The following is a 57671-nucleotide window of genomic DNA, read 5'->3' on the forward strand; positions in this document are numbered from 1 at the left end:
CCATCAGCAACATCAGCAACATCATCGAGAACGCTACCGCCTCTCGTTCGACCATTCAGGACGTAGACTTCGCCGCTGAAACCGCTGAGCTGACCAAGCAACAAACCCTGCAACAGGCTTCCACCGCGATCCTGTCCCAGGCCAACCAGATCCCGTCCGCTGTTCTGAAGCTGCTTCAGTAATATCGGCCGCTGGTTAACGATGAGCCCCGCTTTCGAGCGGGGCTTTTTCGTTTGTGATCGGGTCATCCCACAATGCTCAAGCACCGTCCATCCAGCGGGTATAGCGGCGCTCTACCTCACTGATGGAGTTGTCAGCCAGTGGGTCCGGCCTGAAGCCACACCGGCCAAGCACCTTCTTCGAGCCGGCATTCGCCTCATACACATACGCCACAAGCTGCCTCAGGCCCCAGCGTATGCGCGCCTGTTCTATCAGGTGTTCAAGGGCCCGGGTCGCCAGCCCTTGCCCGCATACGCTTCGGGCAATCCGATAGCCCACCTCCGCGCGCTTCGCAGAAAGGTCGATGTCTTTGAGGTTGGCGCGGCCCACGATCAGCCCGCTCGCCTCTTCTATTACAAACGGGTGCCAGGTACCGGCGGCCAGCCCTGAGAGGTACGCATCGATCTGCACGGCTACACCTTTCAGGCAATAGAACGCCGGTGGCCGCGCCTCGATGTGGGTTTCGAACCATTCACGGTTCTCCAGCTCGAAGGCCAGTAACGCTTCGGCATCGGTGGCCACCAATTGGCGAATAACGAATCCTTCCATGTACGACGCATCCATCCGCGAAGGGCCATGCCCGGAAGGCGGATAGTGGCGGCTGCGCTTGCGCCGATCAATGCTCCAGCAACGCTCAGCCTGTATGCTGCCTGCCATCGCAGGGAGATGTCTGATTGAACGTATTGAAACGGATTGCGCTGTCGACGCTGGTGATGGCGCTGGCAGCCTGTACCCACCAACCACAACCCTCCGCCCCGACACCCGAGCAGGTACGCAGTACCCTGGAGCGCTTGCTGCCGCCTTCGGTCGGCAATCGCCAAGGCTGGGCGACGGACATTCAAACGGCGTTCGACACCCAGGGGCTCGAACCTACGGCGCAGAACCTGTGCTCGGTGATTGCGGTGATCGAACAGGAATCCAACTTCCAGGTAGACCCGCAGGTACCGGGCCTGGGCCGTATCGCCCGGGAAGAAATCGACCGCCGTGCCGGGCGCCTGCATGTTCCGGGTTTTCTGGTGGATGCCGCGCTGGCTATCAAGTCGCCCACGGGTGATACCTATGCCAAGCGCATTGCGGGCGCGCGCACGGAGCGCGAGTTGAGCGAGGCCTTCGAAGATTTCATCGGCATGGTGCCGCTGGGGCAGCAATTGTTCGGGACGCTCAACCCCGTGCACACCGCCGGCCCAATGCAAGTGGCGGTCGCATTTGCCGAGCAGCACGCCCGGGACTACCCGTACCCACGCCAGGGCTCCATTCGCCAGGAAGTGTTCAGCCGCCGCGGCGGCGTGTATTTCGGCACGGCGCACTTGTTGGGCTACCCCGTCAACTACCCAGAGCCCTTGTACCGCTTCGCCGACTTTAACGCCGGCCACTATGCCAGCCGTAACGCGGCCTTCCAGGCTGCTCTTAACCGCTTGGTGAAAGCGCGGCTGACGCTCGACGGCGACTTGATCGACTACGGCTCCTCCACCCCTGGGCAGACGGAATTGGCCGTGCGCTCGCTGGGTTCACGCCTGAACATGAGCGACAGCGCCATTCGCCGGGCACTGGAATCGGGCTCCGAACAAGGCTTCGAAGACACAGGCGTTTATCGGCGGGTGTTCGACTTGGCCGACCAGGTGGCGGGCCGACCTGTGCCACGGGCAGTGCTCCCCGGGATCACGCTGGAAAGCCCGAAGATCACCCGGCATCTGACCACGGCCTGGTTTGCCAAGCGCGTGGACGAGCGCCGCGCGCGCTGCGTGGCGCGAGAATAAGACCGGCCGTTTATTTTCAACGAAACGGCGAAAGTATTCCCGCAAGCGCCGGGTTTTTCCAAACGGATTACGACGCTAGCCTGACTTCAGGTCAACACTCATCAGGACAGCTACAGATGAAAGCCATTGTTTTCAAGCAACCGGCCTTGCCGATCGAACATCCCGAGTCCCTTTTCGAAATGGACCTGCCCAAGCCTGTGCCCGGCGCCCGTGACCTGCTGGTAGAAGTAAAAGCCATCGCGGTCAACCCGGTCGATACCAAGGTGCGAGCACGCAGCGGCGGCGAACAACCGCAGGTATTGGGTTGGGACACGGTAGGCATCGTGCGCGAAGTCGGCGAAGGCGTTTCGCTATTCCAGCCCGGCGATGAAGTGTTCTACGCCGGTGCAATCGATCGCCCGGGCAGCTACAGCCAATTTCACTTGGTGGACGAACGCATCGTTGGCCACAAGCCGCGCACCCTGGACAACGCCAGCGCTGTGGCGTTGCCGCTGACGTCCATCACCGCCTGGGAGCTGCTGTTCGATCGCCTCGGCATCGAAGAAAACGGCGGCCAGGGCAAAAGCCTGCTGATCATCGGCGCGGCCGGCGGCGTGGGCTCGATCCTTGTGCAACTGGCGCGCAAGCTCACTGGCCTCACGGTCATTGGCACGGCCTCACGGCCGCAGACACAACAGTGGGTAACCGAACTGGGTGCCCATCATGTGATCGATCACTCGGCTGCGCTGGCGCCTCAACTGGACGCGATTGGCCAGGGCTCGGTGGACTATGTGATCAGCCTCACCCACACCGACACCTACGCCGTGCAGATCGTTGACGTGCTGCGCCCTCAAGGCAAGCTGGCGCTGATCGACGACCCGGCCCAACTGGACGTGATGCCCTTCAAGCGCAAATCCCTTTCGGTACATTGGGAGCTGATGTTCACCCGCTCGCTGTACCACACCGAGGACATGATCAAGCAGCATGAGTTGCTGGAGCGCATTTCCAATCTGGTGGACACAGGCGTTATCAGGACCACTCTGGGCGAGCATTTCGGCGCCATCAACGCCGATAACCTCAAGCGTGCCCATGCATTGATCGAAAGCGGCAAGGCCAAGGGCAAGATCGTGCTCGAAGGGTTCTGATTGGAACGGCTCCAGCGAACTCGCGCTGCGCCTGGGTTCGCCGGCTGTGCCGGAAGGCCGGGCCCCGGCTCCTACGTGCCCTGCGCAACATAGCGTTCGAACTGCCCCGCCAGAAACGCCCGCAACGCTTGCACCGCCGGCCTGAGTGACGCGCGGTGCGGGCATACCAGTTGCAAGGGCGCGGGTTGGCCGTAATCCGGCGGGAAGATCTCGACCAGTCGGCCGCTGCGCACGTCATCCCTCACATCGAGCCCGGACTTGTAGGCTATCCCGAAGCCGGCGACGGCCCAGCGCCGAACGATATCGGCATCGTCGCTGATGCGATCGCCACTGATCTGAACGGTCTTTACCCCAACCGGCGTGTGAAAGCTCCAGCGTTCGAATGTCTGCTCGCCCATCACATAGCGCAGGCAATTGTGCTCGCTCAACGCCTCTGGCGTTGCGGGTAGCCCATGCCGCGCAATGTAGGCTGGCGATGCGCACAGGGTTCGCCTGTTGAAAGGCGCCAATGCCAGCGACACCAGGCTGGAGTCGGCCAACTGGCCATAGCGAATGCTGGCGTCCAGGTGCTCCCCAAACAGGTCGGCCACCTGATCACTTACCTGCAAGTGCAGCAGTACGCCGGGGTGCAGCCGCTGGAATTCGTCCAGCCATGGCAACAGCAGGTTGCGCCCGATATCGGAGGGCATCGACAGGCGCAGTGTGCCGGAGATCTCGTCGCGCCCCAGCGTAAGGGCAAGCTCTCCATTTTCCAGGGTTTCCAACGCCGAACGGGCATGGGGCAGATAGCGCTGGCCATCGTCGGATAACCGCAGCCGACGGGTGGAGCGCACGAACAACCTCACTCCCAGGCAAGCCTCAAGTCGCTGGACAGCACCACTTGCCAAGGCCGGGGAGATATCCAGCAAGCGCGCCGCCGCCGAAAAGCTACCCGCCTCGGCGGTCGTCGCAAACACCTGCAGGTCATCGATGCGGATTATTTTCTTCACGTTCACGGCAAGCTGATCGGGCACGAGGCGTTGCAGCGTAAGGGGAAACGCGCGCCTTGCCCAGCTAGCGGATAAACGGCCATACGCACGACCATTGCCCCAAAGCCCCGCCGCCTGCTGCGTTGCGCCGCTTCGCTGGCGGTTCGGCCAATTCAAGCTACTTTGGATGCACCGCAACACCAATGCAGTGCCTTCCGGCGGTCGACGCGGCCCCCAATTCGGGCAAAGGACTGTATGACATGACTACCACAAGCTCCGACGGCGTGCGGGTGATCCGCTCCGCCACTGGCAACACCCAGATAGACATCGCCAACGAAAACGACCCCGGCCGAACCGTCGCGGTACAGGCGGACGGCAAGATATGGGTCGCAGGCTTCACCCATAACTTCGGTGAGTTCTATCAATACGCGGTTACCCGGCTGAACCCCAACGGCACCCTGGACACTACCTTTGGCGACGACGGCAAGCAGGTGATTGCCGAGCAGATCATGCTGGGTGACGAGTACAGCATGGCCGTGCAGAACAACGGCAAGCTCCTCGTCACGCATGTGACCGCAGACGGCATGGACCTGGGCCTTGAAGTGACCCGCTACAACAACGACGGCACCCTGGACACCTCGTTCGGCAGCAACGGCGCGGCCCAGGTAAGCGGCGAAGTGAGCTACACCGACACCGGCACCACCGTGCTCAGCGACGGCAAGATACTGATTTCCGGGCGCGACGGCGGCACCTACACCGTGGCGCGGCTCAATGCCGATGGCTCACCCGATACCACCTTCCATGGCACCGGCGTGCTCGAGTTTACCGGCCCCACCTCAACCACCGGTTCCTTTGACTTCCCCATGAACGTGCAGGCCGACGGCAAGATCCTGGTGCCAGGCATGGACAACGACAAGTTCGGGCTGTACCGCTACAACCCCGACGGGAGCCTGGACACCACCTTCGGCAGCAACGGCCACGTGAGCTATAGCGTGGGCTCGGGCATCGACTGGGCTTACACCGTTACCGTGCAGCCAGACGGCAAGCTGCTGCTGGCCGGCTCCAGCGACACCGGTGACTTCAACCGCGACTTCAGCGTTGTTCGCCTGAACGCCAACGGCAGCCTCGACACCACCTTCAGCAGTGACGGCAAGGCCGCGTTCGCGGTGGGCCTGGAGGACGACAGCGTGCGTTCCGTTGCGGTGCAAAGTGACGGCAAGATCCTGCTGGGCGGCGGCACCGATGGTGACTACGGGGTGGTAAGGCTGAACGCGGACGGCAGCCTGGACCGCGGCTTCGGTACCCTCCTCAATGGCTTCGAAACCGTGATCGGTACGAACGGCAACGACGTGATCATTGGCAGTGACGTTCGAGATAATATCTCTGCCAACGCAGGCAAGGACCTCATCGACGGCGGCGCTGGCGCCGACAGCATCAGTACCGGAAGCGGCGCCGACGTGATCCGCTACACCGATATCAGCGACAGCTACCGCTCCCACAGCGACTTGATCCTGGACTTCAACGCCAACCAGGACCGTATCGACCTGGCGGCCCTTGGTTTCACCGGGTTTGGCAATGGCCGCGGCGGCACCTTGGCGGTGGTGGAGAACGAAAACAGCGAGCGCACCTACCTCAAAAGCTATGACGCCGACGCCGATGGCAACCGCTTCGAACTTACCTTGAACGGGCTGTACGAAGGTTTGCTGACCACAAGCAATGTGCTGTTTTCCGCCCTTACCCTCAACGGCACGGCGAGCGCCAACACGCTGACTGGCACCGCAGCCACCGAGGTGCTGAATGGGCTGAAGGGTAATGACACGCTGAACGGCGGTTTCGGCGATGATGTGCTGGTAGGCGGAGCCGGCCGAGACAACCTTACCGGCGGCAGCGGTGACGACGTGTTCCGGTTTGCCAACGTGGACGACAGCTATCGTACCGACACCACCGTCTTCAGCGACCTGATTACAGACTTTGTATCCGGCACCGACAGGCTGGACGTTTCCACGCTGGGCTTCATTGGCCTGGGCGACGGCCACGACGGCACGCTCAAGGTGCAGTTAAGCGGCGATGGCAGCCGTACCTACCTTAAAAGCCTGGATGCCACCGCCAACGGCCACCGCTTTGAAGTGTCCCTGACCGGTAACCATGCCGACCTGGCGGCCGCAGATGTGATTTTCAGCGCGCCGACCACCGACACGTCGGTGGCATTGCTGGGCACGCCTGTAGCTGAGCATGTGAGCTGACCGAGCCTGGCGCGCGCGGTTACCAGCGCGCGCCGAACACTGCCTCCAACTCATCCAGCGCTTCCCGGCTTAGCGGTGCCGGGCGGGGCTGGGTCATCAACCACAGCCGGGCGGTTTCCTCCAGCTCCTCCAGCGCATAACTGGCCTTGCTCACCGAACTTTCCCAGACCACCGGGCCTAGCCGTTCGAGCATTACGCCGCGTACCGCATTGGCCAGTTCCGCCACGCGCTGAGCCACGGCGGGCGAGCCCGGCCGTTGATAATCGATAAGCGGAATATGCCCCACCTTCATCACTTGATAAGGCGTGAGCGGCGGCAGGATATCGTCCTGCTGCCATACGCCGGCCAAGGTCAAGGCCACCAAGTGGGTGGAATGGGTATGCACCACGCCTCCGACTCCAGGATTGCGGTCATAGACCTGCCGGTGCAACGCCAGGGTTTTGGAAGGCTTGTCACCCGATACCCACTCCCCCGCCTGATTTACCTTGGCAATGGCCGAGGGGTCCAGCCGGCCGAGGCAGGCGTCGGTGGGCGTGATCAGCCAGCCGTCGTCGAGCCGGGCGCTGATATTGCCGGCGGAACCCACTGTGTAGCCGCGGCCATACAGGCTATGCCCCACGGTGCAGATTTCTTCACGTAGCGAGGCTTCACGGCTCATTGCCAGTCCCCCGCGAGCCGAAGCAGGGCTTTGGTGAAGAAATCCACGCTGCCAAAGTTGCCAGATTTAAGGGTAAGCCCCAGCGGCTCGGCCAGGCCCAAGGCCACCGTTACCGGCACGCCAGGGTCGATCTGGCCACCGATGCGCAGCGCGGTAATGCCTAGCGCTTGAACCACGGCACCCGAGGTTTCGCCACCGGCGACCACAAAGCGGCGGGTGCCACGCTCGTAGAGTTTTTTGGCCAGAGTACCGAGGGCTTCCTCGACCAGGGCCCCCGCGCGCTCCACGCCCAACTCCGCTTGCACCGCTTTCACCGTAGCGGGCTCGCTGGTGGCATAGATCAATACCGGCCCGGCCCGATCAGAGAACGCCAAGGCCTCCTCCACCACGGCTTCGCCCTTGGCCAGGCGCAGCGGGTCAATCCTGTAGCCGGGGCGCCCCGCTTCCAGCCAGGCGCCCACTTGGCCATTGGTCGCGCGCGAAGCACTGCCGGCCAGCACGACTGCGGGCCCGTCGATAACGGGTAGTGACGAAGCGTTGCCTTCAACCAGCAACCCCCGCTTGCGGAAATTGCCCGGCAGCCCCTGGGCCACTCCGGATCCGCCAGTGATCAGTGGCAGGTCCGCGCAAGCGGCGCCCAGGGTTTGCAGGTCTTCATCCGAAACGGCATCCGCAATGGCGATTCCCACTCCTTGCTCACGCAAGGCGACCAATCGCGCGCGGGTCGCTTCAGGGCCGGCAGCTACCTGGTCGTAGCGCAGCAAGCCCACCTTGTTCTGGCTCTGGCTTTGCAGCACCCGCACCAGGTTGGCGTCGGTCATCGGCGTCAACGGATGGTGCTCCATGCCCGATTCGTTGAGCAGGCCGTCGTTCACGAACAGATGGCCACGGAACAAGGTTCTGCCCGCTTCCGGGAATGCTGGGCAAGCGATGGTGAGAGGTACGCCCAGCGCCGCCTGCAGCGCTTCGGTTACCGGGCCGATGTTGCCCTTGGGCGTCGAATCGAAGGTTGAACAGTACTTGAAAAAGAACTGCTCGCAGCCCTGTGCTTTCAGCCAGGCCAACGCGGCGAGGGATTCGCGCACCGCGTCGGCGGGGGCGATGGTTCGAGACTTCAAGGCCACCACGATGGCGTCCGCGGTGAGGTCGGCCGCGGTGGCCGCATCGGGAATGCCGATGGTTTGCACGGTGCGCATGCCATTGCGCACCAGAATGTTGGCAAGGTCGGTGGCGCCGGTGAAATCGTCGGCGATACACCCCAGCAGCGGGCGGGCAGGGTTCATTGGGTCTCCATAAGCGCTGTCAGGCCGGCGAATACCGCATTACCAGCACATTCACAAAAACTAACATCATTGATAGTCCAATCCGGCGCTGCGCGCCAATCTATGGGTGAATCCTAACCTGATATGTGAATCAGTGTGAAATTATTTGACTTGGGTGTTAATAGCTCTCTAAGGTAAGGCACGCCACCCGATCGCTAGCCGAGTGACCTGGGTCCGCAGAACAAAAGCAATGTGAGGACGACCATGAACTTTGAACTGCTGTTCGCCGACCAAGCGGACACCACGGTGCGTTACGCACTGACCGGTGCCAAGGGAGGCTTCTCCCGCACCCTTCTTGCCCAGACTCGGCTGATGCCCAAGCTGTTCCCGGCGATTCTCTGCGACCTGGATGTGGCCGGCCTGCGCGCACTGTGCCTGGAGCTGGGCTACCCGGCCGGGCAATTGATCGAATGCGCGAACGTCGAAGCCGTCGCGCAGGCACCTGACGATGTGATCGTCTTGGTCGCCGACGTTGCTTTGCTGGCGGCCGAGCGCTACGACATCCTGGTGGAAGCCACGGGCAATCCGGCCATCGGACATCGTGTGGCACGCATCGCCTTGCAGGCCGGCCGCCATGTGGCCATGGTGAGCAAGGAAGTGGACTCGGTGGCAGGGGTTGCCCTTTCCCGCCTGGCCGCGCGGCACAAGGTGGTGTACACCACGGCGGATGGCGACCAGCCGGCCAACCTGATCGGCTGGGTAAGCTGGGCGCGCACGCTGGGCCTGGATATCGTTGCCGCGGGCAAATCCAGTGAATACGACCTGGTATTCGACCCGCGGCAGGGCACCATCACGCAGCTGGACACCACCATCGCGGCACCGGCCATGGCCGGGTTGCTGCAACTGGGCGATGACATCCGCGCCACCCTCAAGGCGCGCCGCGAAGTCCTCGACGGGCTGAAGACCAGCGCAACTGCCGATTACTGCGAAATGTCGGTGGTCGCGACCAATACCGGCTTAGTGCCTGATGTGGAGCTGCTTCACTACCCCATCGCCCGTACTGCTGAGCTGGCTGATATCTATGCCCTTCGCGAAGACGGCGGTGTGTTGGGCCGCAGCGGCGTGATCGAAGTGTTCAACGTGCTACGCCTGCCAGACGAAGCCAGCTTCGCCGGCGGCGTGTTCGTGGTGGTGCGCACCCATGACGCGCCTACCTGGGAGCTGCTGGCGCAAAAAGGCCATGTGGTAAGCCGCAACCGCCGCTACGCCTGCCTTTACCTGCCGTACCACTTCATGGGCGTGGAAACGCCTATCAGCCTGCTTAATGCCGTACTGCACGGCCGCGCCTCTGGCAGCGACAAGCCGACCCAATGCGCGGTGCTGGCCGGACGTGCCACGGCGGACATTCCGGCAGGCACCCAGCTCGCCATGGGCGGCCATCACCACGACGTCACCGGCGTTCAGGCGGTGTTGCTCAAAGGTACCGAGGCACCGACGGATATCGCGCCGCTGTACCTGGCCGCCCATGCCACCACCCGGCGCGCCATCGCCGCGGGCGAACTGCTACGCCTCGATGACCTGGAGCAGTACGACGCAGACCTGGCCGCAGCCTGGGCGCAAGGGTTCCCCAGCCATTGATCATCCACGGGCGCCAGTCGAGGCGCCTACTTCCACGCGCAGAGTTCCATAATAATTATGACCAGTGAACTGCTTACCCTGTTGATGGCCTCCGGGGCCATCGTGGTTTTGATCCTGCTGATTACCCAGCTCAAGCTCAACCCTTTCCTGGCCCTCACGCTGTCGGCGTTGGGGCTGGGGATGGTGGCGGGCGTGGGCGCCAACGAAACTGTGGAAAGCTTCGCCAAAGGCTTCGGTAGCGCCTTGAGCAAAACCGGCCCCGTGATCGGACTGGGTACCCTGCTCGGGGGCATCTTGCTCGGTTCGGGCGGGGCTGACCGCATCGCCAATGCCTTTATCGGCCAGCGGCCGGTGCAGTACGCGCCCTGGGCGGTCTGCGCCGCCGCGCTGTTGATCGGCATGCCGCACCTGTTCGATGTCAGCTTCATCATGCTGGCGCCGTTGGTGTATACGGTGGCCAAGCGCACCCACACGCACCTGCTGTATATCGGCCTGCCGTTGGCGGCCGGGCTGTATGTGTCTCATGGGCTGCTGCCGCCGCACCCTGCCCCTACGTTGGCGGTCGCAGCGTTTCATGCCAATACCGGCCTCACCATCTTCTACGGCCTGCTGATTGCCGTGCCCACCGCAATCATTTGCGGCCCGCTGTTCACCAAGGCCATCAGCCGCTGGTTCGGCCCCGCTCCGGACCTCTCCGCCGGGCCGGTCGGCGCCACTGAGGACAGCCAGCCGCGGCCAGTCTCCCTGCCCTTGTCGATCATCTCGGTCTTGCTGCCACCGGGCCTGATGCTGATCGGCACGCTGGGCATGGCGTATACCGCGAAGGGCACCGGCGCCTACGCCTTCTTCGGTTCGCTGAACAACCCGATCCTGTCACTGCTGGCGGCGGTGATCTTCGCCTTCTTCGCCCTCGGCCTGCGCTCGGGTTTCAACGTAGGCCAAGTGGGCAAGATGGCCAACAAGGGCCTGGCGCCGTTGGGAGCCATCCTGCTGATCCTTGGCGCCGGCGGCGGTTTCAAGCAGATGCTCACTTCCATCGAGCTGGACCAGCTGATCACTCACCACGCTTCGGGGTGGCCGGTGAATCCGTTGATACTGGCCTGGGGCATCGCCGCGCTGCTACGGATCTGCGTGGGCTCGGCCACCGTGGCCACCGTCGCGGCAACCGGCATTGTCGCCCCGCTGGCCCTGGCACATCCGGAACTGTCCCCCGAATTGCTGGTGCTGGCGACCGCCTCGGGCGCGGTGATGTTGTCCCACGTCAACGATTCGGGGTTCTGGCTGTTCAAGGAGTATTTCCAGCTGAGCGTCGCCCAGACCTTCCGCACCTGGACCTTGATGCTTTCTCTGCAATCAGTGATCGGCCTGATGGGCGTACTACTGATCGAAGCGGTGATTCGTTGATATCATTGGCCGCGCCCCGCTTTCCGGGGTGGCCGATCTGGAGCCGCGGCACGTGCCGAATAAAGACGAAAGCGCAGTGAGCAACGGCGCCCCCATCATCCCCGACCAGCGCCGAGAGCTGATGTGGCGGCAATTGCGCCGCCATCAGGTATTGAGCGTGCACCAGCTCACCGAGATGTTTCAGTGCTCACACATGACCATCCGCCGGGACATCGCGATTCTGGAGCGTGACGGGCTGGCGTATTCGGTGCCGGGCGGCGTGCGCATCGCCAGCCAGGTGGGCAGCGAGCCCAGCCATCAGCTCAAGGCCGTGGCGGAACTGCCTGAAAAGCAAGGCATGGCGCAACGGGCGGCCGCGTTGCTGCACCCTGACATGACGGTGTACCTGGACGCCGGTACCACCACACTTTCTCTGGTGCCGTACATCCGCCAGCACCGTGGCATGACCGTTGTGACCAACGACTTCACCATCGTGCAGGCGCTGGCTGATGCAACCGAGGTGGAAGTGATCCATACCGGCGGCCAGCTGGACCATCCCAACCGCTCCAGCGTGGGGCCGCTCGCCGCCGCGACCCTTCGGCGCGTGGCCACCGATATTGCGTTCATCTCCACCAGTTCCTGGGACCTCAAGCGCGGCATCACCACCCCCTCGGCGTCCAAGGTGGAAGTCAAACAAGCCGCACTGGAGTCAGCCGCTCAAACCGTGTTGATCGCTACCAGCTCCAAATACGGAACGTTTGGCACCTTCAAGATCGCCCCCTTGGACAGCTTCGACCTGATCATCACCGACACCGCCCTGGCCGAAGCAGCCGCCTTGGGTATCCGCGGGCTAGGGTTGGAGCTGGAGCTCACCGAGCCGGTGGAGGCACAAGGTGATGTGCCTGGCTGACTCGCGGCAAATCACCGGCCGCATGCGACGGTGATCAGCCCTCGCAAAACCGGATTCGGTTACCGAACGGGTCATACACTTCCAGCACCTTCCCCCACCCCTGCTCGACGATACCCGGGCGGCTGAAGCCGTAGTGTTTATCGTGTAATTCATCGCGAAGCGCTTCGATTCCAGTCATCGGCACAAACAGCGTCGAGCCTGGGGTCGCGTCGCCATGGTGTTCGGAAAGGTGCAGTTGCAAGTCACCCCGGCGCAAGCCCAGGTACAAGGGCAGGCCTGATTCGAATCGATGCTCGAACTCGACCGCGAACCCCAGGAAACCCAGATAGAATTCCCGCGCCTTCGCTTCGTCGAACATGCGAAAAATAGGAATGGGATTTTTGAATGTGATCATGTGCTGGCTATCCTGGCGGGCTCGGGGCAAGCAGTATTGCACGGGTGATCAATCCGCAAAGAGGCGGTAACCGTCTATGGACAATCAGGTATTCATTGTCTTCAGCGGCCTTCCTGGCACAGGCAAGACCACTATCGCCAAAGCCATCGCTCAACGAACAGGCTCGGTATACCTGCGCATCGACACCATCGAACAGGCGCTTAGAAACGCCGGCGTGCTGGCTGGGGACATTGGCTCAAGCGGCTATCAAGTGGCCAGCGACGTCGCGCTTGGCAATCTGCAGATAGGCAACAGTGTGGTGGTGGATTGCGTGAATCCGGTGGCCGAGAGCCGGCACGCCTGGGCCGCTGTCGCAACGAAGGCCGCCGTCAGGCTGCTGGACGTTCAGGTCGTGTGTTCCGACAAGGCCGAACATCGACGCAGGGTTGAAACCCGCCAGGCAGATGTACCAGGGCTGGTTCCGCCCAGTTGGCTATCTGTTCTGGAACATGAGTATGAGCCATGGCTGGAGGCGCCTTTCACGCTGGACACAGCCGAGCTGTCGCCGTTCGCGGCAGTAGCGGCGCTGCTTGAGCACATCATGCGCTCAGCAGCGCCGTCGGGTTAACGCCTTACACCATGTCGTTGCGAATCCACTCGATCACCGACGTACGCTTGGGCGCCCAGCCCAGCAATTCGCGAGCATTCGTGCCGCGCACCCGGCTATTGGAGCCCAGGCCATAATTGGCCATTTCATAGCCCCATTCCGCTTCGGCGTCAGCCAGGGGCCAGTCTTGCGATTTACCCAACCCCAGGGCTTCGGCCATCGCATTGGTCATGTCGACGAACGACGCCTCGCCGCTTTCGGCAAAGTAGAACGTACCCGCCGGGTTCTTCTCCAGTGCCAGCGCGTACAGTTCGACCACATCTTCGATGAACACGTTGGACCACACGTTTTCACCCGGCCCCACGTGGCGTACCACGCCGCTTTTGCTAGCCTGCTTGAGCAGCCGCGGTAGCTGCACGCTGTCCCGCTTCACGCCCAGGCTATGCCCGTAAATCAACGTGTTGCAGATCACCGCCGACCGTACGCCCTCTTTGGCCGAAGCGATCACCAGGTTGTCGATGGCCACGCGCGCGGCCTTGTCGGGCGTCGCTTCCGGCAGTTGGCCCTCGTAATAGATGTGCCCGCCGCCTTTGCCGCCGGAGGCATCGCCCACGATGCTGGAGCCGCTGGTGTGCAGGAAGGGCTTGTTGGAACCCTTCAGCCCTTCGATCAATGCCTCTACCGCGCTGCGATGGTCGCTACTTGCGGCATTGATAACGCCGTCGGCTGCACGCGCCTGCTCGGTGAGCAAGGCGCTGTCCTCCAGGGTGCCGATCACTGGAACGATCCCGAGGGCTTGGAGCTCCTCGGCTTGCTCGGGGCTGCGTACCAGCCCGGTAACCTGATGGCCGCGCTGGGCAAGGCCTGTTGCGATCGAACCGCCGATAAACCCTGCAGCACCGGTAATGAAGATATTCAAAGGCTGACTCCCGTGTGATGAATGATGGAGCCAGTATGTGCCTCGGGTTTTTGGCTAAAAAGGCGCGAATTGCCAAATGAATTTTGCGCTGAAGTCATGAAACGCCCGGCACGTCCATGTTGATCTTGCGCCACACCGCCTCGGCAAAGCTGTACACGGAAAACGCGATCAACCCCAACGCCATGGCCATTAGCAGCACACCGCCGGCCGGCAGGTTCTGCAAGGCCGCGAGGGCCTCTTTCATCCCCGGCGGGTCCATGGCCTGGTAGCTCGAACCGCTTACCAGCAGCAACAGCGAGATCTCGATAAACACCACGCCGCGCGCGATCAGGCCGAACCGGGAAACCGGACGCACGTACTCCATTGCCTCATGTGCATCGAAGTACTTCTCGAACGAAGCCTTCCAGCCCTTGATGATGTGTGCGATGCCTACGCCCAGCGGCACCATCGCGATGAGATAAACCAACAGGTTGGAATATTGCCAGGAGAGCAGATGGGCGAGCAGGTCGCGGGTTTGATCGCCCCCGCCGGAGCTTTTCGATTTACCGACCAACAACCCCAACGCAAACAGGGCCAGCGCACCGTTGACCATACCCCCGGCCAGCAAACCTGCCCGAATGGTCACGCCCTTGAGCCCCGTGCCATGGTGGTCCACATCGCGAACCGCTTGCACCACTCGCCAGCCGGCGAAGGCGAGCAAACCGATTACAACCAACCCCACCAGCACATCGCCAAGCGGGTGGGTGAGCACGGCCATCAGCGTGCCGTGGCTGTCTTTCGGCCTGGCCGAATCACGCGCGGCCAGCAAGGCGAAGATGCCCATGATCAGATAGATAACGCCCCGGGCGGCATAGCCGCTGCGGGCCAACAGGACGAGGGTGTGTTGCGGGGACATGGTACCTGGCTCTATGCAATTGATAGATGGCAGACCCGATGGGTGTGAAGGGGTTCGATTTGGCTCGTCTGCCTTACGATTTTCAGCAGGACTGCTTCAGTGGCCTGCAGGACTGTCCCGGATATTCATCCGTTCGTTGGAGGTGCAGAGGATTGGTTTGAGCCGGGCGAGCCGTAGGTGAAGCCCGCGAACTAACCCTCAAGCGCAGCGGAAACAGGCCGATAGCGTGGGCGCCCCTTGCCTGAAACGGATGGCCCATGTCGCTTCGCTCCGCCGCAAAGACGCTCATCGTTTTCGCTTGTACGCTTCAGGCGTCTTGCCTGTTTTACCGACCTATCCCGCCAGGCGCTTACAGCGATGGTTATTCATCGGGTTGCGAGGCGCGTAAACAGGATCAGGGTTACGCAGCACGCGACGCCGACCCTCGCGCCCACCTTCAGGGCGCCTATGCCGAAGGCTGGGCCCGCGGGTATTCAAGCTGTGAATCCTGGAGGGAGGAACAAGCGCGCGTGCACTGGCAGGGCGGGTCCGGCCAGAAAACATGTTCCAAACACGACAAGAAGCGGGGGCGCTGTGACTGATTTGATGCCTGAGCGTGCAATGACGCCGACCAAGGTCAGCCCCGTTCGCGGGCGCGCCATCGAAGCGTTCGAATCCATCGCCCCACGCCCTCGGCGATCCCAGGGGGCCGGGCTGATCGCGCTGGTTTTTCTACTCATATGCTTAGGCATGCTTGGCTTGAACTGGAACCGGGTGGTTAATTACCTCCACCCCGTTTCATCCGCCCTTCCCTCGAAGAGTGGGATCGGTCCGGTGAATAAACAGATGCTAAACCCCGCACCTCCTTCCGTTCCCCCTGCGGATAAGCCTGTGACCCAAGCCGCTCCAAGGCCGCTTTCCGATTGTCTCGGCAGCGGTGCCGCAATAGATGAGGAGGTGCTGCGTTGCCGGTTTGGTGAAGTGCCTCGCGCCAAGGCGGCAATCGCGCCTGCCCAGGGCATGGTATCTGCCGATTATCTGGCGCGGTTCCATACCGCCCAGGGGGGTGGCGCAAAGACCGCCCGTACGGTAGCGGTTGAAACTTACTCAATAACGAGTTGGGATGGCCGATCGGGGTATCTCGCCACGTGGCAGGTGAATGGCAACGACATCGATCACTCCAGTGTGTGCAGCAACTACCCGCGCGGGTCCATCGACTACCGGGAATGTCGCAAGGGCGCCAAACGCTGGTTCAAGGACCAATGTATTAAAAATAGCGACGCCGACGCACGCTCACGCTATTGCTCCGCCGCGTCGTCGTTCAGCCCGATGTAATGGGCAGGGAAAGCCTCGTGAGCGCGTGGCCAGCCCCGCCGCTGCAGTAATGAAAGGCAGCATTGTGACAACCTCCGACCTCATCTCACTGATACAGCGCGACCCTATAAGGATGAACATCCTGAGGCAGGTCCAGACGCTGGACCTACCGGATTGCTGGGTAGCCGCCGGTTTCGTTCGAAGTGCCGTGTGGGATCACCTGCACGGCCGACGATCGTCCCCGCTGCGAAGTGATGTCGACGTTATCTGGTTCGATTCTGATAACCATGAGGCTGAGCGAGACGTTAAGCTTGAGGCCAGGCTCTGCACGCTCGACTGCACCGTGGACTGGTCTGTGAAAAACCAGGCGCGTATGCACCTGCGCAATCACGATGCCCCTTACGCGAGCGCCGTTCAGGCCATGACTTGCTGGCCGGAAACAGCCACCGCTGTTGGGGTGAGGTTGAATCGGGAAGGAAAGGTTGAAGTCGCCGCCCCTCTTGGTCTGGACGACCTTTTCGCGCTGATCGTTCGCCCGACGCCTCGGTTCGAAGGCGACAAGTATGGGACCTACCTCAAGCGCATTCAGTCCAAGCAGTGGCATACCCTTTGGCCCCGCCTTGTGTACCTGGGATGAATGCCAGCCCCCGGCCTGCCACTCACCTGGAGTAGGCGAAGCCTGCGAACCGGCGCACCCAGCCCATTCCAGTGACGCCTTCCTCCTTCCTCCAACGCACATTCCCGGGCTTACGCCCGGTCCCACCCTGGCAGAACCGGCGCCATACCCATTCATGACAACAGGAACTCACCATGCACACCTTGGCCTGGCTCGAAGACCACATGGAGCACTGCCACACGATGGCGCAGTGGCTGTACGAACAGTTCACTTATGAATTCGAGCCCCTGCCTCTGGCGGCATGGCAACAGGAGTTCGCTGAGGGCCAGCACAACGGCGCCTGGAAGTGCCTCATCGCGCTTGAAGGCGAGCGGCTGTTGGGTGGGGCATGCCTTGCGGCCGATGACCTTCCGGGCCGTGCGGATCTGGGCCCTTGGCTGGCGTGCGTATACATCCACCCCGCCGCCCGTGAACGTGGGCTGGCGGGGGAGCTGATCGAGGAGATCTGCTGCCACGCCAAGGCAACCGGCGCTCGCACGCTCTACCTCCATACCCATGACCGCCAGGCGTATTACGCAAAACGCGGCTGGGTAACCTTGGAGCCGTTCCAGGCGTGGGGCAAGCAACACTGGCTGATGTCTCGACACATCGACGGCCAGGGCCCTCGCTGATCAGGCGCCAAAACCGCCGTCAATGGTCAAGTGGGCACCGGTGATATAGCCGCCTTCGGGCCCGGCAACGTGGGCTACCAGCGCGGCCACTTCTTCGGCGCGGCCATAGCGGTCCAGCGCCATGAGCGCCAGCATGCCTTCAGCGAAGTCCCCATTCGCCGGGTTCATGTCGGTGTCGATGGGGCCCGGCTGCACGTTGTTCACGGTAATCCCGCGGGGGCCCAGGTCTCTGGCCATCCCCTTCACCAGCCCCACCAGCGCCGACTTGCTCATGGCATACACACTGCCGCCGGGAAAGGGCATGCGGTCTGCGTTCACACTACCGATGTTGATGATGCGCCCGCCTTCCTTCATATGGCGGGCGGCCGCCTGGCTGGCCACGAACACGCTGCGCACATTCACCGCCAGGGTGCGATCGAAGTCTTCCAGGCTGATGTCTTCGACAGACCCCAACACCAGCACGCCCGAATTGTTGACCAGGATGTCGAGGCGGCCAAAGCTGGCCACTGTCTTTTCCACTGCAGCGCGTACCTCCTCTTCCCGGGCGGCATCGGCACGGATGGCCAGAGCGTTGCCGCCCTCGTCGTTGATGCTGGCCGCCAGCGCCTGGGCTTTCTCCGCCGAGTTCACGTAGGTAAAGGCCACGCTTGCGCCCTGCTCCGCCAGGCGTCGAACGATCGCTTCCCCGATACCCCGGGAGCCGCCTTGCACCAAGGCTACCTTTTCACTGAGTGTGTGGCTGATTTGCATGATGATCTCCTTTGAATAACGGTAAGCCCAGGCAGCCGAGGATGAACCTGTGCGGATGAACGAACCGGATCTCGAGCGAGAAACAGCGAAAGGAAGGCAGTAACAGCTGTGCGCAGCGCGAGGATCAGACAATCTCATGGCATGCATGCCGGATGGGCAACGAGGTGCATGGCTTTTGCAGCCTAGCAGCAAGTCGCACAGCGTGACGGGCACGCTCCGGCTGCACGTTGTGCGCTTGGGTATATTTACAGCCGCTGACTGGCTCTGTTATGTTCGGCTCACTTAACTGTGGTAACCCTTCCATGTTCTCAACCACCCACATCGCGCCTTTCGCGAAGCCCGCCGCCTCCCGGCAGCCGGGCAGCTGTGTGGTTGCCACTTGTGTTGTAGCAGCGGTCGCCTGCGTATCCCCTGCCCCGCCACGGCGGGTTGCGCTGGCCTGACCGGCCGACTGTCACAGCTCCAGCCTCAGAGCCTTCGAAACGCTGCCCCTGCATGGGGTGCTGGAGCCTGTCTGTTCTGAACACAGGTGATTCACTTCATGAGTATTTCCCGCTCTACCCTCGCCACTTATGGGGCCATGGGTTCTTTCGTACTGCTGTGGGGCAGCGCCGCAATCTTCACCCGTTGGGGGTTGGACCACGGTTCGCCTTTCGGGCTGCTGATCGTGCGCTTCAGCCTGGCCTTGTTCGCTTTGTTGTTGATAGGCGGTGTTCGCGGGCGTTGGTTGCCCGCCTCGGGCACCCGGATCTCGGTAGCGGCCACCGGCTTCATGCTCATCGGCGGGTATTCCATCTGTTACTTCAAGGCCATGGCCTACGGCATCACCCCCGGGGTGATCGCTACCCTGCTCGGTATACAGCCCATTCTCACGTTATTACTGCTTGAGCGTCGCGCGTCGCCGGCAAGGCTGGCAGGGCTGCTGGTAGCGCTCACCGGGCTGGTATTGGTGGTGTACGACAGCGTGATGGCGGCGCATGTGTCTGTGCTGGGGTGCGTTTTCGCGCTACTGGCGCTGGGCTTCATGACCACCGGGGCGATCCTGCAAAGGCGTGTCAGCCAGCACCCTGCCGAGGTGATGCCGCTGCAGTACGTGGTCAGCCTGCTGCTGTGCCTGGGGTTCAGCCCCTTCCAGCCCGTAGCGGTCAGCCTGGACATGGGCTTTATCGTGCCGGTGATGTGGTTGGGATTAGTGATCTCGGTAGGGGCGCAACTGCTGCTCTACCGCATGATCCAGGGTGGCAACCTGGTGAACGTCACTAGCCTGTTCTATCTGGTTCCGGTGGTTACCGTTGTGCTGGATTACCTGGTGCTAGGCAACGCGCTTGGGGCCATGAGCCTGGCGGGAATGGTGCTTATCCTGCTCGGGCTGGCAGTGGTTTTCCGCAGCAAGTGATGCGGTTTGGGGGCTGCATGTGCGGTGCATGTGCAGCCCCACCTGTTAAGCGTGCCAATGTGAAAAAAATGTCGACACTTTGTTACCGCTGCGTCTAGTTCTCATTTGCGTTTTCATTCAGAATCGTGCGCTTCCATTCACCTCCAGGAACCGCGACCTTGAAACCTCGTCTCCCCGCCACCTTGCTGTTAGCCAGTGCATGCACCGCGTTGCCGCTTGCCCACGCCGCCGATGTGGTCACATTGCCAACTACGCAAATCGAGGACACGGTCGCGGCCAGCGAAGGGGAACCTCAGGGCTATCAGGGCCAGCCGTCTTCAAGCACCACCAAGCTTGGCCTCACCAAGCAGGAAACACCGCAAGCCATCACCACCATCACGCGCAAGCAGATGGACGACTTCAAGATGAACAGCGTGAAGGACGCCATCCGCGCGGCGCCCTCCGTTACCGTGGAGCAAAGCGAAACCGACCGAACCGAGTTCACCTCGCGCGGCTTCGAGATTGGCACCTTTGAGTTCGATGGCATGGGCATGCCCTTCACCCAGTCGATCCAGAACGGTGACCTGGACATGGCCGAGTTCGAGCAGATCGACATTCTGCACGGCGCCAACGGTTTGATGAGCGGCACGGGCAACCCTTCGGCCACGGTGAACTACGTGCGCAAGCGCCCCACCGAAACCTTCCAGGCGCAGATCAACACCAGCGTGGGCTCGTGGGACAACCGCCGCGTGGACGTAGACGTGTCCGGCCCGCTCACCCCTACCGGCAACGTGCGCGGGCGCTTTATCTATGCCCACGACAAGGGCAACTCCTGGCTGGACCGCTACAGCCATGAAAAGAACGTCACCGCCGGCCTGCTGGCCTTTGACCTGTCCGACGCCGACACGCTGACAGTGGGCTTTACCCAGCACAACAGCGATTCAAACGGCAGCACCTGGGGCAACCTGCCGCTTACCGATTCTTCTGGCAACGCCATTCACTACAGCGGCCGCAGCTCAAGCGTGGGTCAATCGTGGACCTACTGGAACATCCATACCCAGCGCGCCTTCGCCGAGCTCAAGCATGAGTTCGACAACGGCTGGAATGCGACCGTGACGGCGACCGGAGTTACCGAGTACCAGGACACGAACATGTTCTACGTCTCCAGCGTGACCGGCGACGATGCCTACGTGTATGCGGCGGATACCTCGGGCAAATCCCACCAGATCATTGGCGAGGCGAAGGCGTCGGGGCCGTTCAGCCTCTTCGGCCGCGAGCACGAGCTGACCATTGGCGCGAGCTATGGCCGCACCCATCAGAAAGCCCGCGAGTACGACCCGTCCCGCGCAGATGTTGACCAATTCGGGTACTACCACACGTCGTTCGCCGGTCTGTTGGCGGGCACGGCGGCGAAACCTGGCTTCGTCTACACCAGCGACACTAATACGCAGAACTTCGAAGATCGCCAAAAGAGCCTGTTCGCGGGTGCGCGCTTCAGCCTGGCCGATGACCTGCACTGGATCGCCGGCGCACGAATGATCAGCGCAGACGGTTCAGGCCTCAGCTACGGTTCAGACCACTCCATGCGCGAACATGGCAAGGTTACCCCGTACACCGGCCTTGTATACGACCTGAGCAAGCAGTGGGCGCTCTACGCAAGCTGGACCGAGATCTTCAACCCGCAGTACAACACGGTCGGCCTGGACAAGAGGCCGCTCGACCCGCTGGAAGGCAAGAGCCTTGAAGCGGGTATCAAGGGCCGCCTGATGGACAACCGCCTGGACCTTACTGCCGCTGTTTTCAAGACCAAGCAAAGTAACGTCGCGGGCGCGTACGTATTCGATGGTTCTCAGTACCTCTACGAAGCAGTGGACTACAAAAGCCACGGCATCGAGCTGGAAGCGTCCGGCGAGGTCTACCCAGGCCTGGACCTCCTCGCTGGCTACACCTATGTCCGCATCGACGACGACAACGGCGACAAGGCGCGCAGGTTCATACCGACCCACAGCTTCCACGGCCTGGCCACCTACCGCCTGCCCTTCATGCCGAAAGCGACCGTGGGTACGCGCGTAAGCTGGCAGAGCGGCATCCAGAACGACACCACCAGCGTGATTCGCCAGAATGCCTACGCCGTGGTCGACCTGATGGCCGGGTATGACATCGACGAAAACTGGAGCACCGCGCTGAACTTCAACAACATCAGCGACCGCAAGTACTTCACTTCCCTTTACAGCGGGACCGCCAGCAACTACGCGGCGCCTCGTAACGTGACCGCTTCGGTCAGCTGGAAGTACTGACCCTCCCGCCCGCTTCGCCTGGGCCCACCTGATGGGCCCAGGCTGAACCGCCTCAGGCCACCGGCGCCTGCCCCTCGGGCGCCGGGTCGGCCAATCGCAAACTGTCACGCCCGCCTCGCTTGGATTCATAAAGCGCGGCGTCGCCTTGTTCGATGAGTGCCGCCAGGCTTGCAGGTGGCCGCACGAACAGGCTGGCGCCGATGCTGAGGGTAACCGCCTCGGCGGTAGGAAAAGCCTGGGCGGCAAACTGCTGGAACCGCTCACGCAATTGCTCGCCCAGCGACAGCACCTGTGCCTGTGACGCCCCGCCCAGCAGCATGATGAACTCGTCCCCGCCCAGCCGGGCCGCCAGTGCACCCTCGGGCAATACTGCGCGGATCATTTCACTCAACGACACCAGCAGGCGGTCGCCCGCACTGTGGCCGTACAGGTCGTTCACCGGTTTGAAGTTGTCGATGTCGATCAATAGCGCGGCGCCCGGCCTTGCAGCGCTGGCGGTGCTCAGCAACCGGGGTGCCTGAACATCCAGCGCACGGCGGTTATACAAGCCGGTGAGCGGATCCCGCGCGGCCAGGCGGGCGATGCGGGTTTCGCGCCGATAGCGCTCCGTACCGGTCATCGACAGCGCAATCAACATGATCGCCATCGCACCCTCCACCAGGGAGATCTGAATGATCTCGCCTCGGAACGCCGTAAGGTCGATCACGGTGCCGGGAATACCGGCGCTCAGCGCCTTGGCGAAATAAAACGTGCCGTGGGCCAACAGCACATATCGCAACTGCACCGCGCCCACCGTGAGGGATTTCCCATGCGGGCGCAGCAGCAGGCCAGCCCTGAACATCAGCACAGCCACCAGCAAGGAGTTGGCAGCGAGCATCAGCTTGGACCAGGAAGGGTCGTCGGGGAGCAACAACAGCCCTGCCCAGCCCACGAATATCAGGTACCAGGCCCGTGAAAGCCGCGCCTGGGTGAAGCGTGCCACCCCTAGCAAAAACAGCCAGTGCGCAACCACCAGCAAGCCATTGGCGAACCAGATGCCTACCAGTAACAGGCCGCTGCCACGCAGCAGGGCCAGCGTGGACCCCACGGCAATAGTGGCAAACCCGCTGCTCCAGAACAGTAGCGAGGGCTGACGCACGCTGCGCCATTCCACCGCCAGGTACAACGCGGCGGCGGCCGCGAGGGCGATCGTGATGGTGAGCATGGTTGGGGGGTCGAGCGCGATAAACACGGGCGGGCCTGAAGTCGACAAAAAAGAGGGGGATTGTAAGCCGTTACGCTTGGTTTTCAGAGCGCCGGTTCGCCTCTGGCCGACGGCAGGCGGGGGTGCGCAGGCAAGCCAGCCGTCACCGCCGAGCCCGCGCCTTGCACTGCTGATGTAGATTCGACGGTAGGTCAGTCAGCAGCTGGAGAACCGAAAATTTCCAGGTCCAGCACCACTTCGCGCAAAGGCTCGAGCCTTGCGTGGGCACGGTCCGCCTGCTCCAGGCAATAGGCGGCGTCGGCAGTGTGCCCCGCCTCGCTGGCAAGCTCCGCCATCTGCCTTAGCAGCAGGATGCGTTCTTCCAAGGCTCGCAGTACATCCCAAAGGCCTTCATCCACGCTTTCGTTGATCGCGCCGATAAGGGTTTTCATGGAATAGGCGTGGCCCGTATGACAACGGAAGCGGATGATCCGCCCTTCTTTGATTTCCACCAGTGCGCCATGGCACTCCGGGCAGGTGTACCTGGACACCTTGCCAAGCCCGAACACCCCTTCTTCAAGGCCTCTGCCGCTCATACTGATCCGGTTCTCGATCACCAGGTGCTCATTCACGGCGTCCGGTACGAGCTCATGGGTGAGCGCTCGTTCGCTGACCAGCTCGCCAATCCGCTCCGCCAGCGATCGTACCGGGGCAACGAAGTCCACCTTCACGTGGTCGATGGCGCTCTGCGGCATGGAACTGTGCATGGCTTCGGCGGGGTCTTGCACCAGTGCGAAGCCGTTGCGGTCCTTGATCGCCCAAAGCCCGGCAGTGCCGTCGTCCAGGGCTCCGGTAAGCACCACCCCGATGGCGTTGCGCCCATAAGCGACGGCGGCCGACCTGAACAACACGTCGATGGCCGGCCGAGCCCTGCACTCCCGCGGCCCGCGGGTCACACGTATCCCTTGCGGATCGAGCATCAGGTGGCGATCGGGCGTTGCCACATACACCGTGCCGGGTTTCAGCGCCTGATCCTCATAAGCCGCGATGACCGGCAGTCGGGTGGCCCGGGAAAGGATGCGGTCGAGGTTGCTCCTGGCCTGGGGAGGAATATGCATCACCACCAGGAAGGCGGCATGTGTGTCAGGGTCGATGACCTCGAAAAACTGCTGCAGCGCGTCCACGCCCCCCGCAGACGTCCCGACTACAACGACCTTCCGTGCCTTGCCAGGTTTATCCATGCTGCTCACGTTCCTTCAAGCCATGCCAAAGCGGGAGCCCCCGCCGGTTGGGTGCCGGCCAGCCAAGGGTGTAGTGCGACAAACTGCAGGTTGGCTCGCCTGGCAAGGATTTGGACCGCTGCGTGAAGGTGGTGTTCGGTGGCGTAGTGAACTGAAACACCAAGGAAACTGCCCAAACGGCTACTGCACCGTTGCGCCCTGCCCCGCGCCCTTCTGCGCCGTGAGCGCCTTCAGGCTGCCATCGGCACGCATTTCGGCAATGGCCCGATTGAAGCCCTTGATGATTTTGCCGTGGTCCGGTGTTTTAAGGCTTACCAGAATACGCAGGTCGGCTTCGGCCAACGGCGTGGGCAGCGGCTCGACCTGGCTTTGAATCGGCGCGGGTTGCCGTTCCAGCACATAACGGCCTACGCGCTCGTCCTCCACCGCCAGGGCTACCCGCCCGGCGGCGAGCATTTCAGTCGCCATGGCGAAGTTTTTCACCGGTATCTTCAGCAGGTTGCTGTTGCGGGTGAAGGCCGGGCTGTAGGCGTAGCCCCGCGCGACGGCGATGGGGTACTCAGCCAGGCCGTCGAGGTCTCCATCGAAGTCGACCGCAGCCCCCCGCTGGCGCCAAAACAGAATGCGGTTGGCCAGGTATCCCTCGGAATGCTCGCCAATGCGGGTGCGGTCGTCGTTGTACCATACCGTGACCAGCACGTCGTAGCGCCCATCTCCGATGCCTTGCACCGCCCGCGCCCACGGTAGTTGCTGAAACTCGCAGGGGTAGCCCGCGCGGGTCAGCGCTGCGGCGACCACGCTGGTAGCCACCCCACCGCCGGGCAGCGAAACATCCACATAAGGTGGCCACAGATCGCCTACCAACCGCAGCGGCGCGGGCCAGGCCGCAGCAGGAAGCAACAGTGAAACCATCAGGCAACCGCTGGATAACAGTGTGCGCATGTACTTCTCCCGCGCGTGGCCAGCCCATGGCTGAAAGCGCCTGCGCCGACGATAGGCTGTGCGGTGACTGCACGCTAGCCCCTGGCGGAAAGATCCTGCCCAATGGCGCTTTAATAGCATGGTGACGGGCACCTACATGCAGCGAAGGTTTGCTTTCCACCGCAAGGCTCGGTTCAATGACTCCAGTGCAACTGCCGAGCCCCGGCCAGCCATACGCCCCGGGGGTCGCTCAAAGGGAACCGAGTATGACCGCACGAGCCGTAATCAACGCTTCGATCAGCCCAAAGGGCAGCCTGGAAACCCTCTCGCAACGCGAAGTGCAGCAACTGAGCGAAGCGGGCTCAGGGAGCATCTACACGCTTTTCCGCCAATGCGCCCTGGCCATTCTCAACACCGGCGCCCATGTGGATAACGCCAAGACCATCCTCGACGCCTACAAGGATTTCGAGGTACGCATTCACCAGCAGGATCGCGGCGTTCGCCTGGAACTGCTCAACGCACCGGCTGATGCCTTCGTGGACGGCGAGATGATCGCCAGCACCCGGGAAATGCTCTTCAGCGCCCTGCGCGACATCGTGTACACCAAGAGTGAGTTGGACAGCCAACGGATCGACCTGAGCAATTCTGTGGGCATTACCGACTACGTGTTCCACCTGCTCCGCAATGCCCGCACCTTGCGCGCCGGAGTAGAGCCGAAAATGGTGGTGTGCTGGGGCGGCCACTCCATCAATAGCGATGAGTACAAATACACCAAGAAGGTGGGCCACGAGCTGGGCCTGCGCAAGCTTGACGTGTGTACCGGCTGTGGCCCGGGTGTGATGAAGGGCCCGATGAAAGGCGCCACCATTGCCCACGCCAAGCAACGGCTTACCGGTGGCCGCTACCTGGGCCTGACCGAACCGGGGATCATTGCCGCCGAGGCGCCGAACCCCATCGTGAACGAGCTGGTGATCCTGCCGGACATCGAAAAGCGCCTCGAAGCGTTCGTGCGTGTCGGCCACGGCATCATCGTGTTCCCGGGCGGCGCGGGCACCGCCGAAGAGCTGCTGTACCTGCTCGGCATTCTCATGCACCCGGAAAACCGCGACCTGCCCTTCCCCTTGCTGCTCACCGGCCCACGCAGCGCCGCCAATTACTTCGAGCAGCTGCATGCGTTCATTGGCGCTACCCTGGGGCCGGCCGCGCAGGCGCTGTACACCATCATCATCGACGACCCGGCCGAAGTGGCCCGGCAAATGGCTCAGGGCCTCAAGGACGTGAAGCTTTTCCGCCGCGAACGCGCCGATGCCTTCCACTTCAACTGGCTGCTGCGGATCGAAGAAGGCTTCCAGCGCCCGTTCGACCCCACCCACGAGAATATGGCCGCGCTGCAGCTCAACCGCGACATTCCTCCACACCAGCTGGCGGCAAACCTGCGCCGGGCATTCTCGGGGATCGTGGCGGGCAACGTGAAAGAGCACGGCATCCGCCTGATCGAAGCCCACGGCCCGTATGAGATCCACGGGGACCCTGCGATCATGCAACCCCTGGATAAACTGTTGCGCGCCTTCGTGGCGCAGCACCGGATGAAACTCCCTGGTGGAGACGCCTACGTGCCCTGCTATCGGGTAGTGCAATAACCTTGTGAGGCAGTGCCCCGTCGGGCGCTGCCTCAGCTTTCAGGAAACATGATGATTTCGATCCGCCCCATGCAGCCAGAAGATTTCCTCCGCTTCTGGCCTACCTTCCAGGCCGTGGTCAGCGCCCAGGAAACCTACGCGTACGACCCCAGCGTGACCGAAGCTCAGGCCCGGGCGCTGTGGCTCGACCTGCCGCTGCACACCTTCGTGGCTGAAGAGGATGGCGTGCTGCTAGGCAGCTATTACCTCAAAGCCAATGCTGCCGGGCCTGGCAGCCATGTTTGCAACTGCGGCTACATGGTCACCGAGGCTGCCCGCGGGCGCGGCGTGGCACGGTTGATGTGCGAGCACTCGCAAACCCAGGCACGCGACAGCGGCTTTCTTGCCATGCAATTCAACTCGGTAGTGGCCACCAACGAGGTGGCCGTTGCCTTGTGGCAGAAGCTGGGCTTCGAGGTAGTCGGCCGGTTGCCGAAGGCTTACCGCCATGCTCGCAAGGGCCTGGTGGATTGCCTGGTGATGTTCAAATGGTTGGCCCCCGCCCCGGCCGAAGCTCCCCCCACGCCGCTGATCGGTCGTAAGAATATCGAGTCGGTGGTGTCGCGCCCTCGCCGACGCTAACGCCTTCACCCGGTCGCCCGCACGTCGGGCGCACGGCCGGTGCGCTTTAATTTGCTCAAGTATCGCCGATGCTTATGGCCATCGGCAGGCTGTGCCTGCGTGTTCGATTTAAAGCACGGAAAAGGGCTGAACCACCATGGGCTTTATCAACAACGCCAAGTTGGCGACCAAACTTCTAACCGCGTTCGTTCTCTGCGCACTGCTTACGCTGATCGTGGGCATCATTGGCGGCCGAGGCATCGGCCAGGTCAGCGACAACCTCGACAGCGTGTTTTCCAACAACGTTGTCTCGATCCTCAACGTAAACAAGATACGCGCCAGCGTTATCGCGCAAAACCGCGACCTTTATCGCTATCTTTCGCTGGTGGCAGCCAAGGCGCCGGTGGAAACCCGCCGCGAGCTGATCGCATCCATGAATGCCAGCCGCGAAGACGCCTGGAAGGCATTTCAGACCTACCGCACTACCCCACTCGCCGACGATGAGCGCGCCGCCGGCGACGCCATGCAGCAAACCGATTGGGCTGCTTTCCAGGCCGCCGTAGACCGGGCGATCAGCTTGATCGACCAAGGCGACATCGAGGTGGCGCGCCAGGCGCTGAACGGGCCGGTGCTGGAAGGCTACCGCCGCGTGCTTGGCGAAATCACCACCATCAACGATTCCAACGTTCGCCAGATCGACGAGGCCGCCACCGACTCGCGCGCCACCTCGCAGCGGGCCACTTACCTGCTGATTGCCGGTATCGCAATCGCGTTCATCATGGCCATCGGGTTGGGCATGCTTATCACGCGCGTTATCGTGAGGCCGATCAACCTGGCCGTCTCGACCGCCCGCCGCGTGGCCGATGGTGACCTGACTGTGCCCATCCGGGCCGACCGAACCGACGAAACCGGCATGCTGCTGACCTCATTGGGTACGATGCAGACCAACCTGAAAAACACTATCGAAGAGATCGCCAAGGCGTCGGACCAGCTGGCTTCGGCGGCTGAAGAGTTGAGCGCGGTGACCGAAGAAAGCACCCGTGGCCTGACCCGTCAGAACGACGAGATCCAACAGGCCGCCACGGCGGTAACGGAGATGACCAGCGCAGTGGAAGAAGTGGCTCGCAATGCGGTATCCACCTCCGAAGCTTCGCGCAGCACCAGCCAGGAAGCGCAGACCGGCCGCAGCCAGGTGCAGCAAGCAGTAGGCGCAATCAATGGCATGGCGCGCGAGCTCAATGGCTCGACCGAAACCGTGCACACCTTGGCCGACCAGGTGCGCAATATCGGCAACGTGGTGGACGTGATTCGTGGCATTGCCGAGCAAACCAACCTGCTGGCCTTGAACGCCGCCATTGAAGCGGCACGGGCTGGCGAGCAGGGCCGAGGCTTCGCGGTGGTGGCGGACGAAGTACGCGCGCTTGCGGCGCGTACTCAAACCTCCACCGGCGAAATCGAAACCATGATCGCCACTGTACAAGCCACGGCAGACCAGGCGGTGCGCGCCATGGGCAACAGCCAGTCGCTGGCGCAAAATACTCAGCAACTGGCCGAAGCCGCAGACCAGGCACTTGAACGTATCACCGTGGCGGTGGCGGGTATCAACGAGCGTAACCTGGTGATCGCCAGCGCGGCCGAAGAGCAGGCCCAGGTGGCCCGCGAAGTGGACCGCAACCTGGTGAACATCCAGGACCTGTCCAGCCAGACCGCCGCCGGTGCCAACCAGACCAACGCGTCCAGCCAGGACCTCTCCCGCCTGGCTACCTCCTTCAGCCGCATGGTTGCCCGCTTCAAGCTTTAAGTGGCACGCTGCAAGCGGCAAGCTAGAGCCATGGGCTTTTTAGCTTGTGGCTTGCAGCTTGGGACGCGTAGCGGCCGCTTAAAACTCCACGGTGAGGCCAAGGTTGAGGCCTTGCTGCTGGCTGGCGTCGGTGCGGCGCCAGTTGTACATGCCGCTCACGCTCAGGCCCGGCGCCAGTTGATGGCGCAGCCCGAGGCTGGCGCGATCAAGGTTGCGTTGGGCACTGTAGCCCTGCAGCGTAAAGCCATTGGCGGGCAGGCTACGCAGCGCGAGGTCCAGTTGCTGGGCGTCATCGTTGAACTCCCGCTCATGGGCCGCTTCGGCGAATAGCTGGGTGGCATCGCCCAGGCTTCGGCTCACTTTCAGGCCGAGGCCAAGGCGTTTGGAGTCGCGGCGCTGGTCGCCGATATCCAGTGCAGTGGCGCGCTCGGTGCGCTCGGAATAACCGTCCACTTTCACGCTGGCGTAGTCTGCGCTTACGAATGGCGATACCCGCCATGGGCTATCGGCTGGCGCTACTTCGATCCCCAGCCGGCCGCTTACCGCCCACAGCTCACCTTGGCTGTCGCCTTTTTCCGAGCGCTGCCCTACACCCAGGTCGAACGTGCGCTTGAGGCTGTCGTAGTCCAGCGAGCCACCGGTGGCGGCCAGGTCACCCCACAGGCGCCCTTGCTGGTACTGGGCGAACGCCGTGCCCAGGTAGCTGTTGAGGCTATAGTCGGAATCCGCCACGCCGGCTTCCATTCGCTGCCGGTAATAACCTGCAGCCACGCCCACACGCCATGCTGTATTCAGGCGATAACTGCCGCCTACCGTAAGCGTATAGCCCTTGCCATCGCCCTTCGCGCCGCCATGCTGGTTGTCGAAGGTCAGTTGCTCGCCGCCGGTGTCGATCAGCGCCTGCCAGCCACCTACAGGCTGCCACGGCTGTTGCCACTGGTTACGCAAGGCGTCCTGATGGCTACGTAGCCCGGCATGGGCCATTTCCGGCAGCAGGGTAAGCTCCCACGGCGCGGACAACAGCGAGTACGCATAGTCAGCGATCAGCTTCTGGCCAGTGGTGGTGGGGTGCACGCTGTCGTTGAACAGCAACTTCGTAGGGTCTGGCGCGGCGCTGCCCAGCCCGTAATTGGCGTTAGCCGTGCAGCCATTGCCGTTGAAGCAGGTACCTACCAGGTTCTCGCCGGTGGCAAGGCCGTAGCGCGCCGGGTCTGCGACCACTTCCGACAGCAACAGCGGGACGTTCAGCGGGATCACCTCGGCATCGATCTGTGCCAACTGCGCCACCAACGTTTGGTTGAACACGCTGCTCAGTGCCGAAACGCCGGCCTGGTTTGCCGTGCCGTAGTTGAACGGGGTAAGCCCCAGGTCGGGCAGCAGCCATACCATGATGTAGCGCGCGCCGGCCTGCTGCAGTGCCTGCGCACTAGCGGCGAGGCGCCCGGCGGCGGCGGCGGCCGTAGCCACAGAGGTCACCTGCCCTTGCAGGAAATCATTGCCGCCCCCGGTGAGGTAATACAGGGCCCTGGCGTCGGCACGGTTGCCATTGGCCAGGTAACCGGGGCGCTGTCGCAACACAATGCCGCCGGTTTCTACCGTGGACTGGCCCGTGATGGAATCCAGGATCTGGTCGGTACGGTAGCCGCCTACTGCCCAATTGTTGCCATCGGCCAGCCCCAGCGCCTGGTTCACCACCGAGGTGGAGGCGCCCAGCTCAGTGGAGCCCAGGCCCAGTCGGTCGCCCAGCAGGGTTGGCGAAACCTGCCCATACACCTCGCCGCTGCCGTTCTGATAGGTGGGCCCGGTGCGGTTGGTAAAGCGGGTGGCAGACCCCAACGGCCCGCCCGGGTCAGGGAATTGCCCGGCATCGCTGAGGCTATCGCCGAACACCACCATGGTGGAGTAAGGCGAAGGGTTCGCCCAGGCAGGCGCCGAAGCAACGGCCAGGGCTAACGCGGTGGCGCAGGCAAGAGGAAACGCTTTGTTCATGAAGGTATCGTCCTTGTATTTTTATTGTTACAGCACGGACGATAGTACTAATTGGCGAAGATTTACACCCCGATGGATTTAATTATCAAGCAATTGAATTCAAACGAATATTTTTGAATGTAGGCTTGAGCCCGGTTAAACCACCAGCGGCCACTCTTGCAACGGCACATAGGAGCCCTTGCGGGATTCGAACAACGTGAAGTGGGTGGCCTTTAGTAGAAAGTCCGGCGCACTGGGCGCTTCGGGTACCTCGGTTCGGTAATCCCGCGCAAGGGTGAGGTGGGGGCGGTAATCGCTGTGCTCAGGTAGCAAGCCCAACGGTTGCATGGCTTGCTGCAGGTCATAGGCCAACCGCAGCAGCGCCCTTGGCGGTTGCTCGGGCGCCAGCAGCAGCACACCCGAGCGGCGCCAGCCATCGAGCCGATCCAGCGGCACGCGCAGTGGCTCTCCCGGGGGCTTTACCGCACCCGCCGCAGCCAGAATCGCGGGCAGCAGAGGCAGCGGCACTTCCCCGAGGAACAACAGTGTGAGGTGGAAATTATCCGCAGGCACGCGCCGGCCGTTGCCAAGCGGCAGTTCCTTGCGCCAGCGTGCAATCGCCTGGCGTTGCTCAGGCGTGCACGCCAACGCGAAGAACAGCCGCTTGAAGGGTTCGCCCGGTTCGCGTGGATGAGGCATGGCGGGTGCTCCTGTTGTGCGTCAGGCCCCCATGTTGAAGGTTTCCGGATCCGGGCCCAGCCGCTCGCCCCTGTCCAATGAAGCGATCTTGGCGCGGTCGTCATCGGTAAGCTCGAATTCGAGCACGTCGAAGTTCTCTCGAATGCGCTCGGGTGTCACCGATTTGGGAATCACGATATTGCCGCTATCCAGGTGCCAGCGCAGGGTGATCTGGGCGGGGGTTTTGCCGTATTTGGCGGCAAGGGCTTGCAACACCGGGTCCTGGGCTACCTTGCCCTGAGCCAGCGGGCTCCAGGCTTCGGTATGGATATTCAACGAACGGTGCACCTCGCGCAGGTCGGCACGCTGGAAATACGGGTGGGCTTCCACCTGATTCACCGCCGGAGTAACGCCGGTCTCCCTGATCAGGCGCTCCAGGTGGGCCGGGTTGAAGTTGGACACACCGATGGATAGCGCCCGGCCTTCATCGCGCAGGGCGATCAAGGTTTCCCAGGTTTCCAGATAACGATCCGCCTGGGGCAGCGGCCAGTGAATCAACAGCAGGTCGACGTATTCCAGATCCAACCGCTCCAGGCTGCGCAAGGCGGCATCGCGCGAAGGCTGTGCGCCTTGGTCGGCATTCCACACCTTGGTGGTGACGAAGTAGGATTCCCGCGGCAGCGCGGCGTCCTTCAGGCCTAGGCCCACGCCGCGCTCGTTCTCATAAATAGCCGCCGTATCAATGGAGCGGTAGCCCACTTCGAAGGCATGCAGCACAGCCTGGCGGGCCTGGTCGTCGGTCGCTTTCCAAACCCCCAGCCCCAACTGAGGCATCATCTTGTCGTCGTTCAAGGTCAATAAAGGTACGGACTTGCTCATGGCGGCTCCTCACTCGAAATTGATGGCGCGATGGGTTAACGACAGCGCCGAAGCCCGTTGGGTTCGCAAATTCCGCCGGCTGCCGCCAGGTTGCGTAACCCCATTACAGCCACCAGAATAAAGCTGACCTGATGTTTCCCAGCGGTATGGCGGCCGAAATGACCCAGCATTCTTTCAACGAAAGCACTCTTAAAATCCGCAAGCTGTTCCCTACCCCTCTGGTGAGCTGCCCGGTGCCGGACGCTCAGGCCCTGAACGAACGCCTGAGCGCCGCGATTTTTGCCGAGGAAGCGCGCTCACGCGGGGTGCAGCACAGCAATCAGGGCGGCTGGCAATCCCAGGGCGATTTCGCCAGCTGGTCGGGGGAAGCCGGCGCGTATCTGCTGGGGTTCGCTCAAGACATGGCCCGCAGCCTCACCGCTGTGCACACTGCCGACAACACGCTGGTACATGCCACCTTCGAGTGGCATTTCAACGCCTGGGCCAACATCAACCGCGCCGGCGACAGCAATGGCGTGCATGGCCATGCTGGTGCCTTCTGGTCGGCGGTGTACTGGGTGGACGACGGCGGCCGCGCCGATGATCCGAGCGTGGGCGGCGATCTTGAATTCCTCGACCCCCGTGGGCTGGTAGCCTCGGCCTACCGGCCGGAATTGCGCATGCGCATCGAGGAATGTGTGGCCGCCGGCTGCGCGACGACCGAGGCGGCCCGCAGCGGCACGCTGGTGATGTTCCCCTCCTGGCTGTTGCACAGCGTAAGGCCGTTCAAAGGCGCGCGCCCTCGCGTGTCGATCGCCTTCAACTTCGGGCTGTGAGCCCTCTCGGCACACCCGCTGGCAACTGCCCGGCGCGAGGTTGAATGGCCGTGCGCGCTATTCGGAGAAATCCGCTCACAAATGTGAAAAAAAGTTGAAAAAAACTGATAACAGTTTGCAATGACTGCTGCTAGCATTCGCGCCTGAGATTCATTCCTATTGCCAGGAAGGCACTTCCCTGACCTGACCCGTTCCAGGAACCATCCGATGGCCGTTCGCTTCCCGTCCCGCCCTACCCTGCTTGCCCTGTGCTGTTCCGTTGCCTTCGCTGCCCACGCCGCCGAGGACGCCGTGGACCTCAGCGCTATCGACGTTACCGCACAGAAAACCGAAGAACAGAACCCCCTGCCGCCCGAATTTGCCGGTGGCCAGGTTGCGCGCGGTGGCCAGCTGGGCATTCTGGGTAACAAGGACATCATGGATGTGCCGTTCACCATGACCAGCTACACCTCGAAACTGATCGAGGACCAGCAGGCCGAGGACGTGGGCGACGTGTTGATGAACGATGCGTCGGTAAGGCAGGCGTATGGCTACGGCAATAATTCCCAGCTGTTCGTGATTCGCGGCCTTACCCTCAACGGCGATGACATTTCCTATAACGGCCTTTACGGCGTATTACCTCGGCAGATCCTGTCTACCGATGCGTTGGAGCGCGTGGAAGTATTCAAAGGCCCGAACTCGTTCCTCAACGGTGTATCCCCTACGGGTACCGGTTTGGGCGGCGCGGTGAACCTGGTATCCAAGCGTGCCAGCGATACCCCGATTCGTCGGTATACGCAGGACATCTCCAGCGATGGCCGCATCGGCGAACACCTGGACATCGGTCAGCGTTTTGGCGAAGACAATCGGTTCGGAGCGAGGTTGAACCTGAGCCAGCGTGAAGGCGAAACGGCCGTCGACGACCAGGACCAGCGCAGCAAGTTGTTCGTGGCTGGCCTGGATTACCGCGGCGACCGCTTCCGCGTATCGACTGACTTCGGTTATCAAAAGCAGCGGATCAACCATGCACGTAACTCGGTGCAGCTCGGTCAAGGGTTGACGAGCATCCCCACTGCCCCTGCTTCAGATAAGAACTACGCTCCGGACTGGACTTATGCGGAAACTGAAGACACTTTCGGGATGATTCGCGGCGAATATGACCTGGACGACAACTGGACCGCCAACGTGGCGGGAGGCGTCAGGCACACCCATGAAACCGGCATGTATGGCACCCCAACCCTGATCAATGCCACGACTGGGGCTGCAACCATAGGTGGCTCCACCATCGACCACAACGAAGACAACAACAGTTTCTCGGCCGGATTGAACGGGCACTTCCAGACGGGGCCAGTCAGCCATCAGGTCGCAATTGGCGGGGCGACGATCTGGACTCAGCAGGAAAACGCTTATGAGTTCTATCCGTCCACGGCGGGAAACACGAATATCTACCACCCCACCTCGCTGACCAAGCCCTCGGCTTGGTCCCTCAAAGGTGGCGAGCTAAGCGACCCCAATGTGACAGGTAAAACCCGGAACCGAAGCATCGCAATCTCCGATACGCTCGGCTTCTTCGATGACACATTGCTTATTACCGCTGGGGTGCGCCGACAGCAACTTCTCATACAGTCCTATGGGTACGGAAGTGGCAGCCGTATCGACCCTGTATATGACAAAGCTATCACCACACCTGTGTATGGCATTGTTTATAAGCCGTGGGACACCGTCTCGCTCTATGCCAACCGGATTGAAGGATTGGCAGAAGGTGCTACTGCACCCAGTAACGGGACTGTCAGTAACCCTGGAGAAGTTTTCGCACCGGGCCGCACCAAGCAACTCGAGGCAGGTGTGAAGCTGGACTGGGAAACCTACGGTGCCTCGCTGGGCGTATTCCGGATTGAAAAGCCTACCGATGGTTACGCGCAGAACGGTATCTACGTAGCCAAGGGCGACCAGATCAATAAAGGCATCGAGCTCAATGTCTTCGGTGAACCCATCGACGGCCTGCGCTTGATGGCGGGTGCAACGCGTATCTTTACTGAATTGCAAGATACGAACGATGCCACTACAGAAGGCAAAGACGCCGTAGGCGTACCAACCTTCACCATGAACGCCAGCGTCGACTGGGATGTACCGGGCCTGGAAGGCGTGGCCTTGAACGCCCGTATGCTGCGCACTGGTGGCCAGTATGCCGACGCCAAGAATACCCTCACCCTGCCGACCTGGAACCGCTTCGATGCCGGTGCCCGTTACAAATTCAAGGTCAGCCAGAAGGACGTGACCTTGCGCATGAACGTGGAAAACATCACCGACAAGAACTACTGGGCCTCGGCCTACGGTGGCTACCTGACCCAGGGCGAGCCTCGCCTGGTGAAGTTCTCCGGTACGGTGGACTTCTAACCCCTGTTCGCTAGTTTCATTGGCTCCTACAACGCGCCTGACACAGCGCGGGGTAGGAGCAAGCGAAGCCGCAGGCGTAGCTCGCGAATCAGGGCATCTACCCGTCAGGACGCCTTGCGCAGCGGAATGTACGCCGAGTTCTGCTGCTCCAGGGCAGCGGCAATCAGCGCGCCGGTGTCTTCCAGGCGCGCTACCAACTCTTCGCTCGGCGCATGCAGCGACCAAGGCTGATCCGCCGCCGACGCGGCCAACCCCAACGTTTCCACGCGCTCTGCCGCTTGCATAAAGTGGCGCATGTCCGGCATGAACGCGGTAAACCCCTCGCCCTTCAGCGCCATGGTGCGTATCCCCAGCAGTTTGCAGATAGCGGCCTTGGCGGCGATGTCGTCACGGTCTGCCTGGCGCGAGCGCTCGATTAATTGCTCCAGTTCAGTCGCCACCGCCTTGCCGCCATGGATCAGCACCGGCCCCTGCTCCCACGCCTGCGGCGGGCAGTCTTTGTTCTCGGCACGCAGCGGAATGTGCGGGTTGATTTCCGCCGGATAAATGCGGCACACCAATGGCCGGCGGTCGTAGATCCGGCACATCAGGTTTTCGTCCAGGTTGCGGCAGGGCCCCACGTTGAAGGCGGCAAAGGTAATCGCGACATGGGCATGGGTGCTGCCGCACGGCACGCGCAGCGAACGGCGCTGGGCATGTTGCAGGGCCGGGTCTAGCGCCAGGCGCTCATCGTCCAGGAAGCCTTCGGTCAGCACGATCAACGTGCCCCCGTCGGCCGCCCACTGCTTTGCCTCATCGAGGGTGAGCGGAACGTGATGATCGTTACAGCACTTGCCACAACCCACACAGGAAAACCGCATGCGCTACCTCAGCCAATTGAGCCCGCGCCGGGAAACCGGCGACTGGGCGGAGATGGGGTAGCTAGAGCAGATTGTGTGCCAGTTGTTACACCGCCAGTGCCTGACACAACTGCCGCGGGTCAGTTATCAGCAGCTGCAGGGCGGTATCAGGCATGGGGCTACTCCGAAGGGGCTATGCTTCACAGAGTCTGTACAGTTGGTGGGCCCTGTATAGCTGGCAGAACTGTCAGGTAGGCGCCTTGGAGATAGCCGATGAAAGATTTGCACTTGCTGCTCGAGCGGCTGGATCCGCCTGTGAAACACACGGTAGAAGCCCGCGGCGAGCAGGTGTTGCTGACCTTGGTGGACCCGCAGATACCGGCCAAGGTGCAGCGCAGCCTGGAGTCGCGCCAGTGGCACAACGACAAGGTGCTGGTGGTTATCCTGCTTCACGCCATCAATGAACTGCGCGGCAAGGGCTCCCACGCCCCGCTTGAAGTGTTCAAGACGGTGTAGCAGCGTCCATTCAATACCCTGCCTCAGTACCCTGCCTCAGTACCCAGCCTCAGTACCCAGCCTCAGGATCTGCCTGGTTCAGCAATGTTTCCCCCGCTAGAAGCCGCTGAACATTGACTACAACCTGCCGGGCGATACCCTCGACCGAAGCCGACGACGCCATGTGCGGCGTGATGATCACTCCCGGCGTACGCCATAGCGGATTATCCGCCGGCAAGGGCTCGTGCTCGAACACATCCAGCACCGCGCCACGCAATTGCCCACTCTCCAAGGCCGCCAGCAAATCCGGCAGCACCACATGCTCGCCGCGCCCGCAGTTGATCAGGGCCGCGCCAGAGGCAAGATGCTCGAAGGCGCCTGCATTCAGCAGGCCGCCGGTTTCTTCAGTAAGTGGTAACAGGCATACGAGGATGTTCACCCCGTTCAGGAATGCGGGTAACTCAGCCGGCCCGGCAAAGCTGGTAACCCCTTCGATGGCTTTGGCTGACCGGGCCCAGCCACGCACCTTGAAGCCCAGCCCCACCAACGCCGAAGCAGCATGCGCCCCCAGAGCGCCCAGCCCGAGGATACCCACCGTTCGAGCGCTGGCCGGGTGCTGCGGTGGTTCAGCCCATACCGCCCGCGCCTGGTTGGCGACCACCGTATCGAGATGGCGGTGATAGTGCAGCACGGCCCAGATCACGTACTCGGTCATGCCCTGACGGTGGTCGGCATCCACGATCCTGCATACCGGCACATCCGCAGGCCGGCTGGGGTCGCGCAGCACGTTGTCGATCCCGGCGGCGATGGATTGCACCAACCGCAGCCGCGGGTAATTGCCCAGGCTCCCCGGCGCGGGGCACCAGCAGGCGGCAACGTCGGCATGCTCGGCCCCTGGCTCTCCATGCAGGTACACCGGCAGGTCAGGCGCCAGTGACTGTATCGCCGGGCGCAGCTCCGCCAGGTCGGCGGTACCGCTTATCAATACCACCCCGCTCATGAGCAATAGTCCTCGCGCTGAGGCGCAATCAACTTGAGCGCGGCATCCCAGGCCAGCTGGATCAACGCCATGCCTTCTTCATCGTCGGTGAACTGGCTGGCGGTCAGGCGGCACACCTCCTCGCTGGGGTAGATCAGCTCACTGCCACCTGCCAGCGCCTGCACCTGTGCCTGGCAGGCACGCTCGAGAAAGTGAATCTCATGGAAGGCTTCGGCCACGTTACGGCCGCCGGCCAACAAGCCATGATTACGCAGTATCATTGCCCGATGCGGGCCCAGGTCGCGCACCAGCCGCTCCCGCTCGCTCAGGCACAGCGCCACACCTTCGTAGGCGTGATAGGCTAACTTGCCGTAGAACTTCAGCGCATGCTGAGTGATGGGCAGCAGGCCCTGAGCCTGGGCGGATACGGCCATACCAGCGGCGGTATGGGTGTGGATCACGCAGTTCATATCCGGCCGGGCCATATGAATGGCCGAGTGAATCACGAAGCCGGCTTCGTTGACGTTGTGATCCTTGTAGGCCGGGTTTACCCGGCGGCCGTCGCGGTCGATCAGTACCAGGTCACTGGCACGCATGTGGTCGAACAGCACGCCGTATCGGTTGATCAGGAAATGATGCTCCGGGCCCGGCACGCGCAGGCTGATATGGGTGTCGATCAGGTCGGTCATGCGAAAGTGTGCGATCAGCCGGTACAGCGCGGCCAGTTCGCAGCGCAAGGTCCATTCCGTTTGATCGATGTTTTCAGGGCAGCTCATGTAGGGGCTCCAGGCATGGCACGCAAAGAACAAACCCGCTGCAAGGCTCGCGCCAGCGCAACGGTCCAAGCGTAGCGGCTTCAAGCCATGGCTGCATGGCCTACCTCACGTCGGGAAATCGGCGCAACGCCCGTGAGAACACCGCTGCGCCTGTGTCCTATGGTTCAGGGCAGCACACAGGGACCAACCCACATGGACAACCCATTTACCGCACTGGACTCGTCCTCGCGCGACCACAGCATCGCCATCAATTCCTACACCACCGTATTACGCCACCCCAAGGTTCCCCATGAGCTGTTCGCGGCGTACTGGCGTGACGTGCACGGCCCCCTGTGCGCGCGCATCCCTGGGCTGGGGTGGTACGTGCAATACCACTTCGCCCGCGAGCACGATGCGCATTTATGGCCCTTGATCGAAGGGATTGCACCGTTGCCGGGCTATGTACTGGATGGCGCGGTGGAAATCGGCTTCGCTTCGGCGGGTGATCAGCAACGCTTCAAGGCGGCGAGCAAGGTGTTGTTCGTGGACGAGCAGAACGTGTTCGAGGAAACCCTCTGCTATGACTTGCCTGAAGGCTCAACCACCCTCGTGGATTACCTGGCCGACCCCTGCCCCAACGAAACCGTACCGCTGGACCGCCTGCATATCCATTTCCACGGCGAGGCCGGTAACAGCGACGCGTTCAAGGCCTTCCTGCGCCAACAAGTGGCCGCCACGCTGGTTGCAGACCCGGCCGTGATGAAAGTACGCCTGCACCTGCCTGTACCTTACGATAACGCCCGCCCCAACCCCCCGTCCCCGAACGTGCGGCACGAATCGCCGGCGGCGCGCCTGCACCTGGCAATGTTGGAAGTGGTGTTCGAATCGGCATTGGCGCGGCGGCGGCTGTTCGAGTCCACGGCGTTTCGCCAGGCTACCCGGGGGCTGGCCGAGCATGTTCGCTATGTAACGGCGTTTTCGGTGAGCGGCGTATTCACCTATGTACGCGACGGTGAACTGACCCTGGCGGGCTTGCGTGGCAGCCGCCCGGCGCAGTTGATACATCAGCTGGGGGCGATCAACCAGACCGAACCGGAAGCCACGGGGCTGTTCCTGGCCCATGAAAACGGGTCGAACGGCTCGCGGGCGCGTGGGTGATAAATCGCAGGCAATAAAAAAGGCGACCGGTTAAGGTCGCCTTCTTCAATAGCTCAAGGGTGTTCAGTGGGCCCTTGAAGCAAATATGGCGCAGCGGACGGGACTCGAACCCGCGACCCCCGGCGTGACAGGCCGGTATTCTAACCGACTGAACTACCGCTGCGCGATACACACGAGTGGTGGGTGATGACGGGATCGAACCGCCGACCCTCTGCTTGTAAGGCAGATGCTCTCCCAGCTGAGCTAATCACCCTTTGTCTCTCGGTGTGGCGCGCATTCTACGGACGGCCTTCCCTGCTGGCAAGCGTTTTTTTAAAAAGTTTTTCCTGCCCTTCCAAAGACTTAGCCCACGCTTGGCCTGAGCTGAAACAGAGCGAATAATGCGCGGCTTGTGTATTAACAGAGACACCCGCCCATGTGGTTCAAAAACCTGCTTGTCTATCGCCTCACCCAGGATGTGCCGTTCGACGCTCAAGCGCTGGAAGACGCATTGGCCAGCAAGCCGGCGCGCGCCTGCGCCAGCCAGGAACTGGCCACTTATGGTTTTGTGGCACCGTTCGGCAAGGGCGAGGATGCGCCGCTGGTGCATGTAAGCCAGGACTTCCTGCTGATCGCCGCTCGCAAGGAAGAGCGCATTCTGCCCGGTAGCGTGGTCCGCGACGCGGTGCAGGAGAAGGTCGAAGAGATCGAGGCCGAGCAGATGCGCAAGGTCTATAAGAAGGAACGCGACCAGATCAAGGACGAGATCATCCAGGCCTTCCTGCCGCGCGCCTTTATTCGTCGCTCCAGCACCTTCGCCGCCATTGCGCCCAAGCAAGGGTTGATTCTGGTGAATTCGGCCAGCGCCAAGCGCGCCGAAGACCTGCTGTCTACCCTGCGCGAAGTGATGGGCTCGCTGCCGGTGCGGCCGCTGTCGGTGAAGATCGCCCCTACCGCCACCATGACCGACTGGGTGAAAAGCCAGCAGGCGGCGGCAGACTTCTTCGTGCTGGACGAGTGTGAACTGCGTGACACCGGCGAAGATGGCGGCATCGTCCGCTGCAAGCGCCAGGACCTCACCAGCGATGAAATCCAGCTGCACCTTAATACCGGCAAACAGGTCACCCAACTGGCCATGGCCTGGCAGGACAAACTGTCGTTCGTGCTGGACGACAAGATGGTGGTCAAGCGGCTGCGTTTCGAGGAGCTGCTGCAGGATCAGGCCGAGGAAGACGGTGGCGAAGAGGCGCTGAGCCAACTGGACGCCAGCTTCACCCTGATGATGCTCACCTTCGGTGACTTCCTGCCGGCGCTGTTCGAGGCGCTGGGCGGCGAAGAAATCCCGCAAGGCATCTGAACCACCTTACCCGGTCATTACTATAAGAAGGACACGTCATGCGCGCCCTGGCCGCTTTCAGCCGTTTTGTGGGGAATACCTTTGCCATCTGGGTGCTGTTGTTCGCCCTGCTGGCATTCATGCAGCCAGCCTGGTTCATTGGGCTCAAGGGCGCGATCGTGCCGTTGCTGGGGCTGGTGATGTTCGGCATGGGGCTTACCCTGCGCCTGGACGATTTTGCCGAGGTGTTCCGCCACCCTTGGCGGGTGGGGCTAGGCGTGGTCGCGCATTTCGTGATCATGCCGGGCGTGGCGTGGGTGCTGTGCCAGGCGTTTCACTTGCCGCCCGACATCGCCGTGGGTGTGATCCTGGTAGGCTGCTGCCCCAGTGGCACCTCCTCGAACGTGATGACCTGGCTGGCCAAAGGCGACCTCGCGCTGTCCGTGGCCATCGCCGCGGTTACAACGCTGCTCGCCCCATTGCTCACGCCCACGCTCATCTGGCTGCTGGCGTCGGCATGGATGCCGGTGAGTTTCTGGGACATGTTCTGGTCCATCCTGCAGTTCGTGATGCTGCCGATCGTGCTGGGCGTGATCGCCCAGCGCCTGCTGGGCGCCGCGGTGGCCGTGGCGGTAAACGTATTGCCGCTCGTGTCGGTGGTGAGCATCGTGATGATCGTGTGTGCGGTGGTAGCCGCCAGCCAGGCGCGTATCGCCGAATCCGGCCTGCTGATCATGGCTGTAGTGATGCTGCACAACGGCTTCGGTTACTTGCTGGGCTACTTCACCGGCCACCTGTGCGGGCTGCCACTGGCCCAGCGCAAATCCCTGGCGCTGGAAGTGGGCATGCAGAATTCCGGCCTGGGCGCGGCGCTGGCTGCGGCCCACATTTCTCCCATTGCCGCCGTGCCCAGCGCGCTGTTCAGCGTGTGGCACAACATCTCCGGGGCGCTGCTTTCTACCTTCTTCCGGAGGATGAAAGGGACGGAGTAATCCGCCCATTCGCGAACTTAGCCTGGCGGCTCGGCCCGTCCCCACAGGGCCTACATGACCCTTGTGGGACTCAGGCGGAGCCCCGCTATCGTTCCATCCCTCGCAACGCCTGCACCCTCTCCCGCAACCGCCCCGGCAACTGCTCTCCCTCGTTCACCGCAGGGCCGGCGACCACGGCTACCCGCGACCAGAAGCGGCGGAACAGCCCCTTGTGTGGTGCGCGGCTGAAGAAGCTGCCCCACAACCCACGCAGTGCCATCGGGATCACCGGCACAGCGGTTTGCCCCAGAATGGTGGTGGTGCCGCTTTTGAAGGCGTCGATCTCTCCATCCGTGGTGAGCTTGCCTTCCGGGAACACGCACACCAGTTCACCTGCCGCCAGGTAGCCAGCGATGTCGCGGAACGCCCGCTCATAAATAAGCAGGTCTTCGGAGCGCCCGGCGATTGGGATGGCGCCAACGGTGCGGAAGAAGAAGTTGAGCACCGGCAGGTTGTAGATCCGGTAATACATCACGAAACGCACCGGCCGCCGCACCGCGCCAGCGATCAGCAGCGCGTCCACGAATGACACGTGGTTGCACACCAGCAACGCTGCACCCTCGTCGGGAATGTTATCCAGCCCTTCGTGGCGCACCCGGTACATGGAGTGGCTGAGCAGCCAGATCAGGAAGCGAACGCTGAACTCAGGCACGATCTTGAAGATGTAGGCGTTGACGGCGATGTTCATCAGCGACACCACCAGGAACAACTGCGGGATGCTTAAGCCCGCCCCGCTGAGCAATGCCACCGCCACGATGGCCGAGACCACCATGAACAATGCGTTGAGGATGTTGTTGGCCGCGATCACTTGGGCGCGCTGGTGCTCGGGCGTACGCGACTGGATCAACGCATAGAGGGGCACGATATAAAAGCCGCCGAAAATCCCCAGCCCGAGAATGTCCAGCAGCACTGGCCATACCGCAGCCGTTCCCAGCAATTGGAGCCAGCCCAGGCTCTCGCCGTGCTCAGGCGCCGGCACATTCCCCGAATGCCACCACCACAACAGGCCGAACAACGTTAGGCCAAACGAGCCGAAGGGCACCAGGCCGATCTCCACCTGCCGCCCCGACAGCCGCTCGCAGAGCATCGAGCCTGCGGCGATACCCACCGAAAATACCGTGAGCACCAGCGTGACCGCAGTTTCGTCGCCGTGCAGCCACAGCTTGGCGTAGGTGGGTATCTGGGTGAGGTAAATTGCCCCTACGAACCAGAACCAGGAATTGCCCAGCAACGATCGCGACACAGCCTGGGTTTGCCCTAGGCCCAGCCGCAAAGTACGCCAGGTTTGTACCGGCACATTCCAGTTGATTCGCAGGCCGGGGGCGGATGCCGCAGCCGGCGGAATGGCGCGGCTGGCCAGGTAGCCCATCGCCGCGACGGTCACAATCGCGATGGCCACCCCCGGCGCGTATACCTGCTCGGCCATCAACACCCCGGCGCTGATCGTCCCGCCCAGAATGGCCAGAAACGTACCCATTTCAACCAGGCCGTTACCGCCCAGCAACTCCCTGGGGCTCAAGGCCTGGGGGAGGATGGAATATTTAACCGGGCCGAACACGGCCGAATGGGTACCCATGGCAAACAAGGTCAGCAGCAGCAACGGCAACTGGCCGTAGAAGAAGCCAGCCGCGCCAATTCCCATGATCAGCACCTCCGCCAGCTTGATCGCGCGGATCAGCCGATCCTTGGCGAAGCGTTCGCCGATCTGCCCGGCCAATGCCGAGAACAGAAAGAAGGGCAGGATGAACAGCAGTGCGCAGAGGTTGATCCAGAAGGTGCGATCGCCCTCGATACTGAGCTTGTAAAGGATGGCCAGGATCAACGACTGCTTGAACACGTTATCGTTGAAGGCACCCAGCGCCTGGGTAAGGAAAAACGGCAAAAAGCGCCGCGTACGCAACAGCTGCAGCTGTGAACTCATCGTCCTTGGGTCTCGTGGTGGGCCAGTGGCTGGCTTTGCCCTATTGGAACGCCCGTTTGAGAAAAAAGCCACACGTGTAAGCGCCCTGGTTCGGGATAGACCATGGTCGCGCCTGACGAACCGGCCCGGCCATGCCAGACTCCCCGTTTGCGCTTATTGCCACCATGGAGCCGCAATGTCGCTTTCCAGCGGGCTGATCGCCGCGGTCGCCCTGGCCTATATGGCCGTCATGTTCGCCATCGCCTATTGGGGCGACCGTCGGCAAACCACGTTATCGCCTCGGCTAAGGGCCTGGGTGTATAGCCTGTCGTTGGCTGTGTACTGCACCAGCTGGACCTTCTTCGGCGCGGTGGGCCAGGCCGCCGAGCAGCTTTGGGCCTTCCTCCCCATCTACCTGGGCCCTGCCCTGCTGTTGCTGCTGGCACCTCGGGTGTTGCAAAAGATGGTGTTGATCAGCAAGCAGGAAAACATCACGTCCATCGCCGACTTCATCGCGGCGCGGTACGGCAAATCCCAATCCCTGGCGGTGGTGGTGGCGCTTATCTGCCTGATCGGGATGCTTCCTTATATTGCGCTGCAGCTCAAAGGCATCGTGCTGGGCGTGAACCTGTTGATCGGTGCCAGTGCCGATGCCACCGGCCCTCGCGTGCAGGACACCGCCATGGTGGTGTCCCTGGTGCTGGCGTTGTTTACCATCGTGTTCGGCACCCGCAGCCTGGACGTGACCGAGCACCATCGCGGCATGGTGCTGGCCATTGCGTTTGAAGCCTTGGTCAAACTTTTCGCGTTCCTTGCGGTGGGCGCTTTCATCACCTACGGCTTGTATGACGGCTTCGGCGACCTGCTTGCCCAGGCGCGCCTGGCCCCAGCGCTGGAAAACTACTGGGGCGAAACGATCAATTGGCCCTCGATGCTGGTGCAGACCGGGGTGGCGGTGATGGCGATGATCTGCCTGCCACGCCAGTTTCAGGTCACTGTGGTAGAGAACATCGAGCCGCGGGATTTTCGCCTGGCGCGCTGGGTGTTCCCGGGTTACCTGCTGCTCGCAGCGTTATTCGTGGTGCCGATTGCCCTGGCCGGGCGAATGCTGCTGCCTGAAGCGGTGATCCGCGATTCCTTCGTGATCAGCCTTCCTCTGGCGGAAGCGCACCCGGCCTTGGCGCTGCTGGCGTTCATTGGCGGTGCTTCCGCGGCTACTGGAATGGTGATCGTGGAAAGCGTGGCGCTGTCGACCATGGTCTCCAATGACATCCTGTTGCCCTGGCTGCTTCGGCGCCAGCGCACCGAGCGCCCGTTCGAAGCCTTCCGCCACTGGATGTTGTCGGCACGGCGGGTGAGCATTCTGGCCATTCTGCTGCTGGCCTACGTGAGCTACCGCCTGCTGGGCTCTACCGCCAGCCTGGCGACCATCGGGCAGATCGCCTTTGCCGCCGTGGCCCAGCTCACGCCGGCGATGGTTGGCGCGCTGTACTGGAAACAGGCCAACCGCCGTGGGGTGTTCGCGGGCCTGGCGGCGGGCAGCTTTCTGTGGTTTTACGCCCTGGTATTGCCCATTGCCGCACACAGCCTGGGGTGGCCGCTGGCGGCGTTCCCGGCCCTGAGCTGGCTGCACGGCAACCCATTGCATTTGCCTATTTCCCCACTCACTCAAGGGGTGGTGCTGTCGCTGGCGGGTAATTTCATCCTGTTCGTGTGGGTGTCGGTGCTGTCGCGCACCCGGGTGTCCGAGCACTGGCAGGCGGGGCGCTTCGTGGGCCACCAGCAAAGCCTGCGTCCCAACAGCAAAGGCCTGTTGGCGGTACAGCTGGACGACCTGTTGAAGCTGGCGAGCCGCTTTGTGGGGGAAGAGCGCGCGCAACAAAGCTTCAGCCGCTTTGCCTACCGCCAGGGCAAAGGCTTCAACCCCAGCCAGACCGCCGACCCGGAATGGATCGCCCATACCGAACGGCTGCTGGCCGGTACCCTGGGCACCTCATCCACCCGGGCCGTAGTGAAAGCGGCCATCGAAGGCCGCGACATGCAGCTGGAGGACGTGGTTCGCATTGCCGACGAAGCCTCCGAAGTGCTTCAGTTCAACCGCGCGTTGCTGCAAGGCGCGATCGAAAACATCACCCAGGGCATCAGCGTAGTCGACCAGCACTTGCGCCTGGTGGCCTGGAACCGCCGCTACCTCGAGCTGTTCAACTACCCCGAAGGGCTGATCGCGGTGGGGCGCCCCATTGCCGAGATTATCCGGTTCAACGCCGAGCGTGGCTTCTGCGGCCCCGGAGAGGCGGAAGTCCACGTGGCGCGCCGTCTGCATTACATGCGACAGGGCCGCGCGCACACCTCGGAGCGGGTATTCCCGAACGGCCAGGTGATCGAGCTTATCGGCAACCCCATGCCCGGAGGCGGCTTTGTGATGAGCTTCACCGACATCACCGCCTACCGGGAGGCGGAGCGTGCACTCAAGCACGCCAACGAAAGCCTGGAGCTGCGCGTAGCTGAACGTACCGGTGAACTGTCCGCACTCAACCACGCACTGATCGAGGCCAAGGCACATGCCGAAACCGCCAACCGATCCAAGAGCCGCTTCCTCGCTGCGGTAGGCCATGACCTGATGCAGCCAATGAACGCGGCCCGGCTGTTCTGCGCCGCCCTTGGCCACCATGGCGCCGACCTTCCGGCGGACGCTGCGCAACTGGTTCGGCACATGGATAGCGCGTTGCGCTCGGCCGAGGACCTGATCGGCGATTTGCTGGACATTTCCCGCCTTGAAAACGGGCGAGTCACGCCGAACCGCAATGCGTTTTCCCTCAGCGAGTTGTACGGCGCGCTGGGCACCGAATTCACAGCCTTGGCCCAGGAACAAGGCCTGAGCTTCCGGCTACGTGGCAGCAACCTGCGGGTGGACAGCGACATCAAGCTGGTGCGGCGCATTCTGCAGAATTTCCTCACCAATGCCTTCCGCTACGCCAAAGGGCCGGTACTGCTGGGCGTGCGCCGGCAGGGCAACGCGGTACGGCTAGAGGTGTGGGACCGTGGCCCGGGGATACCCGACGACAAACTGGGAGTGATCTTCGAGGAGTTCAAACGCCTGGACAGCCACCAGACCCGCGCCGAAAAAGGGCTTGGGCTGGGCCTGGCTATCGCCGATGGGCTGTGCCGCTTGCTGGGGCATCACCTTGAAGTGCGCTCCTGGCCAGGCCGGGGCAGCGTGTTCAGCGTGACCGTGCCCGTTGCCGAATCCGAGGCGGTGCCGCAGCGGGCCGCGTTACCCGCCACACAACCCCTGAGCGGGTTACGCGTACTGTGCGTGGACAACGAAACCAGCATCCTTACCGGCATGGCCAGCCTCCTCACCCGTTGGGGCTGTACCGTGTGGACCGCGACCGACCGCGCCGGCTGCGCCGCGTTGCTGGCAGAAGGCGCCCAGCCCACGCTGGCGTTGGTGGATTACCACCTGGATGACGGCGAGACCGGGACAGCGCTGGTAGCCTGGTTGCGCACCCAGCTCAACGCGCCAGTGCCCGGCGTGGTGATCAGCGCCGATGGTCGCGCCGAGACCATCGCCCAGGTTCATGCCGCCGGCCTGGACTACTTGCCCAAGCCGCTGAAACCCGCCGCATTGCGCGCGTTACTTGGTCGGTATCTCACCCGCCATGATCTGGCGCGGGCTTGAGTCATTTTCCAGCGGGCCTGCCGCGCCATCTTCGGCCCCCGCCAGCGCACGGTCGAGCAGGTCTGCCGGCAGGCTCTTGCTGGCTCGCGCGCCGAGCAACTTGAGCTGTTCACTGCGGCTGACCAGGTTGCCGCGCCCTTCGGTCAGCTTGTTGCGGGCGCTCGCGTAGGCCTTGTCCAACTGTTGCAGGCGGTTCCCTACTTCATCCAGGTCCTGGATAAACAGCACGAACTTGTCATAGAGCCAGCCCGCGCGCTCCGCGATTTCGCGGGCGTTCTGGCTTTGGCGCTCCTGCTTCCACAAGCTGTCGACCACCTTCAGCGTGGCCAATAACGTTGTAGGGCTCACTACCACGATCTGCTTGTCGAAAGCCTCCTGGAACAGGCCGGGGTCGTGTTGCAAAGCCGCTGAAAACGCCGCCTCGATAGGCACGAACAGCAGCACGAAATCGAGGCTGTGCAGCCCTTCGAGGCGGCTGTAATCCTTTCCGGCCAGCCCTTTGATATGCGAGCGCAGGCTGTGCACATGCTGCTTGAGCGCACCCTGCGCCACGTCCGCTTCGGAGGCCGCGATGTACTGCTGCCATGCAGTAAGGCTGACCTTTGCGTCGACTACCACTTGTTTATCGCCTGGCAGGGTGACCAGCACATCCGGCTGGAACCGCTCACCGTCAGCGCTCTTAAGGTTCACCTGGGTGCGGTACTCCCGGCCTTTTTGCAGGCCGGCATGTTCCAGCACGCGTTCGAGCACCAGTTCACCCCAGTTGCCTTGGGTTTTCTGCCCCTTCAATGCCTGGGTGAGGTTGGTGGCCTCGTCACTCAGGCGCAGGTTGAGTTGCTGAAGGCGTTCGAGCTCCTTGGCCAGCGAAAACCGCTCACGCGCTTCATTGTTGTAGCTGTCCTCTACCCGCTTTTCGAACGCCTGGATACGGTCGCGCAGCGGATCAAGCAACTGCCCGAGCCGCTGCTGGCTGTTCTCGGCGAAACGTTGCTCGCGCTCCTCGAAAATCTTCCCCGCCAGCTCCGCGAACTGTGCCCGCAGCTCATCGCGCGCGTTCTGCATATCCTGCAAACGCTGCTCGTGCCCTTCACGTTGCTCTTGCAACTCCGCGCTCAAGCCAGCGCATCGGGCCTCAAGCTGGCGCAGTTCGCCCTCACGCTGCCCGCGTTCATGTGCCCACGCATGGGCGGCATCGCGCCCGTTGTCCACCTCCATGCGCAGCAGCTCGAGCTCGCGGCCGGCTGCGGCAAGCTCGGCGCGAACGCCCGCTTGCTGTTCGCCGAGCGAGGACAGTCCCGAGGCCTGGGCTTGCACCCGCTGTTCCAATACCTGCTCACTGAGTTGCGCTACCCGTAAACGCTCTTCCAGCAAGGGCAACGCTTCGCGCGCAGCTTGAGCAGTGCGATGGAAATGCCAGGCAACGCCAATGAACGGAACGGCCGCAGCCAGGGCGGCGATAAGCAGGTGAAGGGCTTCATCAGGCATGAGGGGATTCGGTCAAAAGGATGACGCGCGCGCCAGGCGCGGAAACGTGGCTGAAGCATTCTACCTGTGAGGGAGGTTATGCCAAAAAGTTACAGCGATCGCCTTGACAGTGGTAACTGGCCAGAGCGCGCGTTTGCCTCGTTTGGCTGGGAACATCGGCCTAGAGCAATCTGCGCTCACAATCCACAGAAGCTGTGGATAACTCAGTGGACAACACCCCCCGGGCGTCCGCAAAGCCCGATAAACCGGGGCCTGCAGACAAACTGTCCATTTTTTCACCAGCTCTAAAAACTGTTTTTTTTCATTGACTTAAAAAATAAACGAAGGGTACGGAACCTTGGCCAGTGCGCCCGTCGGGAATATGACAATCTTGCTTCATCATGTGCACAACGCCCCACGGTGGCGCAAGCCCCCGCACCGGCGTGGGCATTGATACGGCGCAAGGAACGCGCCGAGAAGCCTTACCGTTCATCGGTAAACCTGACTAAAGGTTGCCAAGCTCGCTACTTACCTGTAGGTTTCGCCGCAGTTTGTACAAAAGCTGAAAGCAATTTCGGCCGCTCAAGTCCCTCCAGCTTTATCGCAGGCCCCATTGGCCATGCATCCCGCTGTTTTCTCGGACCCCACTCGGCCTTCAGGCCAGCGCCAAGCGTCCCTCGTGTCACGCCCCGCTGTCTCGCTTCCCCAGGCTTTCCCCGACCTTCAGTAAACAGGGTCGTGGCGCCTCTCGTCTTGCGTACTTACCGCCGCCTGCCATGCGTTCATATTGACGTCACAGGCGAGCTGTACTGTTCCGGCAGGTTTCCCGCATATACGTTATTGCGGGCCGGAACAAATTCAATGCCGCACGGTTCTGATCCGTGTCAATCGCAGGAACACAATAATGACCTTCAATACCCAGACCCAATCCGCTATCCATACCCTGTCCCAAGCATTCGCCCCGCTGCGCTGTGTGATCCTTGCAGCGCGCAATGACAGCTTCAGCTTCTCCGTAGTGAACGAGCATGGCGTGGCACGCCACACCCAACGTCTCTACCCTGAACAGTATGCTGCCCCCGCACCGCTGCAAGCCGTGATCGAGCGCGCCCGCCAGTCCCTGGTCGCCTGAACAGGATTCGCGTAAGCCCCCGGCTGCAAACCTTCCGACAGACGTCACTTTACGCGGCAAAGTTAAAGCTATGCTTTAACTTGAGCGTACGGCGAGCGGCCGGCCGCTCCCAGGCGGACCCCGTCCGATTGATCGCTGCCACGCGTGGGGGCCGCCTGTTTTTCTCCCTTGTTACAAAATAATCGCTGAAGTATGCCAACCGGCAAGCGCCCTCCGGTCGGATTGCCCTCTGCCGCTTCGCAAAATGCTGAAACGTGCCTTCCTACAACGTCAATAAACCTATCAACCCGACCAAACCCAGCTGGCATGCCCCTTCCAGCCCCAAGCGGAAGCTCTCCGGCGCCTTCTCGTCAAAAAAACGTTGTCAAAACGTGATCCCCTTGTTGTACCCCATCGAGCGAAACTGACCAGCCAGACAGCCCAATGATCGGATTGTCCTACAAAAAGGCTCTATCTAGCCTGATACAGGGCTATGGCGCCGTGTGGGTTTTATTGGTAATTTGCGGCGGTGATCACCCACGGAGTAACAACAACAATGAAAAAAGTCATGATCAGATCGAGCCTCGGCCTCGCAGTCACGCTTGCCTCCACTCAACTCTTCGCGAGCGGCTTTGCCATCAATGAGCAAAGCATCAGCGGCATGGGCGTGGGCTTCGCGGGTCGATCGTCATCGGCAGAGGACGCCAGCACCGTAGCCGGCAACCCGGCGGGCATGGCCTTCCTCAAGCGTGAGCAATTTACCGTAGGCGCCGCTGGTATCTATGCGGATACGGATATTGACGACTCCCGTTCTACCTTGGGCGGGAGCAACAAGGGCGACATGGTGCCGCTGGTTGGCGTGCCTATGGGCTATTACGTCAAGCCGCTCAATGACCAGTGGGCCGTTGGCTTTGGTGTATATGTACCGTTCGGGCTGGCGACTGATTATGAAAGCGGTTATGCAGGCCGTTACTGGGCAGATAAGAGTGTTGTGAAGGTGATTACCTTCCAGCCCACCATCAGTTACGCATTCAATGACAAGGTTTCCATCGGTATCGGGCCAACGTTCAACCGTATTGAAGGCGAGCTGACGTCTCGTACCATCAACGCCAGCAATCCGATCTCGGGCGGCGATGGCGAAGTGAAGATCAAAGGTGACGATACGGCAGTCGGCTTCAATGCAGGCATTTTGGTGCAGGCGACTGACAAGACGCGCTTGGGGCTGACCTACCATTCTAAAGTTGACTACAAGCTTGACGGCAATACCAAAGCTCGTAACGTGCGGCCTCTCCCGGGGGTTCTTGTCAATTTCAAAGCGGACGCTTCTCTCGATCTCACCACTCCCGAGTCGGCAGATTTGTCGTTCACTCATGAGCTGAACGACCGCTGGACAATCTACGGTGGGAGCACCTGGACTCGGTGGAGCCGACTGGAAAACATCACCGTCAACAGCGATGTAACTGGAACAGCCGCACGTCTTGGCTTGGGGACCATCACCGAGGAGCAGAACTGGCACGACACCTGGGCTCATGCCATTGGCGCTGCGTACAAGGTTAACAAGCAGTGGACACTGCGCACCGGCTTCTCGGTGGACCAGTCCCCCACCAATAACGCCGACCGCTCTCCACGCATCCCATCGGGTGACCGTCGCATCTTCAGCCTGGGTGCCGGTTATAGCCCGACCGACAACCTCACGCTGGACTTCGCCTATTCCTACCTCAAGGAAGAAAGCGTGGACGTGAACCTGGTCAGCACTACAAAAGGCGCCTACAGCGCTACCTACCACAACAGCGCTCACGGCTTCGGCAGCTCGCTTACCTACAAGTTCTAAGCAGCCCGCAATGCAAAAACCGCCCTTTTCCGGGCGGTTTTTTTATGGCCGACAGGGCCATCAATGCACGGGCAGTTCTACCCCGTCGAACAGCTCTTCAAGCTCTTGCTTGTTGTGGCAGGCAATTGCCTTCGCCATGATTTCGCGCGTGAGGTGCGGGGCGAAGCGCTCGATGAAGTCGCACATGAAACCACGCAGGAAGGTGCCGCGGCGAAAACCGATCTTGGTGACACTGGCTTCGAACAGGTGGTCGGCGTCGAGCACCACCAGGTCGCTGTCCTGTTTGGGGACCACTGCCATATGGGCAACGATCCCCACGCCCAGGCCCAGCCGCACATAGGTCTTGATCACGTCTGCGTCGGCGGCGGTAAACACCACCTTGGGCGTAAGGCCGCGATGGCTGAAAGCTTCGTCAAGCTTGGACCGCCCCGTGAAGCCGAACACGTAGGTCACGATAGGGTGCTCGGCCAATACTTCGAGCGTGAGCTTGGGCAGCTTGGTCAACGGGTGGCCTTGCGGCACTACCACGCAGCGGTTCCACCGGTAGCACGGCATCATGATCAGGTCGCCGAACAGCTCCAGCGCCTCGGTGGCGATGGCGAAATCCACTGTACCGTCTGCGGCCATTTCGGCGATCTGCATCGGCGATCCCTGATGCATATGCAGGGCAACTTCCGGGTATTGCTTGATGAACGCACTGATTACCGGGGGCAATGCGTAACGAGCCTGGGTGTGGGTAGTGGCAATGGACAGCGTGCCCTTTTTCTCGTTGGAAAATTCCTGAGCGATTTGCTTGATGCTTTCGACCTTGCGCAGTATTTCGCCTGCCGTGGTGATAATTCGCTCACCCGCCGGGGTCACGCGCGTCAGGTGCTTGCCGCTTCGGGCGAACACTTCCACACCGAGTTCGTCTTCAAGCAGGCGGATCTGCTTGCTGATGCCTGGCTGAGAGGTATAAAGGCTCTGCGCCGTGGCGGAGACGTTCAAATCATGGTGAGCGACTTCCCAGATATAGCGCAGCTGTTGAAGCTTCATTCGCGACCCCCCAAGGCCCAATGCTCCGTTCCCCGCTTGCGAGTAAGGGGGTGACGGCAAGGTTTATAACTATATTGATGGTCCGGGCGAGAATCTAGAACATTTTGAAAAGATCTTTTATGTTTTCCGCCTTCCCGGGGCTTGGGTGAGTGGCACGAGGTACACCGGAACCTCGGCGAGCTGCAATACCCGCGCTGCGGTTCGACCCAACGGCAGTTCCGCTTCGGTAACCCGGCTGTGGCTTCCGAGCACCAGCAGGTCTACCTGCAGCCTGCGAGCCTGGTCGAGAATCACTTCCGCCGGGTCTCCCTGACGCACCCGCACGGCCTGGATCAGGTCCAGATCTCGCTCACCATCGGCGAGGTCTTCGCAGAAGTTGTCCAGTACGCGCTTTTCGATGTTGGCCATCATTACGCTTACCCCCCTGCCATGCAGCTCGCTCAATGTAGGGGCATCGAGGTAACTTTGCAGTACCGACTCCGCGAAGCTGCCCATCGGCTCCACGGCATGGATCACGTGTAACTCCGCCTCGAACTTGCGCGCCAGGGCCAGCGCATGTTGCAACACAAGCGGCGCGTAGGCGCCCAGGTCGGTGGCGTACAGCATCGAACGAATCATCTGCGCTCCCGCGCCGCCCTCGTCGGCGGCGATACGGCCAAGTCTAGCAGCGGCACGGTAAAGCGGCAGGTATCCCATCGCCCGCGGCCCGCCTCGTCCAAAGGGCAGCCCAAGGCATTGTCGAAGGGCCGCAGAACGCGTTAAGGTTCGGCACCCCCGCGCCCACCGCTCGCCCGGTCGCGCCTGACCTGCCTGATAACGAGTACCACCATGGCCGATTTACCGATCAACGATCTGAACGTCGCCTCGAACGAGACGCTGATCACCCCCGATCAACTCAAGCGCGACATCCCTCTCAGCGACGCAGCACAAGCGACCGTGGCCAAGGGCCGGGATGTGATTCGCAACATTCTGGACGGCAACGACCACCGCGTGTTCGTGGTAATCGGGCCTTGCTCGATTCACGATATCGAAGCCGCCCACGACTACGCTCGCCGCTTGAAAGCTCTGGCCGAGGAAGTGTCCGACACGTTGTATCTGGTGATGCGAGTGTATTTCGAGAAGCCGCGCACCACCGTAGGCTGGAAGGGCCTGATCAACGACCCTTACCTGGACGACTCCTTCAAGATCGCCGATGGCTTGCATATCGGGCGCCAGCTGTTGCTGGACCTGGCTGAAATGGGCCTGCCCACGGCTACTGAAGCGCTGGACCCGATTTCGCCGCAATACCTGCAGGACCTGATCAGTTGGTCCGCCATCGGCGCCCGCACCACCGAATCCCAGACCCACCGCGAAATGGCGTCCGGCTTGTCTTCGGCAGTTGGCTTCAAGAATGGCACCGATGGCGGCCTCACCGTTGCGATCAACGCCTTGCAGTCCGTTTCCAAGCCCCATCGTTTCCTGGGCATCAACCCGGAAGGCGGCGTGTCCATCGTCACCACCAAGGGCAACGCCTATGGCCATGTGGTGCTGCGCGGCGGCAACGGCAAGCCCAACTATGATTCGGTGAGCGTGGCACTGTGCGAGCAAGCGCTGGACAAAGCCGGCATTCGCCCCAACATCATGATCGACTGCAGCCACGCCAACTCCAACAAGGATCCGGCGCTGCAGCCTCTGGTGATGGAGAACGTGGCGAACCAGATCGTCGAGGGCAATACGTCGATCATCGGCCTGATGGTTGAAAGCCATATCAACGCCGGCGCGCAGGCGATCCCCAAGGACCTTTCCGAGCTCCAATATGGCGTATCGGTGACTGACGCCTGTATCGGCTGGGACACGACCGAGCAAAGCATTCGGGCGATGAGAGACAAGCTCAAGCCACTTCTGGCGGGGCGTCAGCGCGGCTGAGGCAGTTCTGGGCTGGCCACGATGAAACGCCGGGATAACCCGGCGTTTTCATGTAAGGCGCTCGCTTACAGCTTGGCAGCCCGCCGCTGGTGGCGTTCCATATACCGCTCTACATACGAGCAGGAAGGAATGACCGTGTAGCCCATGCTGTCGGCGTACTCAAGGGCTTTTTCGGTCAGGGCGGCGGCTATCCCCCTGCCTCGCAGGGCGTTGGGGACAAACGTGCGGTAGATATCCAGCGTCTGCTTGCCCAGATCCATGTAGGTCAGGTAAGCACGATGGCCGTCCACGTTGGTCTCGAACTGATGACCTGCCTGGTCATGATGAATGGACAACGCCTCGCTCATTTCGAATCCTCGCGGGTCTTGGAATTAGACCCCTACCATACCGCTGTTTCATCGTTGTTGGAACTGCTGTCGCAATCGGGCGATCGCGCTCGCAGGCCTGGCGGCACCGTTACGGCCTTTGACAGCCCATGGCCCCTGAACGGTTCCGCGGACATCACGCGCCGAACGTCCGAGGGTTGGACTGCGCCTAGACCCTGAAAGTCACTGCAAGTTCCAACTAGTGGCAAGTTCGATAAGGTGTAACTGCTGATCTTCTAGTTGCCCCACTGATATGGATCCTGAGCCGCAACTACGCCATCAGGCTTTTCGCAGGCGTTGAACCGATAGATTTTTTAACCGTTCTTGCGCAGTTCCAGTTTACTTACTACAAGTAATGAGTACTATGTACGCCGGCTATTTTCTCGACCTCGAGAAATGGCTACTAAATAGAAAGTCCTTTGAAGGGGAACACGATGAACAACGTTCTGAAATTCTCTGCTCTGGCTCTGGCTGCCGTTCTGGCTACCGGCTGCAGCAGCGCGTCCAAAGAATCCGAAGCTCGCCTGACCGCTACCGAAGACGCTGCCGCTCGCGCACAAGCCCGTGCCGACGAAGCGTATCGCAAAGCTGACGAAGCTCTGGCCGCTGCTCAGAAAGCCCAGCAGACCGCAGACGAAGCCAACGAGCGCGCTCTGCGCATGCTCGACAAGGCTAGCCGCAAGTAATCCTTCGGGATAGCTGCAAAAAAAACCGGCCTATGCATGTAGGCCGGTTTTTTATTGCCACCTTGTTACAGCGGCTGCGCAGGCGCCGTGCTCAACGCCGGGCTACCGGGAGCGCCAATAACTACCGGTAGCCCGTCCTCGGCACCGATCACATCCCGCACCCGGTCCCAATCCACGCTGACTACACCGGTGAGGTCCTTGCGATTGAGCAATGCATTGATCACCGCAGTGTGCTTGTCCTCGCCAGACGGTGCGCCCTGGGCATCCAGCGGCGTGTGCGCCTCCAGATACACCTGCCCGCTCGCCACACCGAACTTGTAAGGCTCATTGATGATTCGCACCGGAGTACCTACCGGTACCAGGGTGGAGAGTTCGAGCACATTCTCGTTGTACATGCGGAAGCAACCATGACTGGTGCGCGTGCCAATCCCAAACTTTTTGTTCGAACCATGAATCAGGTACCCAGGCAGGCCCAGGGAGAACTTGAAGGGGCCCAGCGGGTTGTCCGGGCCTGGCGGCACCACGTTCGGCAGCGGATCGCCATCGGCCGCATGCTCGGCCTTGACCGAGGCAGGCGGCGTCCACGACGGGTTGGCCGTCTTGGCGATGATTTTGGTGGTCGCTACCGGCGAGCCCCAGCCTTCGCGCCCGATACCCAGCGGGTAGGTGCGCACTGTGCCCTGCCCTTTCGGGTAGTAGTAAAGCCGGTATTCGGCCAGGTTGATAACGATCCCCTCCCGCGGGCCAGGCGGCAGAATGAACCGGGTGGGCAATACGATTTCAGTCCCCGGCTTGGGTAGCCAGGCATCCACGCCGGGGTTGGCCGCGAGCATCTCGTTGTAGCCCAGGTCATAGGCCTGGGCGAGGTCAGCGAAGGTGTCTTCATATTTGGCGGCAACCGTCTGCACCTGGCCGACGATATCTTCCCCCGGCGGGGGCAGCGGAAACTCCAGCGCTGTCGCGGGCCCCGCCACGAGGACAGCGGCCAGGGACAGGCAACGGCTAAAGGCTGGGAAGCGCGGCAACATCCTGGAAAATCCTTAAATGCAATGAACCAAGGCAC

48 protein-coding genes, 2 tRNA genes and 3 pseudogenes are annotated in these 57671 nt (G+C 61.9%); 28 read left to right on the plus strand and 25 right to left on the minus strand.

Features of this window, described 5'->3' with window-relative positions:
* Positions 1-182, plus strand: a 182-nt coding sequence (locus G7016_RS12525) for a flagellin (RefSeq protein WP_258195172.1), incomplete at its 5' end; no start/stop codon positions are given.
* A 76-nt stretch (positions 183-258) separates the two neighbouring features.
* On the opposite strand, the gene G7016_RS12530 is transcribed toward G7016_RS12525, so the two are convergent.
* Positions 259-768 carry a GNAT family N-acetyltransferase gene (locus G7016_RS12530; RefSeq protein WP_181114607.1) on the minus strand — a complete coding sequence of 170 codons (510 nt, stop codon included), beginning with the start codon at positions 766-768 and terminating at the stop codon, positions 259-261.
* 164 nt (positions 769-932) lie between these two features.
* Here G7016_RS12530 and G7016_RS12535 point away from each other — a divergent pair, with 164 nt between their 5' ends.
* Both G7016_RS12535 and G7016_RS12540 read left to right on the plus strand, forming a co-directional pair.
* Complete coding sequence (locus G7016_RS12535) at positions 933-1976, plus strand: DUF1615 domain-containing protein (RefSeq protein WP_181115183.1); 1044 nt, start codon at positions 933-935, stop codon at positions 1974-1976.
* Between the two features lie 116 nt (positions 1977-2092).
* Complete coding sequence (locus G7016_RS12540) at positions 2093-3100, plus strand: zinc-binding alcohol dehydrogenase family protein (RefSeq protein WP_181114609.1); 1008 nt, start codon at positions 2093-2095, stop codon at positions 3098-3100.
* Between the two features lie 71 nt (positions 3101-3171).
* On the opposite strand, the gene G7016_RS12545 is transcribed toward G7016_RS12540, so the two are convergent.
* On the minus strand, positions 3172-4113 hold the full coding sequence (locus G7016_RS12545; RefSeq protein WP_308812163.1) for a LysR family transcriptional regulator: 942 nt from the start codon (positions 4111-4113) through the stop codon (positions 3172-3174).
* A gap of 215 nt (positions 4114-4328) precedes the next feature.
* On the opposite strand from G7016_RS12545, the gene G7016_RS12550 reads away from it, so the two are divergent.
* Entirely contained in the window at positions 4329-6311 is a 1983-nt protein-coding gene (locus tag G7016_RS12550) for a M10 family metallopeptidase C-terminal domain-containing protein (protein WP_181114612.1), read from the plus strand.
* Between the two features lie 19 nt (positions 6312-6330).
* Here the strand turns inward: G7016_RS12550 and otnC are convergent, their stop codons facing one another.
* Positions 6331-6969, minus strand: a complete 639-nt coding sequence (gene otnC / locus G7016_RS12555; protein WP_181114615.1) for a 3-oxo-tetronate 4-phosphate decarboxylase — start codon at positions 6967-6969, stop codon at positions 6331-6333.
* Complete coding sequence (gene otnK / locus G7016_RS12560; protein ID WP_181114618.1) at positions 6966-8252, minus strand: 3-oxo-tetronate kinase; 1287 nt, start codon at positions 8250-8252, stop codon at positions 6966-6968. The genes otnC and otnK overlap by 4 nt, the downstream gene beginning before the upstream one ends.
* Before the next feature lie 243 nt (positions 8253-8495).
* Here otnK and G7016_RS12565 point away from each other — a divergent pair, with 243 nt between their 5' ends.
* The 3 genes from G7016_RS12565 (at position 8496) to G7016_RS12575 (ending at position 12162) form a co-directional block, all read left to right on the plus strand.
* Entirely contained in the window at positions 8496-9869 is a 1374-nt protein-coding gene (locus G7016_RS12565) for a homoserine dehydrogenase (RefSeq protein ID WP_181114621.1), read from the plus strand.
* Between the two features lie 57 nt (positions 9870-9926).
* Positions 9927-11273: a GntT/GntP/DsdX family permease gene (locus tag G7016_RS12570; RefSeq protein WP_181114623.1), complete on the plus strand. Its 1347-nt coding sequence runs from the start codon at positions 9927-9929 to the stop codon at positions 11271-11273.
* A 121-nt stretch (positions 11274-11394) separates the two neighbouring features.
* Positions 11395-12162: a DeoR/GlpR family DNA-binding transcription regulator gene (locus G7016_RS12575; RefSeq protein ID WP_219854440.1), complete on the plus strand. Its 768-nt coding sequence runs from the start codon at positions 11395-11397 to the stop codon at positions 12160-12162.
* Between the two features lie 34 nt (positions 12163-12196).
* Here the strand turns inward: G7016_RS12575 and G7016_RS12580 are convergent.
* Positions 12197-12553, minus strand: a pseudogene (locus G7016_RS12580) (glyoxalase superfamily protein); the annotation flags it as partial.
* 79 nt (positions 12554-12632) lie between these two features.
* Between G7016_RS12580 and G7016_RS12585 the strand changes: the two are divergent.
* Complete coding sequence (locus tag G7016_RS12585; protein WP_181114630.1) at positions 12633-13163, plus strand: AAA family ATPase; 531 nt, start codon at positions 12633-12635, stop codon at positions 13161-13163.
* A gap of 4 nt (positions 13164-13167) precedes the next feature.
* Here G7016_RS12585 and G7016_RS12590 read toward each other — a convergent pair whose 3' ends face one another.
* Both G7016_RS12590 and G7016_RS12595 read right to left on the minus strand, forming a co-directional pair.
* On the minus strand, positions 13168-14061 hold the full coding sequence (locus G7016_RS12590) for an NAD-dependent epimerase/dehydratase family protein (RefSeq protein WP_181114632.1): 894 nt from the start codon (positions 14059-14061) through the stop codon (positions 13168-13170).
* Positions 14062-14155: 94 nt separating this feature from the next.
* Positions 14156-14956, minus strand: a complete 801-nt coding sequence (locus G7016_RS12595; protein ID WP_181114634.1) for a DUF1206 domain-containing protein — start codon at positions 14954-14956, stop codon at positions 14156-14158.
* A gap of 600 nt (positions 14957-15556) precedes the next feature.
* Between G7016_RS12595 and G7016_RS12600 the strand changes: the two genes are divergently transcribed.
* From G7016_RS12600 to G7016_RS12610, 3 genes are all read left to right on the plus strand, one after another.
* Positions 15557-16270 (plus strand): hypothetical protein, encoded by a 714-nt coding sequence (locus G7016_RS12600; RefSeq protein ID WP_181114636.1) that lies wholly within the window; start codon positions 15557-15559, stop codon positions 16268-16270.
* A gap of 61 nt (positions 16271-16331) precedes the next feature.
* Positions 16332-16886: a nucleotidyltransferase family protein gene (locus G7016_RS12605; protein WP_181115188.1), complete on the plus strand. Its 555-nt coding sequence runs from the start codon at positions 16332-16334 to the stop codon at positions 16884-16886.
* A 173-nt stretch (positions 16887-17059) separates the two neighbouring features.
* Complete coding sequence (locus G7016_RS12610) at positions 17060-17536, plus strand: GNAT family N-acetyltransferase (RefSeq protein ID WP_181114638.1); 477 nt, start codon at positions 17060-17062, stop codon at positions 17534-17536.
* On the opposite strand, the gene G7016_RS12615 is transcribed toward G7016_RS12610, so the two are convergent.
* The gene (locus G7016_RS12615; protein ID WP_181114640.1) at positions 17537-18286 is read right to left on the minus strand and encodes a 3-oxoacyl-ACP reductase family protein; all 750 of its coding nucleotides are present in this window, start codon (positions 18284-18286) and stop codon (positions 17537-17539) included.
* 541 nt (positions 18287-18827) lie between these two features.
* On the opposite strand from G7016_RS12615, the gene G7016_RS12620 reads away from it, so the two are divergent.
* Together G7016_RS12620 and G7016_RS12625 are read left to right on the plus strand one after the other, a co-directional pair.
* Entirely contained in the window at positions 18828-19682 is an 855-nt protein-coding gene (locus tag G7016_RS12620) for a DMT family transporter (RefSeq protein ID WP_181114642.1), read from the plus strand.
* A 158-nt stretch (positions 19683-19840) separates the two neighbouring features.
* Positions 19841-21958 carry a TonB-dependent siderophore receptor gene (locus G7016_RS12625; protein ID WP_258195174.1) on the plus strand — a complete coding sequence of 706 codons (2118 nt, stop codon included), beginning with the start codon at positions 19841-19843 and terminating at the stop codon, positions 21956-21958.
* Positions 21959-22010: 52 nt separating this feature from the next.
* On the opposite strand, the gene G7016_RS12630 is transcribed toward G7016_RS12625, so the two are convergent.
* The 3 genes from G7016_RS12630 to G7016_RS12640 all read right to left on the minus strand — a co-directional run bounded on the left by G7016_RS12630 (position 22011) and on the right by G7016_RS12640 (position 25324).
* Positions 22011-23183 (minus strand): GGDEF domain-containing protein, encoded by a 1173-nt coding sequence (locus G7016_RS12630; RefSeq protein WP_181115192.1) that lies wholly within the window; start codon positions 23181-23183, stop codon positions 22011-22013.
* 170 nt (positions 23184-23353) lie between these two features.
* Entirely contained in the window at positions 23354-24382 is a 1029-nt protein-coding gene (locus tag G7016_RS12635; RefSeq protein WP_181114644.1) for a chemotaxis protein CheB, read from the minus strand.
* A gap of 180 nt (positions 24383-24562) precedes the next feature.
* On the minus strand, positions 24563-25324 hold the full coding sequence (locus tag G7016_RS12640) for a substrate-binding periplasmic protein (protein WP_181114646.1): 762 nt from the start codon (positions 25322-25324) through the stop codon (positions 24563-24565).
* A 245-nt stretch (positions 25325-25569) separates the two neighbouring features.
* Here G7016_RS12640 and ppnN point away from each other — a divergent pair, with 245 nt between their 5' ends.
* The 4 genes and pseudogenes from ppnN to G7016_RS25810 all read left to right on the plus strand — a co-directional run.
* Positions 25570-26943, plus strand: a complete 1374-nt coding sequence (gene ppnN / locus G7016_RS12645; RefSeq protein ID WP_181114648.1) for a nucleotide 5'-monophosphate nucleosidase PpnN — start codon at positions 25570-25572, stop codon at positions 26941-26943.
* A gap of 51 nt (positions 26944-26994) precedes the next feature.
* Positions 26995-27564 (plus strand): GNAT family N-acetyltransferase, encoded by a 570-nt coding sequence (locus tag G7016_RS12650; RefSeq protein ID WP_181114650.1) that lies wholly within the window; start codon positions 26995-26997, stop codon positions 27562-27564.
* Between the two features lie 136 nt (positions 27565-27700).
* A pseudogene (locus G7016_RS25805) lies at positions 27701-28486 on the plus strand (MCP four helix bundle domain-containing protein); the annotation flags it as partial.
* 258 nt (positions 28487-28744) lie between these two features.
* Positions 28745-29344 (plus strand): annotated as a pseudogene (locus G7016_RS25810) (methyl-accepting chemotaxis protein); the annotation flags it as partial.
* Positions 29345-29422: 78 nt separating this feature from the next.
* Here G7016_RS25810 and estP read toward each other — a convergent pair.
* The 3 genes from estP to G7016_RS12670 all read right to left on the minus strand — a co-directional run bounded on the left by estP (position 29423) and on the right by G7016_RS12670 (position 32869).
* Positions 29423-31333 (minus strand): esterase EstP, encoded by a 1911-nt coding sequence (gene estP / locus G7016_RS12660; RefSeq protein WP_181114654.1) that lies wholly within the window; start codon positions 31331-31333, stop codon positions 29423-29425.
* Positions 31334-31468: 135 nt separating this feature from the next.
* Positions 31469-32011 carry an RNA 2',3'-cyclic phosphodiesterase gene (gene thpR, locus G7016_RS12665; RefSeq protein WP_181114656.1) on the minus strand — a complete coding sequence of 181 codons (543 nt, stop codon included), beginning with the start codon at positions 32009-32011 and terminating at the stop codon, positions 31469-31471.
* A gap of 21 nt (positions 32012-32032) precedes the next feature.
* On the minus strand, positions 32033-32869 hold the full coding sequence (locus tag G7016_RS12670; RefSeq protein ID WP_181114658.1) for an aldo/keto reductase: 837 nt from the start codon (positions 32867-32869) through the stop codon (positions 32033-32035).
* A 158-nt stretch (positions 32870-33027) separates the two neighbouring features.
* Here G7016_RS12670 and G7016_RS12675 point away from each other — a divergent pair, with 158 nt between their 5' ends.
* Complete coding sequence (locus G7016_RS12675; RefSeq protein WP_181114660.1) at positions 33028-33684, plus strand: TIGR02466 family protein; 657 nt, start codon at positions 33028-33030, stop codon at positions 33682-33684.
* A gap of 207 nt (positions 33685-33891) precedes the next feature.
* Positions 33892-36060 (plus strand): TonB-dependent receptor, encoded by a 2169-nt coding sequence (locus G7016_RS12680; protein ID WP_181114662.1) that lies wholly within the window; start codon positions 33892-33894, stop codon positions 36058-36060.
* Positions 36061-36164: 104 nt separating this feature from the next.
* Here G7016_RS12680 and G7016_RS12685 read toward each other — a convergent pair whose 3' ends face one another.
* The gene (locus G7016_RS12685; RefSeq protein WP_181114664.1) at positions 36165-36920 is read right to left on the minus strand and encodes a YkgJ family cysteine cluster protein; all 756 of its coding nucleotides are present in this window, start codon (positions 36918-36920) and stop codon (positions 36165-36167) included.
* Positions 36921-37172: 252 nt separating this feature from the next.
* On the opposite strand from G7016_RS12685, the gene G7016_RS12690 reads away from it, so the two are divergent.
* Positions 37173-37415, plus strand: a complete 243-nt coding sequence (locus tag G7016_RS12690; RefSeq protein ID WP_181114666.1) for a hypothetical protein — start codon at positions 37173-37175, stop codon at positions 37413-37415.
* Between the two features lie 49 nt (positions 37416-37464).
* Here G7016_RS12690 and G7016_RS12695 read toward each other — a convergent pair whose 3' ends face one another.
* Entirely contained in the window at positions 37465-38394 is a 930-nt protein-coding gene (locus G7016_RS12695) for a 2-hydroxyacid dehydrogenase (RefSeq protein WP_181114668.1), read from the minus strand.
* On the minus strand, positions 38391-39149 hold the full coding sequence (locus G7016_RS12700) for a class II aldolase/adducin family protein (RefSeq protein ID WP_181114670.1): 759 nt from the start codon (positions 39147-39149) through the stop codon (positions 38391-38393). Before G7016_RS12700 ends, G7016_RS12695 begins: the two co-directional genes overlap by 4 nt.
* Positions 39150-39341: 192 nt before the next feature.
* Here G7016_RS12700 and G7016_RS12705 point away from each other — a divergent pair, with 192 nt between their 5' ends.
* On the plus strand, positions 39342-40286 hold the full coding sequence (locus tag G7016_RS12705; RefSeq protein WP_181114672.1) for a hypothetical protein: 945 nt from the start codon (positions 39342-39344) through the stop codon (positions 40284-40286).
* 86 nt (positions 40287-40372) lie between these two features.
* Here G7016_RS12705 and G7016_RS12710 read toward each other — a convergent pair.
* Together G7016_RS12710 and G7016_RS12715 are read right to left on the minus strand one after the other, a co-directional pair.
* Positions 40373-40449 (minus strand) — tRNA-Asp (locus G7016_RS12710).
* A 14-nt stretch (positions 40450-40463) separates the two neighbouring features.
* Positions 40464-40539: transfer RNA gene (locus G7016_RS12715), tRNA-Val, on the minus strand.
* A 162-nt stretch (positions 40540-40701) separates the two neighbouring features.
* Here G7016_RS12715 and rdgC point away from each other — a divergent pair.
* A complete protein-coding gene (rdgC, locus tag G7016_RS12720) occupies positions 40702-41622 on the plus strand; it encodes a recombination-associated protein RdgC (protein ID WP_181114673.1) in 921 nt (306 codons plus the stop codon).
* A 38-nt stretch (positions 41623-41660) separates the two neighbouring features.
* Complete coding sequence (locus G7016_RS12725; protein ID WP_181114675.1) at positions 41661-42593, plus strand: bile acid:sodium symporter family protein; 933 nt, start codon at positions 41661-41663, stop codon at positions 42591-42593.
* Between the two features lie 85 nt (positions 42594-42678).
* On the opposite strand, the gene G7016_RS12730 is transcribed toward G7016_RS12725, so the two are convergent.
* Positions 42679-44553 carry an MFS transporter gene (locus G7016_RS12730; protein WP_181114677.1) on the minus strand — a complete coding sequence of 625 codons (1875 nt, stop codon included), beginning with the start codon at positions 44551-44553 and terminating at the stop codon, positions 42679-42681.
* A gap of 175 nt (positions 44554-44728) precedes the next feature.
* Between G7016_RS12730 and G7016_RS12735 the strand changes: the two genes are divergently transcribed.
* Positions 44729-48214 carry a hybrid sensor histidine kinase/response regulator gene (locus G7016_RS12735; RefSeq protein WP_181114679.1) on the plus strand — a complete coding sequence of 1162 codons (3486 nt, stop codon included), beginning with the start codon at positions 44729-44731 and terminating at the stop codon, positions 48212-48214.
* Here the strand turns inward: G7016_RS12735 and rmuC are convergent.
* Complete coding sequence (gene rmuC / locus G7016_RS12740) at positions 48170-49699, minus strand: DNA recombination protein RmuC (protein ID WP_181114681.1); 1530 nt, start codon at positions 49697-49699, stop codon at positions 48170-48172. The genes G7016_RS12735 and rmuC overlap by 45 nt on opposite strands.
* An 883-nt stretch (positions 49700-50582) precedes the next feature.
* Here rmuC and G7016_RS12745 point away from each other — a divergent pair.
* Together G7016_RS12745 and G7016_RS12750 are read left to right on the plus strand one after the other, a co-directional pair.
* Positions 50583-50807 carry a hypothetical protein gene (locus G7016_RS12745; protein WP_181114683.1) on the plus strand — a complete coding sequence of 75 codons (225 nt, stop codon included), beginning with the start codon at positions 50583-50585 and terminating at the stop codon, positions 50805-50807.
* A gap of 535 nt (positions 50808-51342) precedes the next feature.
* Positions 51343-52617, plus strand: a complete 1275-nt coding sequence (locus G7016_RS12750) for an OmpP1/FadL family transporter (RefSeq protein ID WP_181114685.1) — start codon at positions 51343-51345, stop codon at positions 52615-52617.
* A 60-nt stretch (positions 52618-52677) separates the two neighbouring features.
* Here the strand turns inward: G7016_RS12750 and cysB are convergent, their stop codons facing one another.
* Both cysB and G7016_RS12760 read right to left on the minus strand, forming a co-directional pair.
* Positions 52678-53652: an HTH-type transcriptional regulator CysB gene (gene cysB / locus G7016_RS12755; protein ID WP_181114688.1), complete on the minus strand. Its 975-nt coding sequence runs from the start codon at positions 53650-53652 to the stop codon at positions 52678-52680.
* 117 nt (positions 53653-53769) lie between these two features.
* Positions 53770-54270, minus strand: a complete 501-nt coding sequence (locus G7016_RS12760; RefSeq protein ID WP_181114691.1) for a universal stress protein — start codon at positions 54268-54270, stop codon at positions 53770-53772.
* Positions 54271-54480: 210 nt separating this feature from the next.
* Between G7016_RS12760 and G7016_RS12765 the strand changes: the two genes are divergently transcribed.
* Entirely contained in the window at positions 54481-55557 is a 1077-nt protein-coding gene (locus tag G7016_RS12765) for a 3-deoxy-7-phosphoheptulonate synthase (RefSeq protein WP_181114694.1), read from the plus strand.
* Positions 55558-55622: 65 nt separating this feature from the next.
* Here G7016_RS12765 and G7016_RS12770 read toward each other — a convergent pair whose 3' ends face one another.
* Entirely contained in the window at positions 55623-55904 is a 282-nt protein-coding gene (locus G7016_RS12770) for a GNAT family N-acetyltransferase (RefSeq protein WP_181114696.1), read from the minus strand.
* Between the two features lie 452 nt (positions 55905-56356).
* Between G7016_RS12770 and oprI the strand changes: the two genes are divergently transcribed.
* Complete coding sequence (gene oprI, locus G7016_RS12775) at positions 56357-56608, plus strand: outer membrane lipoprotei OprI (RefSeq protein ID WP_181114699.1); 252 nt, start codon at positions 56357-56359, stop codon at positions 56606-56608.
* 65 nt (positions 56609-56673) lie between these two features.
* Here oprI and G7016_RS12780 read toward each other — a convergent pair whose 3' ends face one another.
* A complete protein-coding gene (locus G7016_RS12780) occupies positions 56674-57636 on the minus strand; it encodes a L,D-transpeptidase family protein (protein ID WP_181114702.1) in 963 nt (320 codons plus the stop codon).
* Positions 57637-57671 lie beyond the last annotated feature (35 nt).

Origin of the sequence: Pseudomonas japonica (assembly GCF_013522925.1) — a bacterium.
Classification (GTDB): domain Bacteria; phylum Pseudomonadota; class Gammaproteobacteria; order Pseudomonadales; family Pseudomonadaceae; genus Aquipseudomonas; species Aquipseudomonas japonica_A.

Bases quoted from the DNA above. Each gene is read 5' to 3' on its own strand.
- thpR (WP_181114656.1), bottom strand. From the start codon at position 32,011: ATGCCTCATCCACGCGAACCGGGCGAACCCTTCAAGCGGCTGTTCTTC.
- otnK (WP_181114618.1), bottom strand. From the start codon at position 8,252: ATGAACCCTGCCCGCCCGCTGCTGGGGTGTATCGCCGACGATTTCACC.
- ppnN (WP_181114648.1), top strand. From the start codon at position 25,570: ATGACCGCACGAGCCGTAATCAACGCTTCGATCAGCCCAAAGGGCAGC.
- G7016_RS12700 (WP_181114670.1), bottom strand. From the start codon at position 39,149: ATGAGCTGCCCTGAAAACATCGATCAAACGGAATGGACCTTGCGCTGC.
- G7016_RS12615 (WP_181114640.1), bottom strand. From the start codon at position 18,286: ATGCAAATCAGCCACACACTCAGTGAAAAGGTAGCCTTGGTGCAAGGC.
- G7016_RS12610 (WP_181114638.1), top strand. From the start codon at position 17,060: ATGCACACCTTGGCCTGGCTCGAAGACCACATGGAGCACTGCCACACG.
- G7016_RS12620 (WP_181114642.1), top strand. From the start codon at position 18,828: ATGAGTATTTCCCGCTCTACCCTCGCCACTTATGGGGCCATGGGTTCT.
- otnC (WP_181114615.1), bottom strand. From the start codon at position 6,969: ATGAGCCGTGAAGCCTCGCTACGTGAAGAAATCTGCACCGTGGGGCAT.
- cysB (WP_181114688.1), bottom strand. From the start codon at position 53,652: ATGAAGCTTCAACAGCTGCGCTATATCTGGGAAGTCGCTCACCATGAT.
- G7016_RS12535 (WP_181115183.1), top strand. From the start codon at position 933: ATGGCGCTGGCAGCCTGTACCCACCAACCACAACCCTCCGCCCCGACA.
- G7016_RS12730 (WP_181114677.1), bottom strand. From the start codon at position 44,553: ATGAGTTCACAGCTGCAGCTGTTGCGTACGCGGCGCTTTTTGCCGTTT.
- G7016_RS12570 (WP_181114623.1), top strand. From the start codon at position 9,927: ATGACCAGTGAACTGCTTACCCTGTTGATGGCCTCCGGGGCCATCGTG.
- G7016_RS12770 (WP_181114696.1), bottom strand. From the start codon at position 55,904: ATGAGCGAGGCGTTGTCCATTCATCATGACCAGGCAGGTCATCAGTTC.
- G7016_RS12695 (WP_181114668.1), bottom strand. From the start codon at position 38,394: ATGAGCGGGGTGGTATTGATAAGCGGTACCGCCGACCTGGCGGAGCTG.
- G7016_RS12680 (WP_181114662.1), top strand. From the start codon at position 33,892: ATGGCCGTTCGCTTCCCGTCCCGCCCTACCCTGCTTGCCCTGTGCTGT.
- G7016_RS12650 (WP_181114650.1), top strand. From the start codon at position 26,995: ATGATTTCGATCCGCCCCATGCAGCCAGAAGATTTCCTCCGCTTCTGG.
- rmuC (WP_181114681.1), bottom strand. From the start codon at position 49,699: ATGCCTGATGAAGCCCTTCACCTGCTTATCGCCGCCCTGGCTGCGGCC.
- G7016_RS12540 (WP_181114609.1), top strand. From the start codon at position 2,093: ATGAAAGCCATTGTTTTCAAGCAACCGGCCTTGCCGATCGAACATCCC.
- G7016_RS12780 (WP_181114702.1), bottom strand. From the start codon at position 57,636: ATGTTGCCGCGCTTCCCAGCCTTTAGCCGTTGCCTGTCCCTGGCCGCT.
- G7016_RS12600 (WP_181114636.1), top strand. From the start codon at position 15,557: ATGACGCCGACCAAGGTCAGCCCCGTTCGCGGGCGCGCCATCGAAGCG.
- G7016_RS12635 (WP_181114644.1), bottom strand. From the start codon at position 24,382: ATGGATAAACCTGGCAAGGCACGGAAGGTCGTTGTAGTCGGGACGTCT.
- G7016_RS12530 (WP_181114607.1), bottom strand. From the start codon at position 768: ATGGAAGGATTCGTTATTCGCCAATTGGTGGCCACCGATGCCGAAGCG.
- G7016_RS12550 (WP_181114612.1), top strand. From the start codon at position 4,329: ATGACTACCACAAGCTCCGACGGCGTGCGGGTGATCCGCTCCGCCACT.
- G7016_RS12565 (WP_181114621.1), top strand. From the start codon at position 8,496: ATGAACTTTGAACTGCTGTTCGCCGACCAAGCGGACACCACGGTGCGT.
- G7016_RS12640 (WP_181114646.1), bottom strand. From the start codon at position 25,324: ATGCGCACACTGTTATCCAGCGGTTGCCTGATGGTTTCACTGTTGCTT.
- G7016_RS12595 (WP_181114634.1), bottom strand. From the start codon at position 14,956: ATGTCCCCGCAACACACCCTCGTCCTGTTGGCCCGCAGCGGCTATGCC.
- G7016_RS12690 (WP_181114666.1), top strand. From the start codon at position 37,173: ATGAAAGATTTGCACTTGCTGCTCGAGCGGCTGGATCCGCCTGTGAAA.
- G7016_RS12675 (WP_181114660.1), top strand. From the start codon at position 33,028: ATGACCCAGCATTCTTTCAACGAAAGCACTCTTAAAATCCGCAAGCTG.
- G7016_RS12745 (WP_181114683.1), top strand. From the start codon at position 50,583: ATGACCTTCAATACCCAGACCCAATCCGCTATCCATACCCTGTCCCAA.
- G7016_RS12760 (WP_181114691.1), bottom strand. From the start codon at position 54,270: ATGATTCGTTCGATGCTGTACGCCACCGACCTGGGCGCCTACGCGCCG.
- G7016_RS12765 (WP_181114694.1), top strand. From the start codon at position 54,481: ATGGCCGATTTACCGATCAACGATCTGAACGTCGCCTCGAACGAGACG.
- G7016_RS12750 (WP_181114685.1), top strand. From the start codon at position 51,343: ATGAAAAAAGTCATGATCAGATCGAGCCTCGGCCTCGCAGTCACGCTT.
- G7016_RS12705 (WP_181114672.1), top strand. From the start codon at position 39,342: ATGGACAACCCATTTACCGCACTGGACTCGTCCTCGCGCGACCACAGC.
- G7016_RS12670 (WP_181114658.1), bottom strand. From the start codon at position 32,869: ATGAGCAAGTCCGTACCTTTATTGACCTTGAACGACGACAAGATGATG.
- G7016_RS12575 (WP_219854440.1), top strand. From the start codon at position 11,395: ATGTGGCGGCAATTGCGCCGCCATCAGGTATTGAGCGTGCACCAGCTC.
- G7016_RS12685 (WP_181114664.1), bottom strand. From the start codon at position 36,920: ATGCGGTTTTCCTGTGTGGGTTGTGGCAAGTGCTGTAACGATCATCAC.
- estP (WP_181114654.1), bottom strand. From the start codon at position 31,333: ATGAACAAAGCGTTTCCTCTTGCCTGCGCCACCGCGTTAGCCCTGGCC.
- rdgC (WP_181114673.1), top strand. From the start codon at position 40,702: ATGTGGTTCAAAAACCTGCTTGTCTATCGCCTCACCCAGGATGTGCCG.
- G7016_RS12585 (WP_181114630.1), top strand. From the start codon at position 12,633: ATGGACAATCAGGTATTCATTGTCTTCAGCGGCCTTCCTGGCACAGGC.
- oprI (WP_181114699.1), top strand. From the start codon at position 56,357: ATGAACAACGTTCTGAAATTCTCTGCTCTGGCTCTGGCTGCCGTTCTG.
- G7016_RS12725 (WP_181114675.1), top strand. From the start codon at position 41,661: ATGCGCGCCCTGGCCGCTTTCAGCCGTTTTGTGGGGAATACCTTTGCC.
- G7016_RS12735 (WP_181114679.1), top strand. From the start codon at position 44,729: ATGTCGCTTTCCAGCGGGCTGATCGCCGCGGTCGCCCTGGCCTATATG.